This is a genomic window from Bacillus sp. EB106-06-01-XG163, from assembly GCF_058791615.1.
Genome location: NZ_JBYTDS010000011.1, coordinates 57,672 through 114,743 on the forward strand (window position 1 = coordinate 57,672; position 57,072 = coordinate 114,743).

At 46.5% G+C, this 57,072-nt stretch carries 59 protein-coding genes and 2 pseudogenes (2 of these 61 running past the window's edge); 42 read left to right on the plus strand and 19 right to left on the minus strand.

Features of this window, described 5'->3' with window-relative positions; translation table 11 throughout:
* Nucleotides 1–831 carry the 5' portion of an amino acid permease gene (locus tag AC3WTF_RS13675; protein WP_015240784.1) on the minus strand. The gene continues 549 nt to the left of window position 1, outside the view, so only the first 831 of its 1,380 coding nucleotides appear in the window; its start codon is at nt 829–831; the stop codon falls past the left edge of the window.
* Nucleotides 832–1,216: 385 nt separating this feature from the next.
* On the opposite strand from AC3WTF_RS13675, the gene AC3WTF_RS13680 reads away from it, so the two are divergent.
* Nucleotides 1,217–1,636 (plus strand): MarR family winged helix-turn-helix transcriptional regulator, encoded by a 420-nt coding sequence (locus tag AC3WTF_RS13680; protein WP_020957978.1) that lies wholly within the window; start codon nt 1,217–1,219, stop codon nt 1,634–1,636.
* A gap of 37 nt (nt 1,637–1,673) precedes the next feature.
* Here AC3WTF_RS13680 and thmT read toward each other — a convergent pair whose 3' ends face one another.
* Nucleotides 1,674–1,862 carry a 2-hydroxymuconate tautomerase gene (gene thmT / locus AC3WTF_RS13685; RefSeq protein ID WP_003151042.1) on the minus strand — a complete coding sequence of 63 codons (189 nt, stop codon included), beginning with the start codon at nt 1,860–1,862 and terminating at the stop codon, nt 1,674–1,676.
* A 105-nt stretch (nt 1,863–1,967) separates the two neighbouring features.
* Here thmT and AC3WTF_RS13690 point away from each other — a divergent pair, with 105 nt between their 5' ends.
* The 3 genes from AC3WTF_RS13690 (at nt 1,968) to AC3WTF_RS13700 (ending at nt 3,733) form a co-directional block, all read left to right on the plus strand.
* Nucleotides 1,968–2,627, plus strand: a complete 660-nt coding sequence (locus tag AC3WTF_RS13690; protein WP_492314278.1) for a site-2 protease family protein — start codon at nt 1,968–1,970, stop codon at nt 2,625–2,627.
* Between the two features lie 12 nt (nt 2,628–2,639).
* The gene (locus AC3WTF_RS13695; RefSeq protein ID WP_007407649.1) at nt 2,640–3,158 is read left to right on the plus strand and encodes a YwhD family protein; all 519 of its coding nucleotides are present in this window, start codon (nt 2,640–2,642) and stop codon (nt 3,156–3,158) included.
* 143 nt (nt 3,159–3,301) lie between these two features.
* Nucleotides 3,302–3,733, plus strand: coding sequence for a hypothetical protein (locus AC3WTF_RS13700; protein ID WP_007407648.1), 432 nt, complete (start codon nt 3,302–3,304; stop codon nt 3,731–3,733).
* A gap of 24 nt (nt 3,734–3,757) precedes the next feature.
* On the opposite strand, the gene AC3WTF_RS13705 is transcribed toward AC3WTF_RS13700, so the two are convergent.
* Nucleotides 3,758–5,830 carry a transglycosylase domain-containing protein gene (locus AC3WTF_RS13705; protein WP_061581654.1) on the minus strand — a complete coding sequence of 691 codons (2,073 nt, stop codon included), beginning with the start codon at nt 5,828–5,830 and terminating at the stop codon, nt 3,758–3,760.
* A gap of 199 nt (nt 5,831–6,029) precedes the next feature.
* Between AC3WTF_RS13705 and speE the strand changes: the two genes are divergently transcribed.
* The 3 genes from speE to AC3WTF_RS13720 all read left to right on the plus strand — a co-directional run bounded on the left by speE (nt 6,030) and on the right by AC3WTF_RS13720 (nt 8,177).
* Nucleotides 6,030–6,860: a spermidine synthase gene (gene speE, locus AC3WTF_RS13710; RefSeq protein WP_003151052.1), complete on the plus strand. Its 831-nt coding sequence runs from the start codon at nt 6,030–6,032 to the stop codon at nt 6,858–6,860.
* A gap of 58 nt (nt 6,861–6,918) precedes the next feature.
* Nucleotides 6,919–7,791: an agmatinase gene (speB, locus tag AC3WTF_RS13715; protein ID WP_007614448.1), complete on the plus strand. Its 873-nt coding sequence runs from the start codon at nt 6,919–6,921 to the stop codon at nt 7,789–7,791.
* Nucleotides 7,792–7,958: 167 nt separating this feature from the next.
* The gene (locus tag AC3WTF_RS13720) at nt 7,959–8,177 is read left to right on the plus strand and encodes a helix-turn-helix transcriptional regulator (RefSeq protein ID WP_003151056.1); all 219 of its coding nucleotides are present in this window, start codon (nt 7,959–7,961) and stop codon (nt 8,175–8,177) included.
* A gap of 590 nt (nt 8,178–8,767) precedes the next feature.
* Here the strand turns inward: AC3WTF_RS13720 and AC3WTF_RS13725 are convergent.
* The 7 genes from AC3WTF_RS13725 to AC3WTF_RS13755 form a co-directional block, all read right to left on the minus strand.
* The gene (locus AC3WTF_RS13725) at nt 8,768–9,280 is read right to left on the minus strand and encodes a stage II sporulation protein M (RefSeq protein ID WP_007407644.1); all 513 of its coding nucleotides are present in this window, start codon (nt 9,278–9,280) and stop codon (nt 8,768–8,770) included.
* Between the two features lie 43 nt (nt 9,281–9,323).
* Complete coding sequence (locus AC3WTF_RS13730) at nt 9,324–9,605, minus strand: hypothetical protein (protein WP_007407643.1); 282 nt, start codon at nt 9,603–9,605, stop codon at nt 9,324–9,326.
* 185 nt (nt 9,606–9,790) lie between these two features.
* Complete coding sequence (locus tag AC3WTF_RS13735) at nt 9,791–9,976, minus strand: DUF4177 domain-containing protein (RefSeq protein WP_007407642.1); 186 nt, start codon at nt 9,974–9,976, stop codon at nt 9,791–9,793.
* A 34-nt stretch (nt 9,977–10,010) separates the two neighbouring features.
* Nucleotides 10,011–10,214: a hypothetical protein gene (locus AC3WTF_RS13740; RefSeq protein WP_007407641.1), complete on the minus strand. Its 204-nt coding sequence runs from the start codon at nt 10,212–10,214 to the stop codon at nt 10,011–10,013.
* Between the two features lie 13 nt (nt 10,215–10,227).
* On the minus strand, nt 10,228–10,431 hold the full coding sequence (locus AC3WTF_RS13745; RefSeq protein ID WP_007407640.1) for a helix-turn-helix transcriptional regulator: 204 nt from the start codon (nt 10,429–10,431) through the stop codon (nt 10,228–10,230).
* 197 nt (nt 10,432–10,628) lie between these two features.
* Nucleotides 10,629–10,748: a phosphatase RapF inhibitor PhrF gene (gene phrF / locus AC3WTF_RS13750; RefSeq protein ID WP_007407639.1), complete on the minus strand. Its 120-nt coding sequence runs from the start codon at nt 10,746–10,748 to the stop codon at nt 10,629–10,631.
* Nucleotides 10,732–11,877 (minus strand): response regulator aspartate phosphatase, encoded by a 1,146-nt coding sequence (locus AC3WTF_RS13755; protein ID WP_007407638.1) that lies wholly within the window; start codon nt 11,875–11,877, stop codon nt 10,732–10,734. Before AC3WTF_RS13755 ends, phrF begins: the two co-directional genes overlap by 17 nt.
* 230 nt (nt 11,878–12,107) lie before the next feature.
* Between AC3WTF_RS13755 and AC3WTF_RS13760 the strand changes: the two genes are divergently transcribed.
* Together AC3WTF_RS13760 and AC3WTF_RS13765 are read left to right on the plus strand one after the other, a co-directional pair.
* Nucleotides 12,108–13,463: a YncE family protein gene (locus AC3WTF_RS13760; RefSeq protein ID WP_492314279.1), complete on the plus strand. Its 1,356-nt coding sequence runs from the start codon at nt 12,108–12,110 to the stop codon at nt 13,461–13,463.
* A 39-nt stretch (nt 13,464–13,502) separates the two neighbouring features.
* Nucleotides 13,503–14,879 carry a YncE family protein gene (locus AC3WTF_RS13765; protein ID WP_492314280.1) on the plus strand — a complete coding sequence of 459 codons (1,377 nt, stop codon included), beginning with the start codon at nt 13,503–13,505 and terminating at the stop codon, nt 14,877–14,879.
* 6 nt (nt 14,880–14,885) lie between these two features.
* Here AC3WTF_RS13765 and AC3WTF_RS13770 read toward each other — a convergent pair.
* Nucleotides 14,886–15,324, minus strand: a pseudogene (locus tag AC3WTF_RS13770) (AlbG); the annotation flags it as partial.
* A gap of 153 nt (nt 15,325–15,477) precedes the next feature.
* Between AC3WTF_RS13770 and AC3WTF_RS13775 the strand changes: the two are divergent.
* From AC3WTF_RS13775 to fnr, 4 genes are all read left to right on the plus strand, one after another.
* On the plus strand, nt 15,478–15,906 hold the full coding sequence (locus AC3WTF_RS13775; RefSeq protein ID WP_007407634.1) for a YwiB family protein: 429 nt from the start codon (nt 15,478–15,480) through the stop codon (nt 15,904–15,906).
* On the plus strand, nt 15,903–17,573 hold the full coding sequence (argS, locus tag AC3WTF_RS13780) for an arginine--tRNA ligase (RefSeq protein WP_094032563.1): 1,671 nt from the start codon (nt 15,903–15,905) through the stop codon (nt 17,571–17,573). The genes AC3WTF_RS13775 and argS overlap by 4 nt, the downstream gene beginning before the upstream one ends.
* Nucleotides 17,574–17,705: 132 nt before the next feature.
* Nucleotides 17,706–18,896, plus strand: coding sequence for a nitrate transporter NarK (narK, locus tag AC3WTF_RS13785; RefSeq protein WP_007407632.1), 1,191 nt, complete (start codon nt 17,706–17,708; stop codon nt 18,894–18,896).
* 97 nt (nt 18,897–18,993) lie between these two features.
* On the plus strand, nt 18,994–19,710 hold the full coding sequence (gene fnr, locus AC3WTF_RS13790) for a fumarate/nitrate reduction transcriptional regulator Fnr (RefSeq protein WP_007407631.1): 717 nt from the start codon (nt 18,994–18,996) through the stop codon (nt 19,708–19,710).
* A gap of 31 nt (nt 19,711–19,741) precedes the next feature.
* Here fnr and AC3WTF_RS13795 read toward each other — a convergent pair whose 3' ends face one another.
* Nucleotides 19,742–20,461 (minus strand): YwiC-like family protein, encoded by a 720-nt coding sequence (locus tag AC3WTF_RS13795; RefSeq protein WP_492314281.1) that lies wholly within the window; start codon nt 20,459–20,461, stop codon nt 19,742–19,744.
* A gap of 142 nt (nt 20,462–20,603) precedes the next feature.
* Here AC3WTF_RS13795 and AC3WTF_RS13800 point away from each other — a divergent pair, with 142 nt between their 5' ends.
* From AC3WTF_RS13800 to AC3WTF_RS13835, 8 genes are all read left to right on the plus strand, one after another.
* On the plus strand, nt 20,604–21,080 hold the full coding sequence (locus tag AC3WTF_RS13800; protein ID WP_492314282.1) for a cyclic nucleotide-binding domain-containing protein: 477 nt from the start codon (nt 20,604–20,606) through the stop codon (nt 21,078–21,080).
* 176 nt (nt 21,081–21,256) lie between these two features.
* Nucleotides 21,257–24,943, plus strand: coding sequence for a nitrate reductase subunit alpha (locus AC3WTF_RS13805; protein WP_492314283.1), 3,687 nt, complete (start codon nt 21,257–21,259; stop codon nt 24,941–24,943).
* Nucleotides 24,933–26,396 carry a nitrate reductase subunit beta gene (narH, locus tag AC3WTF_RS13810; RefSeq protein WP_326254438.1) on the plus strand — a complete coding sequence of 488 codons (1,464 nt, stop codon included), beginning with the start codon at nt 24,933–24,935 and terminating at the stop codon, nt 26,394–26,396. Before AC3WTF_RS13805 ends, narH begins: the two co-directional genes overlap by 11 nt.
* A 25-nt stretch (nt 26,397–26,421) precedes the next feature.
* Nucleotides 26,422–26,979, plus strand: a complete 558-nt coding sequence (narJ, locus tag AC3WTF_RS13815) for a nitrate reductase molybdenum cofactor assembly chaperone (protein WP_327992197.1) — start codon at nt 26,422–26,424, stop codon at nt 26,977–26,979.
* Nucleotides 26,976–27,647: a respiratory nitrate reductase subunit gamma gene (narI, locus tag AC3WTF_RS13820; RefSeq protein ID WP_032867394.1), complete on the plus strand. Its 672-nt coding sequence runs from the start codon at nt 26,976–26,978 to the stop codon at nt 27,645–27,647. The genes narJ and narI overlap by 4 nt, the downstream gene beginning before the upstream one ends.
* A gap of 139 nt (nt 27,648–27,786) precedes the next feature.
* Entirely contained in the window at nt 27,787–28,416 is a 630-nt protein-coding gene (locus AC3WTF_RS13825) for a YitT family protein (RefSeq protein WP_042635565.1), read from the plus strand.
* Between the two features lie 95 nt (nt 28,417–28,511).
* Complete coding sequence (gene cls, locus AC3WTF_RS13830) at nt 28,512–30,014, plus strand: cardiolipin synthase (protein WP_492314284.1); 1,503 nt, start codon at nt 28,512–28,514, stop codon at nt 30,012–30,014.
* A gap of 80 nt (nt 30,015–30,094) precedes the next feature.
* The gene (locus tag AC3WTF_RS13835; protein ID WP_007407621.1) at nt 30,095–31,822 is read left to right on the plus strand and encodes an ABC transporter ATP-binding protein; all 1,728 of its coding nucleotides are present in this window, start codon (nt 30,095–30,097) and stop codon (nt 31,820–31,822) included.
* Between the two features lie 66 nt (nt 31,823–31,888).
* Here AC3WTF_RS13835 and AC3WTF_RS13840 read toward each other — a convergent pair whose 3' ends face one another.
* From AC3WTF_RS13840 to cls (AC3WTF_RS13850), 3 genes are all read right to left on the minus strand, one after another.
* Complete coding sequence (locus AC3WTF_RS13840; protein ID WP_003151087.1) at nt 31,889–32,161, minus strand: hypothetical protein; 273 nt, start codon at nt 32,159–32,161, stop codon at nt 31,889–31,891.
* Nucleotides 32,162–32,229: 68 nt separating this feature from the next.
* Nucleotides 32,230–33,192 (minus strand): UV DNA damage repair endonuclease UvsE, encoded by a 963-nt coding sequence (uvsE, locus tag AC3WTF_RS13845; protein ID WP_167340907.1) that lies wholly within the window; start codon nt 33,190–33,192, stop codon nt 32,230–32,232.
* Between the two features lie 12 nt (nt 33,193–33,204).
* Nucleotides 33,205–34,404, minus strand: a complete 1,200-nt coding sequence (gene cls / locus AC3WTF_RS13850) for a cardiolipin synthase (protein WP_020954350.1) — start codon at nt 34,402–34,404, stop codon at nt 33,205–33,207.
* 138 nt (nt 34,405–34,542) lie between these two features.
* Here cls (AC3WTF_RS13850) and AC3WTF_RS13855 point away from each other — a divergent pair, with 138 nt between their 5' ends.
* The 3 genes from AC3WTF_RS13855 to pyrG all read left to right on the plus strand — a co-directional run bounded on the left by AC3WTF_RS13855 (nt 34,543) and on the right by pyrG (nt 39,254).
* A complete protein-coding gene (locus AC3WTF_RS13855; RefSeq protein ID WP_047936271.1) occupies nt 34,543–36,651 on the plus strand; it encodes a (Fe-S)-binding protein in 2,109 nt (702 codons plus the stop codon).
* 227 nt (nt 36,652–36,878) lie between these two features.
* On the plus strand, nt 36,879–37,406 hold the full coding sequence (rpoE, locus tag AC3WTF_RS13860) for a DNA-directed RNA polymerase subunit delta (RefSeq protein ID WP_007407616.1): 528 nt from the start codon (nt 36,879–36,881) through the stop codon (nt 37,404–37,406).
* A 240-nt stretch (nt 37,407–37,646) separates the two neighbouring features.
* Entirely contained in the window at nt 37,647–39,254 is a 1,608-nt protein-coding gene (gene pyrG, locus AC3WTF_RS13865; RefSeq protein WP_007407615.1) for a glutamine hydrolyzing CTP synthase, read from the plus strand.
* 47 nt (nt 39,255–39,301) lie between these two features.
* Here pyrG and AC3WTF_RS13870 read toward each other — a convergent pair whose 3' ends face one another.
* The gene (locus AC3WTF_RS13870; protein ID WP_007407614.1) at nt 39,302–39,823 is read right to left on the minus strand and encodes a DUF2529 domain-containing protein; all 522 of its coding nucleotides are present in this window, start codon (nt 39,821–39,823) and stop codon (nt 39,302–39,304) included.
* A 164-nt stretch (nt 39,824–39,987) separates the two neighbouring features.
* Here AC3WTF_RS13870 and spo0F point away from each other — a divergent pair, with 164 nt between their 5' ends.
* The 11 genes and pseudogenes from spo0F (at nt 39,988) to AC3WTF_RS13925 (ending at nt 50,458) form a co-directional block, all read left to right on the plus strand.
* A complete protein-coding gene (gene spo0F / locus AC3WTF_RS13875) occupies nt 39,988–40,362 on the plus strand; it encodes a sporulation initiation phosphotransferase Spo0F (protein ID WP_012118670.1) in 375 nt (124 codons plus the stop codon).
* A gap of 175 nt (nt 40,363–40,537) precedes the next feature.
* Nucleotides 40,538–41,395 (plus strand): class II fructose-bisphosphate aldolase, encoded by an 858-nt coding sequence (locus AC3WTF_RS13880; RefSeq protein ID WP_003151102.1) that lies wholly within the window; start codon nt 40,538–40,540, stop codon nt 41,393–41,395.
* A 118-nt stretch (nt 41,396–41,513) separates the two neighbouring features.
* A complete protein-coding gene (gene fsa, locus AC3WTF_RS13885) occupies nt 41,514–42,152 on the plus strand; it encodes a fructose-6-phosphate aldolase (RefSeq protein ID WP_007407613.1) in 639 nt (212 codons plus the stop codon).
* A gap of 309 nt (nt 42,153–42,461) precedes the next feature.
* Nucleotides 42,462–43,751 (plus strand): UDP-N-acetylglucosamine 1-carboxyvinyltransferase, encoded by a 1,290-nt coding sequence (gene murA, locus AC3WTF_RS13890; protein WP_047936270.1) that lies wholly within the window; start codon nt 42,462–42,464, stop codon nt 43,749–43,751.
* A gap of 33 nt (nt 43,752–43,784) precedes the next feature.
* Nucleotides 43,785–44,750 carry a class II fructose-bisphosphatase gene (gene glpX / locus AC3WTF_RS13895; RefSeq protein WP_003151105.1) on the plus strand — a complete coding sequence of 322 codons (966 nt, stop codon included), beginning with the start codon at nt 43,785–43,787 and terminating at the stop codon, nt 44,748–44,750.
* 201 nt (nt 44,751–44,951) lie between these two features.
* Nucleotides 44,952–45,160, plus strand: a pseudogene (locus tag AC3WTF_RS13900) (hypothetical protein).
* Entirely contained in the window at nt 45,157–46,443 is a 1,287-nt protein-coding gene (gene rho, locus AC3WTF_RS13905) for a transcription termination factor Rho (protein ID WP_003151107.1), read from the plus strand. The pseudogene AC3WTF_RS13900 and the gene rho overlap by 4 nt, the downstream one beginning before the upstream one ends.
* A 121-nt stretch (nt 46,444–46,564) precedes the next feature.
* Nucleotides 46,565–46,765, plus strand: coding sequence for a 50S ribosomal protein L31 (gene rpmE / locus AC3WTF_RS13910; RefSeq protein ID WP_003151132.1), 201 nt, complete (start codon nt 46,565–46,567; stop codon nt 46,763–46,765).
* Nucleotides 46,766–46,849: 84 nt separating this feature from the next.
* Complete coding sequence (locus AC3WTF_RS13915) at nt 46,850–47,434, plus strand: thymidine kinase (protein WP_007614390.1); 585 nt, start codon at nt 46,850–46,852, stop codon at nt 47,432–47,434.
* Between the two features lie 283 nt (nt 47,435–47,717).
* Nucleotides 47,718–49,415 (plus strand): oxaloacetate-decarboxylating malate dehydrogenase, encoded by a 1,698-nt coding sequence (gene malS, locus AC3WTF_RS13920; RefSeq protein ID WP_007407609.1) that lies wholly within the window; start codon nt 47,718–47,720, stop codon nt 49,413–49,415.
* 86 nt (nt 49,416–49,501) lie between these two features.
* Nucleotides 49,502–50,458: an AEC family transporter gene (locus AC3WTF_RS13925; RefSeq protein ID WP_007407608.1), complete on the plus strand. Its 957-nt coding sequence runs from the start codon at nt 49,502–49,504 to the stop codon at nt 50,456–50,458.
* A 33-nt stretch (nt 50,459–50,491) separates the two neighbouring features.
* On the opposite strand, the gene racA is transcribed toward AC3WTF_RS13925, so the two are convergent.
* Together racA and gloA2 are read right to left on the minus strand one after the other, a co-directional pair.
* Nucleotides 50,492–51,055 carry a chromosome-anchoring protein RacA gene (gene racA / locus AC3WTF_RS13930; RefSeq protein ID WP_015418422.1) on the minus strand — a complete coding sequence of 188 codons (564 nt, stop codon included), beginning with the start codon at nt 51,053–51,055 and terminating at the stop codon, nt 50,492–50,494.
* A 109-nt stretch (nt 51,056–51,164) separates the two neighbouring features.
* A complete protein-coding gene (gene gloA2, locus AC3WTF_RS13935; protein WP_003151138.1) occupies nt 51,165–51,548 on the minus strand; it encodes an SMU1112c/YaeR family gloxylase I-like metalloprotein in 384 nt (127 codons plus the stop codon).
* A gap of 111 nt (nt 51,549–51,659) precedes the next feature.
* On the opposite strand from gloA2, the gene prfA reads away from it, so the two are divergent.
* From prfA to AC3WTF_RS13950, 3 genes are all read left to right on the plus strand, one after another.
* Nucleotides 51,660–52,730: a peptide chain release factor 1 gene (prfA, locus tag AC3WTF_RS13940; RefSeq protein WP_003151139.1), complete on the plus strand. Its 1,071-nt coding sequence runs from the start codon at nt 51,660–51,662 to the stop codon at nt 52,728–52,730.
* 1 nt (nt 52,731) lies between these two features.
* Nucleotides 52,732–53,592, plus strand: a complete 861-nt coding sequence (prmC, locus tag AC3WTF_RS13945; protein ID WP_020956471.1) for a peptide chain release factor N(5)-glutamine methyltransferase — start codon at nt 52,732–52,734, stop codon at nt 53,590–53,592.
* 70 nt (nt 53,593–53,662) lie between these two features.
* Complete coding sequence (locus AC3WTF_RS13950; RefSeq protein ID WP_020954349.1) at nt 53,663–53,941, plus strand: DUF5316 family protein; 279 nt, start codon at nt 53,663–53,665, stop codon at nt 53,939–53,941.
* Here AC3WTF_RS13950 and AC3WTF_RS13955 read toward each other — a convergent pair.
* Nucleotides 53,928–54,302 carry a UPF0715 family protein gene (locus tag AC3WTF_RS13955; protein WP_003151143.1) on the minus strand — a complete coding sequence of 125 codons (375 nt, stop codon included), beginning with the start codon at nt 54,300–54,302 and terminating at the stop codon, nt 53,928–53,930. The genes AC3WTF_RS13950 and AC3WTF_RS13955 overlap by 14 nt on opposite strands.
* Nucleotides 54,303–54,462: 160 nt before the next feature.
* Here AC3WTF_RS13955 and spoIIR point away from each other — a divergent pair, with 160 nt between their 5' ends.
* From spoIIR to AC3WTF_RS13975, 4 genes are all read left to right on the plus strand, one after another.
* Nucleotides 54,463–55,143 (plus strand): stage II sporulation protein R, encoded by a 681-nt coding sequence (spoIIR, locus tag AC3WTF_RS13960; RefSeq protein WP_007407604.1) that lies wholly within the window; start codon nt 54,463–54,465, stop codon nt 55,141–55,143.
* Nucleotides 55,144–55,213: 70 nt separating this feature from the next.
* Nucleotides 55,214–55,657 carry a GNAT family N-acetyltransferase gene (locus AC3WTF_RS13965; RefSeq protein ID WP_007407603.1) on the plus strand — a complete coding sequence of 148 codons (444 nt, stop codon included), beginning with the start codon at nt 55,214–55,216 and terminating at the stop codon, nt 55,655–55,657.
* Between the two features lie 156 nt (nt 55,658–55,813).
* Nucleotides 55,814–56,854 (plus strand): L-threonylcarbamoyladenylate synthase, encoded by a 1,041-nt coding sequence (locus AC3WTF_RS13970; protein WP_492314285.1) that lies wholly within the window; start codon nt 55,814–55,816, stop codon nt 56,852–56,854.
* Between the two features lie 68 nt (nt 56,855–56,922).
* On the plus strand, nt 56,923–57,072 hold the beginning of the coding sequence (locus AC3WTF_RS13975) for a manganese efflux pump MntP (protein WP_007407601.1). Its footprint extends 408 nt past the window's final position; only the first 150 of its 558 coding nucleotides appear in the window; its start codon is at nt 56,923–56,925; its stop codon lies off the right edge, out of view.

Consider the following 57,072-nt stretch of genomic DNA (forward strand, 5'->3'; position numbering starts at 1 on the left):
CGGAACCATCCCCGTCATGACGAGACAGACGATGACGTATACCAATGTACAGATCACCAGTGAACCGATAATACCGATCGGCAGGTTGCGCTGCGGTTTTTTGACTTCTTCAGCCGAAGCGGAAATCGCGTCAAACCCGAGAAACGCAAAAAAGACGGCAGAAGCCCCCGTAATGACGCCTTTGATTCCAAAAGGCATAAAAGGATGCCAATTGCCCGGCTTTACAAAAAAGCTTCCTGTGATGATAAACAGCAAAACAATTCCGATTTTTACGAGAACCATTACATTATTAAAGGTTTTGCTCTCTTTGGAGCCGCGTGACAGAACGACGGCAATTAATAGAGTAATGATGATGGCAGGAAGGTTGACGATGCCCCCCTGGCTCGGCACGTGCAGCAGACTGTCCGGCAAAGGCATGCCGATTTCGGCTAACAGATTATTAAAATAACTTGACCAGCCGCTTGCCACCGCCGACGCCGTCACCATATAAACGGATAAGAGCGTCCAGCCCATTAAATGGCCGACAATTTCTCCCATGGTGGTATAAGAGTAAATATAGGCGCTTCCGTAAACCGGGAGAACAGAAGCGATTTCGGCGTAACATAATGCTGCAAGGCTGCAGACAACGGCTGCAATGATAAAAGAAAAGATTACGGAAGGTCCGGCGTTTTTCGCGGCCGTAATGCCTGTAAGAACCATGACGCCCGTCCCGATGACGGCGCCGATGCCCAGTAATGTTAAATCAAATCCACCCATCGTTTTGGCAGTCTGCCTGTTTCTGCTTTGTTCAAGCAGCTGGGTGATGTCTTTTTTTTGTAGGATATTCCGCAACACGCATCCCTCCATCCAAAAGCAAAAGCCAAGAGGGGCTCTTTGGCTTTTACCCGTGTCACATCTTCTGTGTAATCGACAATCCTGTGTTCTGTTTCCCCGTCTGTTCCGTTTCTTTTCCAGTCATATTGTCTGCCGCATCCGATCAGATTATCCTTTCCGTCAAACGCAGTCACCCTTAATGATTTTACCTGAATCATGTCTATAAAACCAGCATTGCATAAAAGGGATGGGTGAAAAAGCAGGAGATAATAGTCTGTATAGGGCAGGATAAAAGTTGCGGGCTTTCCGGCCGAAATTTTGACTTTCCCCGCGAGGTATCAGTAAAATGTAATAAAAAACAATCAAATGATGATGGATGCATCTTGAAATGGGGAGTTTCTGCATGGAGTACGATATATTGCAAGCAAATGTACTGGATTACGCGCTCACGAAATATTTAAAGAGCACGAAAAAGCTTGATGAGGCGACAATTCCGAAGAGTATAAACAATATCAGAGGATTTATTCTCAGGATTATTTACCGGCACGGCACGTGCACGATTAAAGATATATTGCAGGAAGTCACATTATCGCCTTCAGCCACGACAACCGCTCTGAATCATTTAGAAAAAGAGGGTTTCGTGGAAAGGTCGAGAAATAACGAAGACCGACGCACGGTATGGATGACGCTTTCCGAATCGGGAAAAATGGCGGCCATGCAAATGATTGAAAACCGGCAGATGCTCATTGACGAGCTGTTCGAAGCATTGACAGAAGAAGAAAAGAATACCTTTTTCAGCCTCGTTGAAAAAGTAATGAAATAAGCCGGCCTGACATAGCAGCGCCGGCCATTATCAAGGATTACTCCGTATCGCTGATCCGTTTGCCGGCGACGGCGTAATGATCCTTTCTCATTTCTTCAATCATGACAATGATCTTTTCTTCGGCTGCGCCTGTCGTTTCTTTTACGGCTTCTGTCACTTTTTCAACCAGATTCCGTTTTTGTTCATCTGTGCGGCCTTCAAGCATTTTAACGGTTACGAGCGGCATGGTGCTGATCCTCCTTTATCGTTTCCTCTCTTTGGAAGAGAGGTCACTTATAGTATACTGAATGAAGGACAATCTTGCATTTTTTAAAAAAGGGGATTTTTACATTTGGACAGATTTTTATATTATCCGCTGGAGCTTATGCCCTATGTCGTGATTACGCTGATCGTGGCATTTACGATGCATGAACTGGCGCACGCGTATGTCGCGTATCGGTTCGGAGACGATACCGCGGCGAGACAGGGCAGATTAACGCTCAATCCGATTAAACATCTTGATGTTTTCGGAACGATTCTAATTTTGGTCGCGGGTTTCGGCTGGGCCCGTCCGGTGCCGGTGAACCGCCGCGCCTTTAAAAGACCGCGGCTGGCGGGAGTGCTGGTTTCCGTCGCCGGGCCTGTAAGCAACCTGCTTCTTGCCTTTATCGGTTTCTTTTTGCTAGTGTTGATGCATGCTTACGGAATGGAGCTGCTTTCTGCATTCAGCATGGGGCTTGACCGCTTTTTCTCTATTTGGATTCAGCTGAATCTCACGCTGTGTTTATTCAACCTGCTGCCGCTTCCTCCGCTTGACGGCTACCGGATTATTGAGGATCTCGTGCCGCCGCGGGTGCGCGCCAAAATGACTCAGTTTGAGAGCTACGGGATTATCGTGTTTCTCGTGCTGTTTGTGACACCGGTCGGCTCCTATGTCGTGTGGCCGCTGTTAAGTGAGGGGAGAGACTGGATTCTCAAGGTATTTGCCATTATATTTCAACCGCTTTTGTAGGAGGGTATTTTCATGGAAGAAAAAAAGAAGAAAACAATCGGATTTAATATTATTAAAAGTGATCCGACCGACGGACATGGCGGTTTTGGCGCCGGGGCGCTGAGCCTTGACAATATTTCTCCGGTATTTGTCGATGTGGAAGAGAAGGAAGCCTTCGTTGACATCGGCGCCATGCATGCCCGCAGTGTCGTTGAAAAAGGCATCAAATTCCTGCCGAACAAAGATGAAGTGCCGAACGGAAAACCGTACTGGCTCGTGTGGGTCACCATCGACAGAAAAGAAGAAGGCCCTTATTACGCGGGTGTGACGGCTTGTGAAATGACCGTGGACAGAAGTATCCGCAGAGGCTATAAGTCATTGCCGGAGCATGTGAATTTAATGGATAAATCAATGAAGCGCTGCATTATCGTGGACAAAATGGACGCCAGCTCAAAGCAGGTGCTTGCTGAATTTCTGCAGAAACATGACCAAGGGCTCTGGGAACGTTCATCAGATGAATTGAAAACAGGTCTGCTTCCGGAAGAAAAATAATTTGTGAACTTTTTGTGAACTTTATAAATATTTGCACTATTTTGCGATTGTACTGAGTAAACTGTTGATACAGAATCAGGACATGGAAAGTCCCGAGCCGAACCAAGACTCGGGGTTTTTCATGTTTACGCGGAGGTTTCATCATGTTCACCGTCTTTGAAATCGGGCCATGGGTCATTGAAGCAGATGCGGCGGAAACGAGAAAACAATACGAAAAATCATGGCCTGATCCTTGCGATTGCGGGAGCTGCCGGAACTTTTCCGAGGCGGTGAATCTCCTTCCCGCCGAGAAAACAAGATTGTTTACGCAGTTTGGGATTCGTCCGGCTGTCTGTCACGACTTGGGGGAGCATGGAAAGGAAAACGGCCTGCATCATTATGCGGGCAGCTATCCGATTGTCGGCAGGCTTAGGGAAGGCTGGCCGAAGTTTCATATCGAGAGGGCGGGAGATATCCGCTTTTCGTTTTCATTGCCGAGTACAACATTTTTTATACCGAAGGGTTTTCCTGACCCTATTATCCATCTCGACTTTTCACTCTTGCTCCCGTGGGTGCTTGAGGAAGACGCGGATTAAAGCCCGGCGCGCAATGCACCGGGCTCAGTCTTTTTTGCCGAGCCACTTATCCCACCACTTTTTGCGCGGAGCTTCTTTGCGGGCGGGGGCGTGTTCCTTTTCTTTTTTAGAAGGTTCCGGTCCGTAGCACACATCCGCGGGCTCAGTGCCTGCGATGAAATACGTATAATGCTTTGCGGCGCAGCCGGGTCCCGAAGTGTAGCCGGAAGCGGGATCGATATAGACGCCCGTGACGCCCTTCGGCGGTTTAAGCGCTATTTCCGGTTCTCCTTCGAGCGCCTTCTCCATAAAGTCCGCCCAAATCGTCTTCGCATAGCTTTTTTCTTCTACTGAATCAATCGTGCTGCTTTTGTCATAGCCTGTCCATACACCGGCGGCAAGAGCGGGATTAAAGCCGATCATCCAGCTGTCTGCGCTCGTCGTGCCTGATTTACCGCCATAGGTTCGGGTCAGCCGGTCAGAAATGGCGCGTCCCGTGACGGAAGTATAGCCGTTTAAATCCTGATCAAACATGCCTGTCATCATGCTCGCCGTCACAAAAACGGCTTTTTTATCAAGCGTCTGCTGATGTCCGCGCGGCTGTTCATACAAGATGTTGCCGGCGGTATCCGTCACTTTTGTGATAAAGGAAGGGGTGATTTGTTTTCCCCCGTTTGCGAGCATCGCGTAGGCATTAACCATCTCAATCGGGCGCACGGGTTCAGTTCCGAGCGCCAGAGACGGAAGGGGCTTTAAATGTTCGCTGATGCCGAATTCCTTTGCCGCCGACACGAGCTTATTCATGCCGAGAAAGAGATGGGTCTTCACGGCATAAATGTTGTCTGATAACGCAAGCGCCTGAAGCAGCGTAATCGGTTTATTGGCGTAGTAGCCGTTGTAATTGCTTGGAGAATAAGTATCTCCGTTGTCGTCAATCTGGAACTCTGTGGCTTCGCTTTTCATCAGCGTGACCGGTGTAAAGCCGCTTTGAATCGCTTTGTAGTACAAAAGCGGCTTGATCGTGGAAGCCGGCTGCCGTTTCGCCTGTGTCGCCCGGTCAAACGGGCTTTTTTCGTAGTCACGTCCGCCGAGAAGCGCAAGCACGCGCCCTGTTGCCGGATCAATCGCGGAAAAGCCGACCTGAATGTCAGAGCCGGTACGGATCGTATGTGCCACAGTGTTTTCCGCAATCCGCTGCATGCGCTTATCAAGCGTCGTATAAACACGCAATCCGCTCGTTGCGAGCTGTTCGCGCGTCATGCCGAGCTTTTTCTCGAGTTCTTTCATCGCATCATCGTAAAAATAAGGCGCCGTTTTCGCCGCGGTTCTGTTTTTCAGCGGCTGATAGGCAAGCGGCGTTTTCTTAAGCCTTTCCGCCTTTTCTTTTGAGATCATTTTTTGGCCGATCATCAGTCGGAGAATGGTTTCCTGGCGCTGTTTGGCCTTCTTTTCGCTGACATATGGCGAATAGCCGGACGGGCCTTTCGGTATGCCCGCCAAGAGCACGGCTTCCGCATCGTTCAGATCTTTGGCGTGTTTGCCGAAATACAGGCGCGAGGCGGCTTCAATTCCATATGCGCCGTGGCCGTAATATATCGTATTTACATAACCTTCTAAAATCTCGTTTTTAGAATAGTTCTGTTCAAGGCGGATCGTGTAAAAGGCTTCATTCCATTTACGTTTCCATGTCTTATCATGCTCAAGGTAGAGATTTCTCGCGTATTGCTGGGTGATGGTGCTTGCGCCCTGAACCTTGGCCATTGCCTTTATGTCAGCCAGCGCGGCGGCGGCCATCCGCCGGTAATCAAAACCGTGGTGATTGTAAAAGTTTTGATCCTCCACCGCAATGGCGGCCTGCACCGCTATCGGATTGATATCTTTTAACCGCACCCAGTAGCGCTTTTCCCCGAAATCGGTCTCACCTAGCTTTGAGCCGTCATTTGCATAAAGAATCGTAGACTGAGGAACCCGGACAGAGGGGGCCCCCTGCCATTTCGCTGCAAGAAGAACGGATGTGAAGCAGACGCCGGCCAGCATTCCGCCGATCAGTGTCAGAAAGATGCAGGCGCGGATGATTTTGAATGTGATTCTGAGCTGTTTTCCAGATACTTTATCCACTTTTGGGAACCCCCTTTTTCATGATTCTATTATTATGTGAAAAAAGGGGGTTTTTTAAACATATCAAACCGGACACTTCTTTACTTTTTCCCCTCCATCCTCTATACTTTTTCCTTAGGTGAAAATGAGATTTTAACCGGAATAAAAGCGATACAGACGCTTACAATAAATGAAATAAGCCTTGAAAGGGAGATGACAATTGAGCGAGCTTTGGTATACGGAGAAGCAGACGAAGAATTTCGGCATTACATTAAAGGTGAAACAAACATTACATACGGAACAGACGGAATTTCAGCATCTGGAAATGGTGGAGACAGAAGAATTCGGCAACATGCTGTTCTTAGACGGAATGGTCATGACTTCTGAAAAAGATGAATTCGTCTATCATGAAATGGTTGCGCACGTCCCGTTATTTACGCACCCGAATCCGGAAAACGTCCTCGTTGTCGGCGGCGGAGACGGCGGTGTCATCAGAGAGATTCTGAAGCACCCAAGCGTAAAAAAAGCGACGCTTGTCGACATTGACGGCAAGGTTATTGAATACTCTAAAAAATTCCTTCCGTCCATTGCGGGCAAGCTTGATGATCCGCGCGTCGACGTGAGAGTCGATGACGGTTTCATGCACATCGCGAAATCAGAAAATGAGTATGACGTCATCATGGTTGATTCAACAGAACCGGTCGGACCGGCCGTCAATCTGTTCTCAAAAGGCTTCTATGCCGGAATTTCCAAGGCGTTAAAAGAAGACGGCATCTTCGTCGCGCAGACGGACAACCCGTGGTTTACACCGGAGCTGATTACAAACGTACAGCGTGACGTGAAAGAAATCTTCCCGATCACCCGTCTGTATACGGCTAATATCCCGACGTATCCGAGCGGCCTGTGGACATTTACGATCGGTTCTAAAAAGTACGATCCGCTTGAAGTGGAGGACAGCCGTTTCTTTGACATCGACACGAAATATTACACGAAAGAGCTTCACAAAGCGGCATTTGTTCTTCCGAAATTTGTGAGCGACTTAATCAAATAAAAACGTACGGCGCAGGAGCGAATCTTGCGCTTTTTTACAGGAAAGCGAGGGTTTTATCATGAGGTTTGATGAAGCATATTCAGGAAAAGTATTTATCGCAAGCCGCCCCGACTGGAAAGAGGCGGACGCCATCCTTTACGGCATGCCGATGGATTGGACGGTCAGCTACCGTCCGGGTTCACGATTCGGGCCGGGGAGAATCCGCGAGGTGTCTATCGGTCTTGAAGAATACAGCCCGTATCTCGACCGTGACTTGGCTGATTTGAATTTCTTTGACGCCGGAGACATTCCGCTTCCGTTCGGCAATCCGCAAAGAAGCCTTGATATGATTGAAGAATACGTGGACAGCATTTTAGAAAAAGGAAAGTTCCCGCTCGGCATGGGAGGGGAGCACCTTGTATCATGGCCTGTCATAAAAGCCATGTATAAGAAGTTTCCGGACCTTGCCATCATTCATTTTGACGCGCACACCGACCTGCGCACGGATTATGAAGGCGAACCGCTTTCCCACTCTACTCCGATCCGCAAAGCGGCCGAGCTCATCGGGCCGCAAAATGTATTTTCATTCGGCATCCGCTCCGGAATGAAGGAAGAATTTGAATGGGCGAAAGAAAACGGCATGCACATTTCTAAGTTTGAAGTGCTTGAGCCGCTGAAAAAAGTGCTGCCGCAGCTTGCGGGACGCCCTGTTTATGTCACCATCGATATCGACGTTCTTGATCCCGCTCATGCGCCGGGAACGGGCACGGTTGACGCAGGAGGCATCACGTCTAAAGAATTGCTCGCGTCCATCCATGAAATCGCGCGCTCAGAAGTCAACGTAAAAGGCGCTGACCTCGTAGAAGTCGCGCCGGTCTATGACCACTCAGAACAAACCGCAAACACGGCAAGCAAGATGATTCGTGAAATGCTGCTTGGGTTTGTGAAATAAAAGAAAATCCCCCGCTTGAAACATGCGGGGGATTTTTATATTGTATATAAACTACTTAGAAGTTAGTAAAAGCAACATATTATTTTACCATTAATCATTGATGTTATTGATAAAAATTATATAATAGGGTATTATTTAGTAAATACATCTTTAGAAAGGAAGTTAGAATGAAAACAGCAGTAGAAAATGAATTGGAATTAAAAAAGATTGAAATTTCAGTAATTAAACTGATAATTGCTGAAAAACCTAATAAAGAGATCGCTAAGTCATTAAACTACTCGCAGCGTAATGTCGAATATATCATAGCCGGTCTCTGTAAAAAGTGGAATGTGAGTACTAGAGTCGGTATTGTTTCGGAAGCATATAAAAGGAATTGTATACAGTGAACGAAATGAAAGAAAAACCCCTATTGAGGGGGTTTATTTATATATGCTAAAAAAACATTCTATACAGGAATGCCGTAAAAATAAAAACTGAGATTGTCAGGTAGTTCAAACTTGTTCTCCATTTCAGAAGAATAAACAAAAGAAATAAATAGGCAATATTGAACAAATCAAAGATAGAAAAAATCAAATGATTACTTGTGAAAAATAAACTAGTATTTGGATGTTCTGCGAAAATGTTTTTGAATGATATAAGAAAAAACTTAATTGCGACCGGGATGTTAGAAAACATAAATAGGGAATAAAAGGTTTTAATCTTAATTTGAGCGCCAAGAAAATTTATAATGAGAAATAATACAAATCCTTCAAAAATCACCCCGAACATTAAAAGAAACAGTGCGGCTATCGCAATGATATAATCTAAATGTTTTACTTGCTCAACAACTTGTATAGGGATGTTTTTGGGAATTAAACTTTTCATAAAAGGTAAAAGGGAACTTAAATAAAAAGCTAACCCGATAATATAAAACAAAAACGAGGACAAAAAATTAATGTTTCGTTCCTTAAATGAGGATAATTCAATTTGCATAATCTTAAGAGGCTCCTTTTATAAAGATAGGTGTAATAAATGTTTCTAACATAGCTGCTATCATTAAACCGAGAAATATAATACCAATATATTTAAAAGTGAATTTCAAATTTATTTTGAGGAGTAATAAATCCAAAGTTAATTTCATTCCTACAGAGGCTGCAAGAAGCAATACCGGCACTTCAATTATTCCATGGGGAATAACAAGCAGTAAAAGGTTTAAATTGTCTTTGATGTTTCCTATCGCATTCCCTAAAATTAATCCATTAATAATTAAAACAGCAACCGTGCCAAGCGACAGCGTCAACGGTCCTAAAAAAACAAGCAGACTCGCTACTTTAATATTATTAAAGAAAATCTGAAAAAAATCCGGACGGATATTTCGATTTAGATTATTTACATTTGAAGCGGGATCTGTATAAAAATATGCTGTAAATAAAGCAATTAAAAATAAGATCAGACAGAGTATGTACAATTTGACTAAAACGTTCTTTTTAAACAAAGTATTTTCATCCATTCGTTTAAGGGACTGCCAGGGATATTGAATTTAATGTTTTATATTAAGCTGCTGCTGTACTTGCTGCAGCCAATTGTTCTAAAACGGCTAATGGCAAGCCTGCACCAAGAGATCCTAAAACAGTAATGATAGCCAGGACTGAACCCGTTGCAGTGATAGCACTGACAATCCAACTAGGAGCTATTATTCCAGCTCTGTTTAAAATATCGATGACATCCATGCTTAAATGATTATGTTTTATACTGAAAAGAGCGAGAACAATGATTCCTGATGCTACTAATGTAAAAATCGCTTTACTATTTTGTGTTTTTAAAAGTAGACTCATTTTTTCCTCCAATTTTTTCAATATCCCCAGCAAGTTAAATAATAAAATATATTGGAAGCTATTTGAATTGCGGATTTCCGAAAAAATATTTAAGAGGTGAAATCCGTTAAGGTATCTGCTGGCTTATTTCAGTACAAAGAAAGCCGGACCATATGTATGATCCGGCTTTCTTTGTACTGAAACATTTATACTTTTTTTTCAAGAATAATATCAAAATAATCGGCTGCCCCATAACCTGAAATAGGAGGAGCAAATATTTGAACCAGCTTCCATCCTTGCTGCGAATACTTTTCAATAATTTCTTTATAGTCTTCTTTAGGCTTTCCTTTCCATCGGTTTACTTCTACTTTTATGAACTTATATTCGTACATTGCTGTATAATCCTCCGGAAGTGTATTGGAATTGTTACCTTGTTTTTCGATTATGATAAACTTGAATCCATAAATAGAGCGCGCAGCCTATTAAAAGTATTGGGAATTGCCATCCTGTATTTCCGTTTTTAAAATAATCTATTAATGACCATATCAGTAAAGCGACAGTATAAAAACTAAATGCTATTCTGGCGGCTATACCCGATTGGTGTTTTTGCATCTCATCCATTTTCTTCATAAGAACCGCTCCCTTACTTTTTTTTGGCGTTATAGTTGAATACTTTATCTATTCCCGTATTTAATGCGTGAGCTATCGAAAAAGCCAGACTTAAAGTTGGATCATATTTATTATTTTCAATTGCATTGATGGTTTGCCTGGTCACATTGCAGAGCTTAGCCAGATCATTTTGTGAAATATCAGCTGCTGTTCTAAGTTTTTTAATATTGTTATCCACTAAAACCCTCCTTAAATATTTTTGTTTTTATTTTAAATTTTCAAATTTATATATATTTATTTTAAATAATATATGTATATGTGTCAAATACTTTTTACACATTTGAATTTTAAGGTATACTTTTTGTTTTTGCAAATTAGTTGTTTATATAAAAAACGGCTTGCAGTTTAACCTGCAAGCCTAAAAGTAATCATCATTTAAATCATTCCGCGCTGAGCAACTTCAAATTGATGTTTCGGTGCACTTGCGATTTCGGCTGAAACAAAAACAGTGCTTATTGCCAAGCAAGTAAGTGCTAATTTATACTTCAATTTCATACAACTTCACACCTCCTTGAATCTGCTGTCTTGTTTCTTCCACCTTTAAAAAATATGCGGAAGCCTTCTCGAAATTTTCTCTTTCATGATAATATTTTGCCACATCTAAGGCAAAATCTTCAAGATCAGCATACATCGATTTATCTCTGAGAAAGTCAAAACATTCCATGATTGCTTCTTCATCAGGCTCACCGACATATAAAGATTCTAAAAATTCATACTCGGCGATATATAGGGAATCTTCTGCCTCCTCTGCATAAGATACCCCTTTATCATGATATTGTCTGGCTATGGCCATATTTCCGATTTTATAATGTATTTGTGTGATTAAGAAATAGGCTTGCGGGAGAGAAGTGATGATGTTCCCATCTTCAAAAACAGCTATTGCCCGTTTTATGTAATCAATGGCTGGTTTGTAATTTTCTTGGCTGTTAAAACAAAGTCCGATATTATATAGAGTCCGGCCCATTAATTGTGGCTGCTGTTCTGCCTCTGCCATGGCATAAGCCTTTTTAAAATGCTGAATTGCTTCATCATATTGCTTTAAGTCAAGAAAGTTGGTAGCGAACAATGAATGGCACTGAAGCACCCTTATATTATATGCCTCCTGCTTATGATAAATTTTATAAGCCTGCCGGGCATAATCCATAGAAAAATAAGTCTGTTTCATATAATAGTAGGACTCTGACATCTTAAAATAAAATTCAGCTTTCTCGATACAATCTTTGACAAAATCAAGCTTATATTCAGCTTTCTTAAAAAACTGAATCGCTGAAAGATATTCACGGCATTCCAGCTCATACATCCCCCGGAAAAAATTAAAATAATAATCAAGACGTCCGGTCAGCCGGGCCTGCTTTTTATCAATATCCGCGAGCAGATCTGATAGTCTCGGCTGTTCTTCTATCCGCTGCGATTCCAGCGGTTCGAGGTATTCGAGCATCAGATTGTGGCGGAATTCCATGAGAGAATAGTATAGATGAAGATCCTGATCATCTTCCAGACCTGCAAGTTCTTCTTTGATTTCTCTCCGCAAGTACTCGGCGTCCGGGATGCTGAACCTTCGAATGTACATATACCATTCGTTGATTTTTTCTCCAACCGCTGAAGATGATAAAACACTCGCCACTATTCCGAATCCCTCCCTTCCACGTTATGTATATGACATATTTTATCATTTTCATTCGGAAGGATAGCGCAAAAATACCGCAATGTTTTCTTTCGTTAAAACCGCATGTCTGCGGATATCATTTCAAAAATCCACTATTATCCCCACAATTTGTACAAGCAAACAAATACACCTTCCCATATTCTGTTGTATCTGCGTGAGCAGTGTATGTCTGAAAAGGAAGTGAAGATATGAGAAATAACAAGCTTTCCTTTAAAGAAAAAGCAGGAGCCGCACAAGAAGAATGTTTATGTTTTTGCGAGGAAGAAGCAAGCCGTGAAGCGATGTTTCAAGCGCCGATTGAATTGCCTGAGGGGCTTGTCGTTGATCCGGCTGAAGCTGTTGCAAACGTGACGTGGAATGCAGACAGCCTTTCTTGTGTCATTGAACGCTGTTTCATTGAGACGGGGCCAGAGCCTGATGAAATCGGTGTTCAATTCGCAGTGCGCCTGCAGGGAACTGTTACGCTTCTCGTCAGTGTCTCACCAGTGCGAAATCAATATGGACAAGGGAACGGGTCTGTTTCTGTCATCCGCAATGCAGAGATTGACCAAGTCGTCTATTATTCTGATGAACCCGATGATTGCCCGGATGTCAGTGACATTACGATCGAGAACCTTGTTGTCGTTCCGCCATTCTATGGCAGTCCTTTATCGGTGACGGGCACGATTGTGTTTGTTCCTGAGCCGGAACCCGTTTATGCGTTTACAGCGAATCCAAATGATCAATCAGTTTCTGTGATTGATACAAACACTCATACTGTTGTGACAACGATTGCTCTACCGTACCGGCCGACAGGTATTGAAATAACTCCGGATAAAAGTGCTGTGTTTGTTTTGCACTTCAACAATAATGTGATTTCTGTCATCGATTATGACACTTTAACAGTGACAGCATCCATACTGCTGGATCAGCCGCCTAGATCGATAAAATGTATCCCAAATCATGAGTTTGCTTATGTTCTCGGCGATACTGCGATTTATGTGATTGGAATTGATACGTTAACTGTGGATAGGTCGATTCCTGTGGAAGGATTTGATTTTGCAATTGATCCCAATGGGTTATTCGCCTATGTTCTTGATTTTGGTTTAGTGCAAAAAGTGGACCTATTCACCGGTGAAGTCACAGGAACGATTGAACGAGAGCTTATCGTATCATCCATAGAAACAAATTGGCCGGAGCGGTATGCGTATGTCTTAGAACAAGAATTCTTATTCAATTATTTGACGGTTATTGACTTAAATACGTTTACGATCAGCATTACCCAAGAGCTGGAGCCTGATGGCCAATATGTAATGTTTACGAGTGGATCAGAGGTGTATTTACATGACAGCTTCACTGGCAATTTATATGCTGTCAGTCCGAATGGTGCAGGCGTTATAGGAAATGTTCCGCAATCGGCAAGAGACTTTGCGTTTACTCCGAATGGCGAATTTCTGTATGCTGCTCATTTTTTAGAGCAGAACATCACTGTTTACAACACGGATGATTATTCTGTGGAAACTGTGATATCTCTTGGGGTTTCACCGGGAGATATTGTGATTTAACCAACTGCATGCTGTACATTTCTAAAAGGACGTGAATTCATGAAAAAGAATGATCTGTCTGCTTTACAGGAAAATTGTTTCTGTTTTTGTGATGAGGAAATTAGCAGAGAAGCGCCGTTTCTAGTGCCGATTGACATTCCCGAGGGGTTCACCATTGATTCTGCCGAAGCAGCTGCGACGGTTACATGGAGTACTGCTCATTTATTATGTATCAGTGAGCCTTGCTTAATCCAGACTGGGCCGGAACCAGAAGATATCGGTGTTCGATATGCCGTGAGAGTAAAAGGGACCGTTACGCTTCTTGTCAGTGTGTCGCCTGTACGAAATCAATATGGACAAGGGGACGGGTCTGTTTCTGTGATTCATACTGAAGAGATTGATCAAGTTGTTTATTATGCAGCGCAGTCTGGCCGCTGTCCTGATTTCAGTCAAATAACGGTGGAAGATCTTCTCATTGTACCGCCTTTCTACGGCAGTCCGCTTACGGTGACCGGGACACTTGTTTTACCGCCACCGCCAGACCCTCAATCGTATGTGTTTACAGCCAATTCAGGAGACAGCACGGTTTCGGTTATTGATTCAGATTTAAACACTGTTGTAAAAACAATCCCTTTTTCTGACGTGCCAACTAATCTAGGCGTTACTTTCGATAAAGCTTTCACGTATGTCCTCCATGGGAATACCAACCTTGTCTCAGTGCTAGATAATAAAACATTAACCATCATAAATACCATCACTGTTGGAGGAGGGCCGAGAAAGGTTGAATTTGATTCAACAGATGAGTTCGCGTACGTGATGGCCGCCGGATCTATATATATGATCAACATGGCCTCTCAATCGGTCATTGATGTCATTCCGATACCCGGCGCTTTAGACTTTGCTCTTGATCCGAATGGACAGTATGTCTATACCGCTAATGGAAGCAGTTGGTCGGTTGATAAATATGATGTAAATACTGGGCAGTTGGTAGAAAGTATCATAGATACATTTGAATTTCCCAGTTTAATTGCCACTCCTTACGCTGGAAATTTTGCGTATGTGTTGAATGGTGAGCTGCTGCCGAAAGGGGTAACGGAGATCAGTTTGTCACCATTAAGCAGGGGAGGCGACTTCAACCGTTTATTTGAAACGCTGAGGACGATTGTATTTTCTCGCGATAGCACTAGGGCTTATTTTCTAGAGCCATATAGTGAACCGTTTCTCATTAATAACTTATACGTAGTTAATACGGCTGGACAGAGGATCATTGCAAACGTGTCTCTGCCCGGCGCCTTTGACCTCGCCGTAACACCTGATAATCAGTACATTTATGCAGCACAGCCCGACGACAATACCGTAACCGTGTACCGCACGAGTGATTATACAGCCATGACGGTGATTCCGGTTGGGACTGGTCCGTCAGCGATTGCGATGTAGCTTATTTCACAGGTTGAGAGAAGCAGAGCTGCGATAAAAAAATCGTTTATAAATAAATGAGCCGATCTGCTGGATGGCAGCCAGGATGATTAAAAACAGCAGTTCACTTACAGTGAAACTGAGCATCCGCCAAACCCCGGCTCCTGTCAGCGCTCCCGCATGCCCTTTTTTGAACAGGCTGACATGCTGGAAAAGCTGCAGCAAGTACGTCCGCATAAAATACAATAAATACAAAATCAGTAACACCGCGAGTCCCATTGATACGGCAAGGGGCGTGTGAAAGCGGAAAGGGACGGCTTTGACGATTTCGAACACGCAGCGCTTTGACATCGTTGGCATTTCTGCTGCACAATCTATGTTGCCGGAAGTCGCAGCAGCTTCGATGAGACTGTGTGAGTTTCTGAAAAGCTGCTGTCATGTTTTTTACGGATTGGGTGACATAGTGATATGATTTTCTCTTCTCATAAGGAACTGCTTTTTATGAGGTTTATCTTCAAATCTAATGAGCAATGATGGTAAGATAGAAGCAGTTGAAGTTTACAAGCTGAATGATTATACTATTCAAGTCAAAGTGGAATGATGAAAAGGACGTGTCAAAATGAAGCAAGAGACACCGATAACACTCCATGTGAAGTCTGTGATCGAGGATGACGGAAATGATGAAGTCATCGAATTCCGTACTACCGGATTTTACTATGTAAAACAACAAAAAGTGTATCTATCTTATTATGAAGAACACGACCTAGGCAAAGTAAAAACGATTGTGAAGGTGAGCGAAGGCGAAGTCCTGATCATGAGGTCAGGCGCTGTTAAAATGAATCAGCGTTTCATAACGGGAGCTTCCACAATTGCGAAATATAAAATGTCATTTGGTGAGCTTGAGCTGGAAACAAGCACAAAATCGATTCAATCTGATCTCGGTGAAGAAAAAGGCCGAATCAGCATCGCATATGACATGCATGTCGGAGACGGGCAGCAGCATTTACATAATATGACGATCACGTATGAGGGAGGAACTCACGCATGAACATTGCGGAACAAATGAAGGACGTGCTGAAGGAAGAAATCAAAGCGGCCGTTCTGAAAGCGGGCCTGGCGGACGAAAGCCAGATTCCAAGCGTACTGTTAGAAACGCCGAAAGAAAAAACACACGGTGATTATTCCACAAACATGGCGATGCAGCTGGCGAGAATCGCAAAAAAAGCGCCGCGCCAAATCGCTGAGGAGATCGTGGCATCATTTGATAAAGGCAAAGCTTCCATTGAAAAGATGGATATTGCGGGACCCGGCTTTATCAACTTTTACATGAACAACAGCTACTTAACAAAACTGATTCCGTCCGTGCTTGAAGCGGGTGAACATTACGGAGAGACAAACATCGGACAAGGCGAAAAGATTCAGGTCGAATTCGTATCAGCCAACCCGACGGGAGATCTTCACTTAGGCCATGCGCGCGGCGCGGCGGTAGGTGACGCGCTGTGCAGCGTGCTTTCTAAAGCGGGCTATGATGTGAGCCGCGAATACTATATTAATGATGCGGGCAACCAGATTAACAACCTGGCGCTTTCCGTTGAAGTCCGTTATTTTGAAGCGCTCGGTCTCGAGAAACCTATGCCGGAAGACGGCTACCGCGGCGAGGATATTATCGCCATCGGGAAAAAGCTTGCCGAAGATTTCGGCGACCGTTTCGTACACGAAGAGGAGAGCGAACGTCAGGCGTTTTTCCGTGAATACGGCTTAAAGTACGAGCTTGATAAACTTCGCTCCGACCTGGAAAATTTCCGCGTACCGTTTGACGTATGGTATTCTGAAACGTCACTGTACGAAAACGGAAAAATTGATCAGGCGCTTGAGGCGCTTCGCGAAAAGGGCCATGTATACGAAGAGGACGGCGCGACATGGTTCCGCTCCACATCGTTCGGCGACGATAAAGACCGTGTGCTGATCAAAAAAGACGGCTCATACACTTATTTGCTGCCGGATATCGCATACCATAAAGACAAACTTGACCGCGGATTCGACAAGCTCATCAATGTATGGGGCGCGGATCACCACGGGTATATTCCGCGTATGAAAGCGGCAATTGAAGCGCTCGGTTACAAGAAAGGCACATTGGAAGTTGAGATCATTCAGCTCGTTCATTTATACAAAAACGGCGAAAAAATGAAGATGAGCAAACGTACGGGGAAAGCCGTAACGATGCGCGACCTGATTGAAGAAGTCGGCTTGGATGCCGTGCGTTATTTCTTCGCGATGCGCAGCGCTGATACGCACATGGATTTTGACTTGGATCTTGCCGTATCCACATCTAACGAAAACCCTGTGTATTATGCACAATACGCACATGCACGTATTTGCAGCATGCTTCGCCAAGGGGAGGAGCAGGGACTTAAACCGGCGGCAGATCTTGATTTCAGCCATATTCAATCAGAAAAAGAATATGACCTGCTGAAAACGATCGGCGGCTTCCCTGAGGCAGTGGCAGAAGCGGCGGAAAAACGCATTCCTCACCGTGTCACAAACTATATTTATGATCTGGCTTCCGCTCTGCACAGCTTCTACAATGCGGAGAAAGTCATCGATCCGGAAAATAAAGAGAAGAGCCGCGCGCGTCTCGCTTTAATGAAGGCGACGCAAATTACGCTGAACAATGCGCTTCAGCTGATCGGCGTATCCGCTCCGGAAAAAATGTAATGATGATCAAAGGACAAAGTCTTCGGGCTTTGTTCTTTTTTGTATATAAAGCGTGTGATGTAATTCACAATCCCGCACACTGAGTTTTTGTATGATAAGACTGATATTGAATCAGTGAAAGGGGCAAGCCGAATGATCAATCGTCAACATATTCAATTATCGTTGCAGTCATTAAGCTTAGTGGCAGGGTTTATGGTGTGGGTGCTGATTTCATCGCTCATTTCTCAAATGACATCAGATATTCATTTAAGCAAAGGCGAGATTTCATTGGTGACGGCGATTCCCGTTATTCTCGGATCGCTTCTCCGTATTCCTTTAGGATATTTAACGAACAGGTATGGGGCGCGGCTGATGTTTATGATCAGCTTCATCCTGCTTTTGTTTCCTGTATTTTGGATCAGTATCGCGGATTCTTTATTTGATTTAATCGCGGGCGGCTTTTTCTTAGGGATCGGGGGAGCGGTATTCTCCATCGGAGTGACGTCCCTCCCGAAATATTATCCGAAAGAAAAGCACGGTGTCGTCAATGGGATTTACGGTGCCGGAAACATCGGGACCGCCGTTACTACCTTTGCGGCGCCGGTTATCGCTCAAGCCGCGGGATGGAAAGCAACCGTGCAGATGTATCTTGTTTTGCTGGCTGTTTTCGCATTATTGCACGTTTTGTTCGGCGACCGGCATGAGAAGAAAGTCAAAGTTTCCATAAAGACACAAATGAAAGCCGTTTACCGAAATCATGTGCTGTGGATGTTGAGCCTGTTTTATTTTATTACGTTCGGCGCCTTTGTCGCCTTTACCATCTATCTTCCGAATTTTTTGGTTGAGCATTTTGGGCTGAGCCCTGCGGACGCCGGTCTGCGGACGGCCGGCTTTATTGCGGTCTCTACGCTGCTCAGGCCTGTGGGAGGGTTTCTTGCAGATAAACTGAGCCCGCTCCGCATTCTGATGTTCGTTTTCGCAGGGCTTACGCTGTCAGGGGTCATGCTGTCATTCTCCCCGACGATCGGCCTTTATGCGTTCGGATCGCTGACGGTGGCAGTCTGCTCAGGGATTGGAAACGGGACGGTATTTAAACTGGTGCCTTTCTATTTTTCGAAGCAAGCGGGGATTGCCAACGGAATTGTGTCTGCCATGGGCGGACTGGGCGGTTTTTTCCCTCCGCTGATTCTGGCAAGTGTATTTCAGGCAACAGGCCAATACGCGATCGGGTTTATGGCGCTTTCAGAGGTCGCGTTAGCCAGCTTTGTTCTTGTGATCTGGATGTATTGGCAGGAAAGAATGAAAACACATACGGAGAGAAACAGTCAGAGCCTCAATTCATAATGATCCATTCACAAGATTGTTAGTTTTTTCTGGGTGAGTGCAAATCAAGTCACGTTACAATATACATACGCAACGTGACTTTCTTCGAGGTGAGCTCATGAATATTCTCTCTGTCCGAAAATCTGATAAAGAACTTCTTTCCCGCGAACTGCATGAATTGCTGGAATCGATCAGTACGAAAAGGAAAATGAAAAAACATACTTATTTGTTTCAAGAAGGAATGGATGCAAAAGAGCTTTATCTGATTCAATCAGGACTCATTGAAATCGGCAAGCTGACGTCTGACGGAAAAGACCTGACGCTTAGAATCTGCCAAAAAAACGATATTGTCGGGGAATTGACGCTATTCACAGATGAGCCGAGATATATGCTCAGTGCGAAAGTGTTAGAGGATGGCGAGGTGCTCGTCATTAATAAAAACAAGCTGGAAAAGGAATTGATCCAAAACGGTGTTTTGACGTTTGAATTTATGAAATGGATGAGCACCCATCTTCGAAAAATCCAGTCCAAGATCAGGGACCTGCTTCTTCACGGCAAAAAAGGGGCGCTCTATTCCACCCTTATCCGCTTATCAAACAGCTACGGGGTGGAACGAAGTGACGGGATTCTGATTAACATTGTGCTGACAAATCAGGATTTGGCTAAGTTTTGCGCGGCGGCAAGGGAGAGCGTCAACCGCATGCTGGGAGACCTCCGCAAACAAGGGGTTATTTCGATAGACGAAACCGGAAAAATTATTTTGCACAAGCGGGACTATTTACGATGCGAGATCGAGTGTGAAAATTGTCCGCTTGAGATCTGCAATATTGACTGAAAAAAACAAGGGCAGCCGGTGTCCTTGTTTTTCAGCTTGTGATACATATACACATGACGGCGAAAAAGAAGCCGGCATTTACGATTTCCAGAATGCCGATCGTTTTCACCGGCCAGTCTCTTCCGTGAAAAAACCAGGCCCGCAGACTGCTTGGGATAAAAGCGAGAAACGCCCAGCCTGCCCCGAGAAAAGCCGATAAAAAGGGGAGCAAGAGGTGATATCCCCATGACCAGTATGCAAAGGTTCTGTTTTTTCTCTCCCGTATGACCGATTTCACATAAAAAGAACTCCCGACAAAAAATAAAGCGGATTGCAAGAATAGAAACCAGGCCCAGCCGTCAAGGATTCCCGCTCCCAGCCAGCAGCTCGCAAGCCCGCCTGAACAAAAGAACAGAACACCCGCAATATCATTCGTGAGCGCCCGTTCGTTTTTTCGGCGGGCATAATGCGTATGTATGAGAAACAGCGGCAATAAAAAAACGCCGATCCAGACGAGCTGCGGCCTATGATAGACAGAAATGATCAAAAAGCAGCAGGCCGGAAAACCGTAATACCATATCCACTTTTGATAGGGCTGAAGCTGTTTCTTTTTCAAAGCGAGCGAAACGGGATAAACCGTCAAGTAAAGGAACAGCCAGCCCAGAAAGAGCGGAATATGCCAGAAAACCGGGCCTCCCTTGACCATGCCGAGTAAAAATGGAATCAGCAGCATCGCCCATGCGCCGTGCTGCTTCGGAATCATCGCCTTCATCGAAACCCTCCTTTTTATTTCATTATAAGTACAAACACTCTCCTGATAAGTGACTTTTATCATACAAGCTGTGAAATACATCACTGCCGCGCGGGCTCAATCGGGCTACACTAAAGCTATCCTTAGCACAGGAGGCTTTCCTATGAATCAGTGTGACTATTTATTATTTCTGAAACAACTTCCTATGTTTAATGAAGTGCCTCTGTCCATTGTCGAAACCTTGCTGAAAAACGGGACGTTTATCCGCGGCTCATCTGGCCAATCTCCATCCTTTCTTCATTCACAATCCGTTTATATTGTATTAAAAGGCAATATCCGTTTTACGGACAGCAGGCTCCCTGAAGGGTCGCAAACCGTTGCGCTGTGGGAAAAAGGCGATGTGTTTCCGATTGATGAAAAAGGCGGGCTCTCTTTATCGCCTTTTATCTCAGTCAATGCCTCACCGGATATTCTGGTACTTCATATTCCATATTCCGTATTTAAGAAAATGATGTCTTACCATCCGCGGCTGCAAATGAACTTTTTGGCGATGCTTCAGCAAAATGTCTTCTGTTCCTATCAGTTGTTTTTGCGGTATCTGCATACATCACGGGATGAAAACGCCGAACCCGGTTCTTAAACAGAACCGGTTTTTTTATGACGCCGGGCGTCCCCATATCGTTTGAAATCCTTCCTGCTGCTCTGTGTGAACGTTTTGTGAAAAAAAGCAGAGTGTGTGACATAGTTCACAAGGTGATGCGCCGTCTCTGTTTATAGTGTACATAGCATCACCTGACTCGGAAGGAGTGAACGATCATGAAGAAAAAGAAAATGAGTCCGTTGCTCAGGAGATTAAACTATTTTTCTCCTATCGAACATCATTCAAATAACCATAGCCAAACGACAAGCGAAGATCGTGATTGGGAGAATGTATACAGAAACAGATGGCAGTACGACAAAGTCGTTCGCTCCACCCACGGCGTCAACTGCACGGGTTCTTGCAGCTGGAATATTTATGTGAAAAAAGGAATTGTCACGTGGGAAGGACAAAACTTGAATTATCCATCGACAGGCCCGGATATGCCTGATTTCGAACCGAGAGGCTGTCCGCGGGGGGCCAGTTTTTCTTGGTACATTTACAGCCCGCTCCGTGTGAAATATCCATATGTACGCGGTGTGCTGATCAATTTGTGGCGGGAAGCATTGCAGGCGCATCATAATCCGCTGGATGCCTGGAAATCGATCGTCGAAAACCCTGAAAAAGCGAAGTCCTATAAACAGGCAAGGGGGAAAGGCGGCTTTGTCCGCGCGGAATGGCCGGAGGTGCTGAAGCTGATTTCAGCCTCTCTGCTGTATACAGTGATGAAATACGGGCCTGACCGGAATGTCGGTTTTTCTCCGATCCCGGCGATGTCCATGATCAGCCACGCATCAGGTTCGCGATTCATGTCGTTAATCGGCGGCCCAATGCTCAGTTTCTATGACTGGTATGCGGATCTTCCGCCGGCGTCCCCGCAAATTTGGGGCGACCAGACGGACGTTCCGGAGAGCAGTGATTGGTACAATTCAGGCTATATCATCACATGGGGCTCCAACGTTCCGTTAACGAGAACGCCTGATGCGCATTTTCTGGCGGAAGCCCGCTATAAAGGCGCTAAAGTCATTTCGATCAGTCCCGATTTTGCGGAATCCTCAAAGTTTGCGGATGACTGGCTGAGTATCCGCCAGGGGACTGACGGGGCGCTTGCGATGGCGATGGGTCACGTCATTTTGCAGGAATTTTACGTGAACCAAGAAACTGAACGTTTTATTGAGTACGCGAAGCAATACACCGATTTTCCATTCTTCGTCACTCTTTCAAAAGAGAACGGCATGTATACAGCGGGACGGTTTCTGCATGCAAAAGACATCGGGCGGCAGACAAAAAATGATCAGTGGAAGCCGGCGGTCTGGAATGAACAGACAGGTGCGTTTGCCATACCGCAAGGCACAATGGGCTCCCGCTGGGACGGGCAGCAGAAATGGAATCTGCACATGATCGACGAAGACACCGGGGAACCGATTGAACCCCGTCTCTCCGTGCTCGGAATAGAGGACGAAATCGGCATGGTGCGCATTCCGTATTTTTCAAATGACGGAAACAAAGTGCTTGAGCGGAATCTTCCTATTAAAAAATTGGATCTGAATGGTGAAGAGACGTACGTCACGACTGTGTTTGACTTGATATTGGCCAACTACGGCGTGAACCGGGGCATCGGCGGACAATCAGCCGCATCTTATGATGATCCCCGTCCGTTCACACCTGCCTGGCAGGAACAGATTACGGGAATTAAAAGAGAAGCCGTTATACAGATTGCCAGGGAGTTTGCCCAAAATGCGATTGACACAGACGGCAGATCCATGATTATCGTAGGGGCTGGCATTAACCACTGGTTCAACTCCGACACGATTTACCGTGCGGTGTTAAATCTTGTTTTACTCGTAGGCGCCCAAGGCGTAAACGGCGGAGGCTGGGCCCATTACGTGGGGCAGGAAAAACTCCGTCCGGCTGAAGGGTGGCAGACGATTGCAACCGCAAAGGACTGGGAAGGCGTGCCTAAGCTGCAAAACGGCACTTCGTTTTTCTACTTTGCGACAGACCAGTGGCGTTATGAAGACCAGCCGATCAGTGACTTGGCTTCACCGATCGCCGCGTCGTCCCGCTACAAGCATCACGCCGATTACAATGTGCTGGCGGCGCGATTAGGGTGGCTTCCGTCTTACCCGACATTCAATCAAAACGGCATTGATCTGTACAAAGAAGCTGAGAAAGCGGGGGCGGCGACACCTGAAGACGTAGGTGCGTACGTGGCCTCACGGCTTCAAGAGAAAAAACTGAAATTCGCGATTGAAGACCCTGACAATGAAGTGAATTTCCCAAGGAATCTCTTCGTATGGCGGGCAAATCTGATCTCAAGCTCAGGGAAAGGGCATGAATATTTTCTCAAGCATCTGCTGGGGACGACGAACGGTCTGATGAATGACGACAGCGACAGCATCCGCCCTGAAGAAATCAAATGGCGGGAGCAGGCGCCGGAAGGCAAGCTCGACTTGTTAATCAATCTTGATTTTCGAATGGCGGGTACGGCGCTGTATTCCGATATCGTGCTGCCGGCGGCGACATGGTATGAAAAACACGATCTCAGCAGTACGGATATGCATCCGTTTATTCATCCATTTGCTCCGGCCATCTCGGCGCCGTGGGAATCGAAGTCAGACTGGGATATTTTTAAGGCGCTCTCAAAAGCCGTTTCCGATCTGGCGGAAGAAGTCGATATGGAGCCGGTAAAAGAGGTAGTCGCAACGCCGCTTCTCCACGACACGATGCAGGAATTGGCCCAGCCGTTCGGCAAAATCAATGACTGGAGCAAGGGTGAATGTGAAGCCATTCCGGGAAAAACGATGCCGAACATCCATGTCGTTGAACGGGATTACAAACACATTTTTCATAAAATGACCGCGCTCGGCCCTAATACGGCTTTAAAACCGAGCGGAACAAAAGGGATGAGCTGGTCGATTGCGGATGAATATGAATCACTCAAACAGAGACTGGGAGAAACTGATTCAAACAGCGTTGCCAAAGGATGCCCGAATATAAGTGAAGCGAAGCAGGCGGCGGAAGCGATTTTAACCCTGTCGTCCACCTCAAATGGAAAAGTCGCCGTGAAAGCATGGGAATCACTTGAAAACATTACCAATCTGGAGCTGAAAGACCTGGCGGAAGAGCGCGAGGAAGAATGCTTTACGTTCGAGCAAATTACAGCCCAGCCGAAAACGGTCATCACCTCTCCGGCCTTTACCGGTTCAGAAAAAGGAGGGCGCAGGTACTCGCCGTTTACGACGAATGTGGAAAAATTAATTCCGTGGCGGACGCTGACAGGCAGACAATCCTATTATGTCGATCATGAACTGATGATGGAATTCGGTGAAACGATGGCGACATTTAAACCGATCCTCCAGCACCGTCCGTTCCTAAGCAAGCGGCCTGATCAAGAGGGCAAAGAAATCGTTCTTAATTATTTGACGCCGCATAATAAATGGTCCGTCCACAGCATGTATTTTGATTCTCTGCCGATGCTGACGCTGTTCCGCGGCGGGCCGACCGTGTGGATGAATAAAGATGACGCAGAGGACACGGATATCAAAGACAACGATTGGATTGAATGCTTCAACCGAAACGGCGTTGTCGTCGCGAGAGCGGTTTTGTCTCACCGGATTCCTAAAGGAATGGCGTTTATGCACCATGCCCAGGACCGCCACATCAATGTGCCCGGCACAAAACTGACGAATAACCGCGGAGGCACCCATAACAGCCCGACAAGGATTCACGTCAAGCCGACCCAGATGATCGGGGGCTATGCCCAGCTCAGTTACGGCTTTAACTATTACGGTCCGACGGGGAATCAGCGCGATCTGAATGTCGTCATCCGCAAGCTGAAGGAGGTCGATTGGCTTGAAGATTAAAGCGCAGATCGGGATGGTCATGAATTTGGATAAATGCATCGGCTGCCACACGTGCAGCGTCACCTGCAAAAACACGTGGACAAACCGTTCCGGTGCGGAATATATGTATTTTAATAATGTAGAAACAAAGCCCGGCATCGGCTACCCGAAGCAATGGGAGGACCAGGACAAATATAAAGGCGGCTGGACGTTGAAAAAAGGAAAGCTTGAACTGAAATCAGGCCCGAAAACAAACCGGCTTGCAGGCCTTTTCTATAATCCGAATCAGCCGACGATTGATGACTACTATGAACCTTGGAACTATGATTATGAAACATTAACAAACAGCCCGCAAAAAAAGCACCAGCCGGTGGCGCGGCCGAAATCGTCCTTAACGGGGGATTTCATGAATATCGAATGGGGCCCGAACTGGGAGGATGATCTCGCTGGCGGCCACATTACAGGGCTTGAAGATCCAAACGTGCAAAAGATGGAGGAATCGATCAAAACAGAATTCGATGAAGTCTTTATGATGTATCTTCCGCGTATTTGTGAGCACTGCATTAATCCGGCGTGCGTGTCCTCCTGCCCGTCCGGCGCCATGTACAAACGTGAGGAGGACGGCATTGTGCTTGTGGATCAAAACGCATGCCGTTCATGGAGATATTGCGTCTCATCCTGTCCTTATAAAAAAGTCTATTTTAACTGGCAAACGAACAAAGCGGAAAAATGCACACTCTGCTTTCCGCGCTTGGAGGCGGGGCTGCCGACCATCTGCTCCGAAACGTGTGTCGGCAGAATCCGCTATCTCGGCGTCATGCTGTATGACGCGGACAAAGTGGAGGAAGCGGCATCGGTTGAAAATGAAAAGGATCTCTACCATTCCCAACTGGACGTTTTTCTTGATCCGAATGATCCTGAGATTGCCAAACTGGCAAAAGAACAAGGCATCCCGGCTGAATGGATAGAAGCGGCGCAGCAATCGCCGATCTATAAAATGATCATTGACTGGAAGATTGCGCTTCCGCTTCACCCTGAGTACCGTACGCTGCCGATGGTTTGGTACATTCCGCCGCTCAGCCCGATTATGAATCTCTTTGAAGGAAAAGGCAGCCAGCAAACGGCGGAAGCGATTTTTCCGGCTATCGACCAAATGAGAATTCCGATTGACTATTTGGCGCAGCTGTTAACGGCGGGGGATACGGATCATATTCGATCAACGTTAAAGAAAATGTCTGTCATGCGCCAGTATATGAGGGCGGTTCAGACAAATAAATCCATCGACCCGGCATTGGTCTCCAGTGTCGGCTTAACAGAACAGCAAATTGAAGACATGTATCGGCTGCTGGCAATCGCCAAATATGATGACCGTTTTGTGATCCCGAGCAGCCATCGAGAAGAAGTGTCAGATTTATATGCTGAACAAGGGAGCTGCGGCTTATCATTTTCAGGCGGCCCGGGCTCTTGTTTCTAACTTTTCATAAATGAGGTGTAATAACATGAACACCACAGACCGGCAAATGACGTTCTCCGCTCTTTCCGTTCTTCTCTCATATCCGGAGGAAGAGTGGAGAGCCGAGATTCCCGATTGGAAGGCTCTTATCCATGACATCACCAATCAGCAAATCCGGGAGAAATTGCTGCACTTTTTAGAGGCGGCAGCCGGCTTTTCTCCGCAAGCGCTGATTGAACACTATGTGTATACGTTCGATTTCGGAAAAAAAACGAATATGTACGTCACCTACTTTAACTCAGGCGAACAAAGGGAGCGCGGCATTGAATTGCTGCATTTAAAAAACACATATGAGCAATCCGGTTTCCTGCCGACAGAGAAAGAACTGCCTGATTACCTGCCGCTGATGCTGGAATTCGCCGCGGTTGCGGAGATTGAAGCGGCGAGAAGCGTGTTTGAAAAATACCTGTCCAATGTGAGGGAGCTGGCTTCCCGCCTCGAAAAAAATAACAGCATCTATGCTGAGCTGCTGCACGTGCTGCAGGCCGCACTGGAAAACATCGGTGTACATGAAAGCATTGAAGAAGGGGCTGTTCAGGCATGAGCGGGCAGATCCTGTGGGGCGTTATGCCATACATTGTATTGACGATCTTTATCGGCGGGCATATTTACCGCTATCAGCATGACCAATTCGGCTGGACGGCGAAATCAAGCGAGCTGTTAGAAAAGAAAAAACTTGCCGCTGGCAGCACACTTTTTCATTGGGGACTGCTGTGCGTTGTCGGCGGACATGTCATGGGAATTCTGATCCCGGAAGGCGTGTATGCTTCCCTTGGCATTTCAGAGCATATGTATCACAAAATGGCGATCGGCGCAGGCCTGCCGGCGGGGATTGCTGCATGTGCCGGACTTGTCATCCTGACGTACAGAAGGCTGTTTGACAAAAGAATCCGCAAAACCAGCTCGCCATCGGATATCTTGACGCTTATTCTGCTGCTGTTCATGATGCTGTCGGGCGTTGCGGCCACATTTCTTAACATTGATTCGAAAGGCTTTGATTACAGGGCAACAGTCGGGCCGTGGTTCAGGGAAATTGTTTTGTTCCGGCCTGACGCTTCTTTGATGGAGAGTGTCCCGCTATGGTTTAAGTTTCATATCATCATAGGGTACGCCGTTTTTATCCTTTGGCCGTTTACAAGATTGGTTCACGTGTTCAGCCTGCCCCTCAAGTATTTGACCCGCAGCTATGTTGTCTATCGGAAACGCACGTAAAAATCCCCCCTGCAAGAGGGGGATTTTTTATGGTGAAAAAATAAAAACATAAGATATTTTCTGCCAAGGTAATGGCTGGGCGGCCGGGATTCCTGTTATGTTTTATTTGGAAATAACAGCAACAAAAGGAGAGTGAAGAATGAAGCGGATTTTCCTCATTTTAGCCGCCTGTCTGATGACAAGCGCCGGCGTCCTGACACTCAGACATTCTCATGTATTAACCGGAGGCACAGCGGGACTGTCACTAAGCCTGTCATACTTGTTTCATTCCTCTTTTGCGATTATCTTCTTTCTGATCAATATCCCGTTTTATATATTTTCTCTCATCAGAATGGGAATCAAATTCACTCTATCCACCGTTTTTGCAGTCACAGTACTGACTCTGTTTACCGGCGCGGATCACTGGCTGCCGCCGGTCTCTGTTTCACCGCTTGCCGGGGCGATTTGCGGCGGGGCGCTGATCGGGTTCGGCCTGTCGCTCATGTTTTATCATCAGGCATCGCTCGGCGGCGCCAATATCCTCGCTTTATTTCTGCAAAAGCGCTGCGGATGGAATCCGGGTGCCGTTAATTTCCTCTTCGATTTTGGCGTCGTGCTGGCCGGCATTTTTTCCGTCGGGTTGCTGAAAGGGCTCTTCTCCTTAGTGTCGATAGCGGCCACCGGTCTGATCATCGGCATCTTCAAAAATAAAATCAAAGGCAGCTGCTCGCTCAATCCGGCATTGCTTCAGAACATCACACCCGGCCAATCACAAGAAGCTTCATCATAAGCCTTTCCGCTCGTGCGGAGAGGCTTTTTCATATGTTTACAAGCCGGAAAACAGAGGGTATACAGAGATATCGGATCAGATGGGAGAGAGTCGGGATGCTGAAAAGGAGACTGGAATTTTGCTTTTTATATATGATGCTTATCGGAGCATATGTCATATGGTTTTTTCCGGTTTCCAGGCTTGAGTTTTACGGAGGGGTGCTTTGCTATGCAAGCATTATTTTGTTCAGCATCTATTCGTTAATTCTTGAAAACCGCACCTCGCAGCACACGCTGTTATGGATTCATATTCTTGTGTTTTTTCCGATCGCCGGGTACTTATTTTACCTTTTTTCCGGCCAGCTTTATGAAAAAGGCAAGCTGTTCAGGTCGAAACGGACATACAACCGGGAAAAGCTGAGAACGATATTTGATATGGAACAAACTCCCGACCTGTCCGGGCTGAAAGGAAATCAGAAGCGTTTCTTTCAATATTCAATCAAGGCGTCCCATATGAATATTAATACAAAAAGCAGGCTGAAGGTGCTCAAAAACGGGGACGAAACATTTCCGGAGCTGTTTGAGGCGCTCCGGGAGGCCGCGTCATTTATACATATTGAGTATTACATGTTCAAATCAGACATGCTCGGGCACAAGATGATGGACATTATGATGGAAAAGGCGCGTCAAGGCGTGGAAGTGCGGTTTTTGTTCGACGCGGCCGGCAGCCTGAAGCTGGCCGGAAAAGATATTAAAAAACTGAAACGCGCGGGTGTGAACATCGTCCCGTTTCTGCCGCTGAAATACGGTTTTTTCAACCAAAAATTCAATTTCAGAAATCACCGCAAGATCGTCATCGTTGACGGGAAAGTCGGTTTTGTCGGCGGGCTGAATGTCGGCAAGGAGTATATCGGCAAAGACCAAGATGTCGGCTTTTGGCGGGACACCCATATGAAAGTCGAAGGAGAAATCGTTCAGACGCTCCACAGCATTTTTATGCTTGATTGGGAATACGTTTCGGATGAGGTGCTGATTGATCAGAAAGCATATACCCGCCCGGTTGCGGCAGAAAGCGGCGGCGTCTATCAAGTCGTTCCGACAGGCCCCGATATGAAGGAGCGGATGAGCGATCTGTATTATGCCATGATAGCGGCGGCCGAATCGTCTGTATGGATCGCGACGCCTTATTTTGTGCCGAATGAGCCGATCCGCACAGCGCTAAAGGAGGCTGCTGCCAGAGGCGTCCGGGTGCGTGTCATGGTGCCGGAAACCAATGACGGGTTTTTAACCCAGTATGCGACGAGATCGTATTTCCCCGAGCTTCTTCGCGAAGGAATCGAAGTCTATTCTTATCAAAAAGGCTTTATGCATCAAAAGGTGCTCATCACTGACGGAAACCTCGCCTCTGTCGGGACGGCGAACATGGACATGAGAAGCTTTCAGCTGAACTTTGAGGTCAATGTCTTTTTTACAGATCAAGAGGCGATCCAAGATCTTGAAGCGCATTATCTGGAGGATATGAAGGAGTCTGAAAAAATCAGCCCCGTCCGTTTCTATAAGCGCACGTTATGGGAAAGAACGAAGGAATCCTTCGCACGGTTATTTTCCGGCGTTTTATAAAAAACGCTTTTAAAACTCCTTGTGTATAGTATAATTGAGAAATATTATCATTAAGAACGAGGCACAAGGAGGACGGAATCGTGCTGCGACAATTTTTTTCTTATTATAAACCGTACAAAAAGCTGTTTTTTCTCGACTTCTTTTCTGCCATCGCCGGCGGATTGATGGAGCTGAGTTTTCCTCTGATTGTCAATTACTTTATCGATACATTGCTTCCGGGGCGGGATTGGAGTCTGATTATTTTGACTTCCGCTGCTTTATTCGGGGTCTACGCCCTCAGCTCGGCACTTCAGTATGTTGTGACGTATTGGGGCCATATGCTCGGCATTAACATTGAAACCGATATGCGGAAAAAGCTTTTCGACCATCTGCAAAAGCTTTCGTTCAAATTTTACGATAACAACAAAACGGGCAGTTTAATGTCCAAGCTCACCAATGATTTGATGTATATCGGAGAAACCGCCCACCATGGGCCTGAAGACCTGTTTATCGCGATCATGACGATTTTGGGCGCATTCGGTGTGATGCTGTTTATTAACTGGCAGCTCGCGCTGTTGACTTTTATCATTATGCCGGTCGTCATATGGCTTGCTTTGTATTTCAATAAAAAAATGACCTCTGCGTTTACAAAACTGAACAAAGACGTCGGAGACTTCAGCGCGAGGGTTGAAAACAATATCGGCGGCATCCGTCTTGTTCAGGCTTTCAGCAATGAAGCGTTTGAAACGCAGCGGTTTGACGTGAACAATCAGCGTTTCCGCAAAACAAAGCTGACGTCTTATAAAATCATGGCGAAAAACGGCTCGATCAGTTACATGCTGACAAGATTCGTCACGCTGTTCGTCTTATTGTGCGGCACATGGTTCGTGATCCGCGGATCGTTATCTTACGGGGAATTCGTCGCTTTTGTGCTGCTGACGAACGTTCTGTTCCGTCCGATTGATAAAATCAACGCGATTATTGAGATGTATCCGAGAGGCATTGCCGGTTTTAAAAGCTTTATAGAAATACTGGAAACGGAGCCTGATATCAAGGACGCCCCGAACGCGAGACATGTGTCCGGTTTAAAAGGGAATATCCGTTATGATGGTGTGTCATTCGGTTACGAAGAAAACAGTCCGGTTCTGTCGGGAATCAATTTGTCCATTCATGCCGGGGAGACAGTCGCATTCGTCGGGCCTTCGGGAGCGGGAAAATCAACGCTGACAAGTCTGCTGCCGCGCTTTTATGAGCCGTCTGAAGGCGTGATTTCCATTGACGGAATCGATATTAAGGACATGACGCTGTCATCATTGCGCGGACAAATCGGCGTCGTCCAGCAGGATGTCTTTCTGTTTTCCGGCACATTGCGGGAAAACATTGCTTACGGGCGGCTCGACGCGTCTGAGGAAGAAATCTGGCAGGCCGTCCGCCAGGCGCATTTAGAGGACTTGGTAAACGGGTATCCCGACGGTTTAAACACGGTGATCGGCGAGCGCGGCGTGAAACTGTCAGGCGGGCAGAAGCAGCGGCTTTCCATCGCCAGAATGTTTTTGAAAAACCCGTCGATCTTAATTTTAGACGAGGCTACATCAGCCCTCGATACAGAAACGGAAGCCGCCATTCAAAAATCGCTGCAAGAGCTGTCTGAAGGACGCACGACGCTTGTGATCGCCCATCGGCTGGCTACGATTAAGGATGCGGACAGGATCGTCGTCGTCACGAAAGAAGGCATTGCTGAACAAGGTCATCATAAGGAACTGCTGGCATCCGGCGGCATGTACCAGAGACTTCATCAGGCGCAATTCGGCGAGCTGATGCATCAATAAAAGAAAAAGGATAGACGAGCGGGGGCCGAGGCGCCTCCTGTCTATCCTTTTTTATGTAGTCTGTATTTAATGGGCTTCTTTTTGCGCAGGTTCGATGATATGTTTGAAACGGTCAACAAGCTGCACCGCTTTCTTTCCTTCCACTACAATTAAATATTCTTGTTCTTTATGGGCCATTCTGAACGTTTCCAGCTCAATGATATCTTTGATTTTGCACATCGTTTTTTTAGAGTAGATATACAGCTCGTGGCCTCCCGTGTGGCAAAGCTGATAAAGCTGAAGCATGTTTCTTAAAGTGAACTTCTTAGCGGCTATTTTCAAAGATGTAATGTTTTTCATATGTTTTCTCCTCCGTCTGATGGTCTGTTATTTCGGAAATTCCCCATATAAACGGGTGATAAACCTGGTTATGCCTTCCACTTCAGCACTCCGCCCGCCAGGCGTTTGACTCCCCGGATGGCGCTTAATTCTTCGACGAGCCGGAGCAGCGCCCGGTCTTTCTCTTTCGCCTCAATCATAAAATCGATGTCCGTATCCCATTGTCGAAACCGCTCCAGCACCGGCAGAATAAAATTCGCATCCACATAGTCCGCATGACTGCGTATGGCTGATTCTGATTTTGGCGAGGAGAGATGGACCTTCGGCTTTAAGCCGATCCGCTGCCATGTTTTGATCATCCGCGGAAGAATGTCATCTAAATCAGCGTCATCGGTCGGATTGGCGTAAAAATGGTGATAATCAAACACAAACGGAATACCTTCTTGTTCACATACACTGAGTGTTTCCTCGGACGTATATGTTTTATCATCGTTTTCTAAAGTCATCCGCTGTTTGATGACATCGGGAAGTTCTTTCAGATTCACGCGGAAACGGCCAAGCGCGCTTTGTTTGTCACCGTAAGCGCCTCCGACATGGATGTTGATGACGGAACGGTCCGCGATGTCCATTGCGTCCAGCATGTCATAATGATAGGCCATATCCTTGACCGCATTTGCGGTAATCTCCTGTTTCGGGCTTGTAAAAAGCGTGAATTGGTTCGGATGAAAGCTCGTTCTGAGGTCATATTTTCTGACCAGCCCGCCGATCTCACGAAACTCCTGGCGAAACGGCGTGACAAAATCCCACAGCACATCCGGATGGGTGGCGAGCGGCACAATCGAGCTTGAGAACCTGTACAGCGGGATGCCGTGGCTGATCACATAGTGGATGGTGCGCAGCGTATTGGTGAGATTTGCTTTCGTCACAGAAAGCAGGGCGTCTTTCCGCTCGCTGCGGGAAAGTTTGGTATAGCGCGCATATGTTAAGGTTTTTGCGGGGGACGCGTCCCAAAGGCACATGGCGTTTGCGACGAATCCGAATCTGAACAGCATATGGTTTCTCCTTTATAAAAAGTAAGATATGGCCTTTCCCAGCCATTCTGCAGGAAGCTGTCTGACGGAGCGCTGTTTCACTTTTTCTAATGTGAGAAGCTCGGATTTTTCGATGTCCTGCTTTATGGTTGAAAGCACTTCCTTTGTAAAGGCTTCATCATGAATGATGACATTCACCTCTTCATTCCAGAACAGGCTCCGTTTATCAAAATTCGGCGTGCCGATAATGCTGATGCGGTCATCAATAATGAAAGCTTTGACATGATAAAAGCCTTGATAATACCGATAGATGAGGCAGCCGGCCTTCAGAAGCTCGGGATAATAGGTAAAAGCTGTTTCCCGAACGAGCGGGTGGTCTGACTTCATCGGCACGATCAAGATGACTTTGACGCCTTTTCGGCAGGCTGAAATAAGCGCTTCCTGAAGCTTTTTGCTCGGTACATAATAAGGCGTGCCGATAATGATTTTTTTCTCCGCCTTACGGATGCAGTTTTCATAATGCGATTCAAGCGAAAAACCGTCAGACGCATATGTCCTATGAGAGATATTCCCTTCGGATAATGCCGGATAAACCCCGGGTGATCCGGGTGCTTTTCCGGTGTTTCGTTTCAGATCGCTTACAAAAAGAGTCTGAAGATCGGCCGTGCCTTCGCCGGTCATCCGCAGGTGATAATCCTCCCAGTTTCCGAACTTCGCTTTTTTGCCGAGGTACTCTTCAGCGATATTAAAACCGCCGACATAGCCGATTTTGCCGTCAATGACGGTCACTTTCCGGTGATTCCGTTTTTGCAGCCTGAAAAAAAGAAACGGAAATGCCGGTTTATTTAGAAAATGAACGTGAACGCCGGCTTTTTTCATCGTTTGAATGGAAGGCTTTTTCACTTGGCGGCTGCCCGCCCAATCGAGCAGCAGATATACGGAGACGCCGGCCTGGGCCTTTTCCTTCAATAAATGAAACATCTCATGGCTGACTTGATCGTTCTTCATAATAAAAAACATCATATGAATAGAAGAGACGGCTTGGCGGATATCAGCCGTCATCTGCCGCACAAGCTCGCTGCCGCAGTGAATGAGTGTGATATCACTCTTTTTCGGGTCAAAAACGGGCTCATACGCCTGTTTTTTGTACGCCGCTCGGCCAAGCAGCATATCAAGCAGCATAAGTGCGATCAATATGATAAAAATGACAAGCAACACAAAAATGACCTTCATACCGACGCTCCTTTCCGAAGTATTCGTAGTGTGCCCTGAGAATGTGAATTTAATTATTGACTGAACACTCATTCATTATTTATGATAAAGTAAAGATATGACAATGAAGAGGGGTATCAGAACAAAGGGGGAGACAAGATGAACGCATTTCTCATGGTAAACGCGCTGCTGTTTTCAGCTGTAACCGCTTACGCCGTTTATTTATTCGTTTACCTGATCAGAACGAGGATCGCTTATATTAAGCTCGGCCAAAGGGAAGAATTTGATAAACGCCTGAAAGAACGTCTTCAGAAGATATGGGTGAATGTGTTCGGACAAAAAAAACTGCTGAAAGATAAAAAGAGCGGCATCATCCACGTTCTGTTTTTTTACGGTTTTATACTCGTTCAGTTCGGCGCAATTGATTTTATTCTGAAAGGGCTGCTTCCTGACCGTCATCTGCCGTTCGGTCCGCTTTATCCGGCGTTTACCTTTTTTCAGGAAATCGTCACGTTTCTGATTTTAATCGCCGTAGTCTGGGCGTTTTACCGGCGCTACATTGAAAAACTCGTCAGACTGAAACGCGGGTTTAAAGCGGGGCTTGTCCTGCTGTTTATCGGCGGACTGATGGTGACGGTGCTTCTCGGGAACGCCATGAACCTTTTATGGCACGATCATTCTCTGTCTTGGACGGAGCCGATCGCTTCCTCCATTGCGTTTGTGCTCGGCGGTCTTTCAGCGCCGGCTGCCGCCGCCGTGTTTTATGTTTCATGGTGGCTTCATCTGTTGTTTTTGCTCAGCTTTTTAGTGTACGTGCCGCAATCAAAGCATGCGCACTTAATTGCGGGTCCGGCGAATGTGTTCCTCAGCAGGCTGGATTCAAAAGGAAAGCTGGAAAAAATCGATTTCACCGATGAGACGAAAGAAAGCTACGGCGTCGGAAAGATTGAAGACTTCCGCCGCTCTCAGCTTGTCGACCTTTACGCCTGCGTCGAATGCGGCCGCTGTACAAATATGTGTCCGGCCTCCGGTACGGGCAAGATGCTCTCGCCGATGGACCTCATTTTAAAGCTCAGAGACCATTTGACGGAAAAAGGCGCTGCGGTGACGTCAAAATCTCCGTGGGTGCCCGCGCCCGTTTTTCAGCACACGAAAGCGAATCAGCTCGCCGCGGCTTCCTCAGGGGGAGGATCGCGTGAAGCGGCCGCAGCCATTGATTACAACCCGAGCTTAATCGGCGAGGTCATCACGGAAGAGGAGATTTGGGCGTGCACCACTTGCCGCAACTGTGAGGATCAATGTCCGGTCATGAATGAACACGTTGATAAAATTATCGATCTTCGCCGTTATCTTGTGCTTACGGAAGGGAAGATGGACAGCGACGCGCAGCGGGCCATGACAAGCATTGAAAGACAGGGAAACCCGTGGGGCTTAAACCGGAAAGAGCGGGAGAACTGGCGGGAGCAGGCTGATACAGAAATTCCGACAGTGAGTGAAATGAAAAAACAAGACAAAGAGTTCGACTATTTGTTTTGGGTCGGATCAATGGGTTCCTACGATAACAGGAGCCAAAAGATTGCCGTCTCATTTGCAAAGCTGCTTAATGAAGCGGGCGTATCCTTTGCGATTCTCGGCAATAAGGAAAAAAACTCAGGCGATACGCCGCGCCGTTTGGGCAACGAGTTTCTGTTCCAAGAGCTGGCGGAACACAACATCGGCGAATTTGAAAAACACGGAATCAAAAAAATCGTCACGATTGATCCGCACGCCTATAATATGTTCAAAAATGAATATCCTGATTTCGGATTCCGGGCCGAAGTCTATCATCATACTGAATTATTAGCCGAGCTTGTGTCACAGGGGAAACTAAAACCGCTTCACCCGGTGAATGAAACGATTACCTTCCATGACTCGTGCTATTTAGGAAGATACAATGAAGTGTATGAGCCGCCGAGAGCGATCTTAAAAGCCATTCCGGGCGTTCAATTGAAGGAAATGGAGCGCAGCCGCGAAAACGGGATGTGCTGCGGCGCCGGAGGAGGGCTCATGTGGATGGAAGAAGAAACGGGAGCGAGAATCAACACGGCCCGGACTGAGCAGGCGCTTTCTGTCAGTCCGACGGTCATCAGTTCCGGATGTCCTTACTGTCTGACCATGCTCGGCGACGGTACGAAAGCGAAAGAAGCCGAAGACGCGATCGGCACTTATGATGTCAGTGAATTGCTCGCCATGTCTGTATTCGGCGCTGAAAAACAAGAGTCTTTATAGAAAGAAGCGTGCCGCCGGCGCATATGCCGGCGGCTTTGTTTTCGCACATCAGCCGATTTATGAAGGGACGGCTCTAAAATTTCTTAAATTACGCTGTTAAGGGTAGCATATTCTGTTTTAATTTGTTTATAATGAGAGGTATGGTTTATGAACAAAACAATACAAATTCGTTCTTATTATAGGATAGAAACAGATACATATAAGTAATAGAAAGGGAGTGTCCGACCTTGAGTATCAAACAATATTCTCAGGAACAGCTGAAGCAGATGGCTTTAGTTGAAATCGCTCACGAAATTTTCTCAGAACATAAAAAACCGGTTCCGTTCCAGGAGCTGCTGAATGAAATGATCTCCTTGCTCGGTGTTACGAAAGAGGAACTGGGCGACCGTATCGCCCAATTTTATACAGACCTGAACATTGACGGCCGCTTTATTGCTCTGTCAGACCAGACGTGGGGGCTTCGCAGCTGGTATCCGTACGATCAGCTGGACGAAGAAACACAGCCGACTGTAAAAGCGAAAAAGAAAAAAGCGAAAAAAGTCGTTGAGGAAGATCTCGACCTTGATGAATTCGAGGAAGTTGACGAAGATGACATCGATCTCGATGAAATAGAAGAAGATATTGACCTTGAAGCAGACAGCTTTGACGACGAAGATATCGATGAGGAAGATGACGACGAGCTTGAGATCGAAGACGAGATGATTGAAGAAGATGAGGAAGATTATGATGATGAGGAAGAGGATCGCAAAGACTGATTTTATATCAGCAAAACGATCTTGACTTTCATTGTCGAACTATGTAGTATGTATTTTGGGCTCTTCAAAAAGAAGAGAATTCATAAGAGTGCTACGCTCCCTTTCAAGAAATTGAAAGGGAGCTTTCTTATTTTCATCTCCCAAATTCTTTTACACATCATTTGTTTTTAGTGAAATGATTTTCTATAAAACGGCACATTTTAAGGAATGTAGCGCAGACCGAAGAGAGGAGCAAACGAAATGACGAAATATATTTTTGTAACCGGGGGAGTTGTATCATCACTCGGAAAAGGAATTGTGGCTGCGTCACTTGGCCGCCTTTTGAAAAACAGAGGCATGAGCGTCACCATCCAAAAATTTGACCCTTATATCAACGTTGACCCGGGAACGATGAGCCCGTACCAGCACGGTGAGGTATTCGTTACCGATGACGGCGCTGAGACTGACCTTGACTTAGGGCATTATGAGCGTTTCATTGACATTAATCTGAACAGATTCAGCAACGTGACGACCGGTAAAATCTATTCTGCCGTATTGAAAAAAGAGCGCCGCGGGGACTACCTCGGCGGAACGGTTCAGGTCATTCCGCACATCACAAATGAACTGAAAGACCGCGTGTACCGTGCAGGCAAAGAAACAAACGCAGATGTAGTCATTACTGAGATCGGCGGAACAGTGGGAGACATCGAATCCCTTCCGTTCCTTGAAGCCATCCGTCAAATGAAAAGCGACATCGGCCACGAAAACGTGATGTACATTCACTGTACGCTTGTTCCGTACATCAAAGCGGCGGGCGAGCTGAAAACAAAACCGACGCAGCACAGCGTAAAAGAGCTGAGAAGCCTCGGTATTCAGCCTAATATCATCGTCGTGCGCACAGAAATGCCGATTTCTCAAGATATGAAAGATAAAATCGCGCTCTTCTGCGATATTGACACGAAAGCGGTCATCGAGTGCGAAGATGCGGACAACCTTTACTCCATCCCGCTTAACCTTCAGGAGCAGGGACTCGATAAGCTTGTCTGCGATCATATGAAATTAGAATGCAAAGACCCGGATATGACGGAATGGAAAGACCTTGTCACGAAAGTGAAAAACTTGTCTAAAACCATTACAATCAGCCTCGTCGGTAAATACGTCGAGCTTCAGGACGCTTACATTTCAGTCGTTGAATCACTGCGCCACGCCGGCTATGCGTTTGACGCTGATGTGAAGATCAAATGGATTAACGCCGAAGAAGTGACAGAAAGCAATATTCAAGAGCTGACTAGCGGCACAGACGGAATCATCGTGCCCGGCGGTTTCGGAGACCGCGGCGTAGAAGGGAAAATCATCGCCGCCAAGTATGCGCGTGAGAATAAAATTCCGTTCTTCGGCATCTGCCTCGGTATGCAGATTGCATCCATTGAATATGCGCGAAACGTATTAGGTCTGGAAGGGGCTCACTCTGCGGAGATCGATCCGTCCACTCCTTATCCGATCATCGACCTTCTGCCAGAACAAAAAGATGTCGAGGATCTCGGAGGAACGCTTCGTCTCGGACTGTACCCTTGTAAGCTTCAGGAAGACACGAAAGCCTTCGAAGCGTATGCGGATGAAGTGGTATACGAACGCCACCGCCACCGTTATGAATTCAACAACGAATACAGACAGCAAATGGAAGAGAACGGTTTTGTGTTCTCAGGAACAAGCCCTGACGGCCGTCTTGTGGAAATCATCGAGCTGAAAGACCATCCTTGGTATGTCGCTTGCCAGTTCCACCCTGAGTTCAAATCAAGACCGACAAGACCTCAGCCTTTATTCAAAGACTTTATCGGCGCTTCCGTACAAGCTGCAGAACAGAAGTAATAAAAAAAGACTTGCCTCCTTTAAAAGCGGCAAGTCTTTTTTCTGCATCAGGCATATTCCTGCATCATTTCCTTTAACGTAAAGGACAGTGCGTGATAGACATACAGGCCTGTCATTAATGAAGGAAAGCCGTATCTTGTCCCGTCTTCATCAGGCAGAAGCGGCATTTTTAATTTGCTGTCAATATGAACATCACAAAATTCCTCAATCCCGGTTTGATCTTTGATGACAGGAGATACGCCAACGAGGCCGATCCCTTTTTCATAAAGCTTTTGAGCCAGCGCCTGTTCTTCAGCCGTGCCCGGACCTGAACAAAACATCAGCACCCTGTCGCTTTCTGTAATCGAATCAGCTGTATCCGGAAACGCTTTGACGGAAGGCATCGGTTCTGAGCCGAGTTCCGCCTCGCACAAAATGCCCTGCATCTCATTTGCGCCGTATAAATAAATGGTATGGCCGCTGACGGCTGCCTGCGCCAGCAGGCGCGCGCCGTCTTCTATTGCTTCGGATTCCTTATCCTGAATGCGGGAAAAAATGCCTGCAAGCTGCGTTGTAAATATCTTTAACATGAGTGAAACCTCCTTTACACATACAAGAACAGTATACAACAAAAGAGAAAATGCTCAGAAAATGTCGGAAAGTAGACTATTATAATTAAAGGAAATGTGAAAATCAAACAGAATACATAAACAACTGCTTCCTTTTGACGAAAATGATAATATTGGGGTGTAAAATGATGAATGAAAAGATTTTAATCGTAGATGACCAATACGGTATACGCATATTGCTCAATGAAGTGTTTCATAAAGAAGGGTACCAGACGTTTCAGGCCGCCAACGGCATACAGGCGCTGGACATCGTAACGAAAGAACGGCCCGATCTCGTGCTTTTAGATATGAAAATCCCCGGCATGGACGGAATCGAAATTCTCAAGCGCATGAAGATGATCGACGAATCCATCCGCGTCATTATCATGACCGCTTACGGAGAACTCGATATGATTAAGGAATCAAAAGAGCTCGGAGCGCTGACCCATTTTGCGAAACCTTTTGACATTGATGAGATCAGAGACGCGGTGAAAAAATATTTACCTCTAAAATCGAATTAATAAAATTAGAAACAATTATGTCATTGTGTTGCCGATTTGTCGAAAAGTTGGTATCCTAGAGATGGAGAAAAAGCGATCTGTTGTTTTACATATGACAGGTTTTTATGGTCATGCTATAGGTGGAAAGCTTTTTTCGAGAAGAAGCAAATCAGGCTACATAAGGAGGACTTTCGACATGCCTTTAGTTTCAATGACGGAAATGTTGAATACAGCTAAAGAAAAAGGATATGCTGTTGGACAATTTAACTTAAATAACCTTGAGTTCACTCAAGCTATTTTACAAGCAGCAGAAGAGGAAAAATCCCCGGTTATTCTTGGTGTTTCAGAAGGCGCGGGACGCTACATGGGCGGCTTCAAAACAGTGGTTGCCATGGTTAAAGCTCTTATGGAAGAATACAAAGTGACAGTTCCTGTCGCCATTCACTTAGACCACGGTTCAAGCTTTGAATCTTGTGCGAAAGCGATTCATGCAGGCTTCACTTCTGTAATGATCGACGCATCTCACCACCCGTTTGAGGAAAACGTAGCAACTACAGCTAAAGTGGTTGAGCTTGCTCATTTCCACGGCGTTTCAGTTGAAGCTGAGCTTGGAACTGTAGGCGGACAGGAAGATGACGTGATCGCTGAAGGCGTAATCTATGCTGACCCTAAAGAGTGTCAAGAACTTGTAGAGCGCACTGGCATCGACTGCCTTGCACCTGCACTGGGTTCTGTTCACGGCCCTTACAAAGGCGAACCGAACCTCGGCTTCAAAGAAATGGAAGATATCGGCAAATCAACCGGCCTTCCATTAGTACTTCACGGCGGTACAGGAATTCCGACTGCCGACATTAAAAAATCAATCTCACTTGGTACGGCTAAAATCAACGTAAACACTGAAAACCAAATTTCTTCTGCAAAAGCTGTCCGCGAAACATTGGCAGCTAAGCCGAACGAATACGATCCTCGTAAATATCTTGGACCTGCTCGTGAAGCGATCAAAGAAACGGTTATCGGCAAAATGCGTGAGTTCGGTTCTTCAAACCAAGCTTAATCCAATGTAACATCCATAAACCGCCTGACAGCATTGACAGGCGGTTTTATGTCTTACCTTTAGAAAGCGCAATCATGTTTTACAGTTCTGAAAATTTATTACTGGGGAGGCTTTCCTTATGTTATTTTTCATTGATACAGCAAACATTGACGAGATTAAAGAAGCTTATGAACTTGGCGTTCTTGCCGGAGTTACGACAAACCCTAGTTTAGTGGCGAAAGAAGCTGACGTGTCTTTCCATGACAGACTTCGTGAGATTACGGAAGTCGTGAGCGGATCAGTAAGCGCGGAAGTCATTTCCCTGAATGCTGAAGAGATGATTGAAGAAGGTAAAGAACTTGCGAAAATCGCACCGAATATCACGGTGAAAATCCCGATGACGTCTGAAGGGTTAAAAGCCGTAAAAGCGCTGAGCGACCTGAACATTAAAACAAACGTAACGCTCATTTTCAGCGCCAACCAAGCGCTTTTGGCGGCAAGAGCCGGGGCGACTTATGTATCTCCGTTCTTAGGCCGTCTGGATGACATCGGCCATAACGGTCTTGAACTGATTTCAGAAATAAGACAGATTTTTGACATTCATGACATTGATACACAAATCATCGCAGCTTCCATCCGTCATGCGCAGCACGTGACTGAAGCCGCTTTACGCGGTGCGCATATCGGTACGATGCCGCTGAAAGTCATTCACCAGCTGGCGAAACATCCGTTAACGGATAAAGGCATCGAGCAATTCTTGGCAGACTGGAATAAATAAGGGTGAAAAGGGCGGCAAACCGGTTGCATCCGTTTGCCGCACCCTTATGTTTTCCTGTTTGGCAGCGGGCCTTCAGTATCAAAGTGAAGAGTGTGTTTCCCCGGAATGTGAACCCGGCGGGCCTCTGTGCATCCTGTGTTAAAAATGCCCCGCAAAGCTTCGCTATTTTCTTCCTGTTATTTTATAATGTCCTTGTATTCTTTCTCTTCGAATTGGCTACATTTTGGACAAGAGCTTTATTTGCAGAGACAGAATAAAATGCCATTTTATTTACGCTCCGCAGCTATCTTCTTATGGAAGGAGACTATCATGGAAAAGTTGAATATTGCCGGCGGCGATCCGTTAAACGGAACCGTACATATCAGCGGCGCGAAAAACAGCGCCGTCGCATTGATACCCGCAACCATTCTGGCAAATTCCGAAGTAACGATCGAAGGGCTTCCGGAGATCTCAGATATTGAAACGCTGCGTGACCTGCTGAAAGAAATCGGCGGAAACGTCCATTTTGAAAAAGGAGAAATGGTCGTCGACCCTTCCCCGATGATCAGCATGCCGCTTCCCAACGGCAAAGTGAAAAAACTCCGCGCTTCCTATTACTTAATGGGCGCGATGCTGGGCCGCTTCAAACAGGCGGTCATCGGACTGCCGGGCGGATGCCATCTCGGGCCGCGGCCGATTGACCAGCACATCAAAGGGTTTGAAGCGCTTGGGGCGGAAGTCACCAATGAACAAGGCGCGATTTATCTGCGCGCCGAAAGGCTGAGAGGCGCACGGATTTATTTAGATGTCGTCAGCGTCGGAGCGACGATCAATATCATGCTTGCCGCTGTACTGGCTGAAGGTAAAACCGTGATAGAAAACGCCGCCAAGGAACCTGAGATTATTGATGTTGCCACATTGCTCACCAGCATGGGCGCAAAGATCAAAGGCGCGGGAACCAATGTAATCAGAATCGACGGCGTAAAAGAGCTGCACGGATGCAGGCATACGATCATTCCGGACAGAATTGAGGCGGGCACCTTTATGATCGCCGGCGCCGCGATGGGGAAAGAAGTCATTATTGATAATGTCATACCGACTCACCTGGAGTCTTTAACGGCGAAGCTCAGGGAAATGGGTTTTCACATTGAGACGAGTGACGATCAGCTTCTTATGCTCGGCGGGCAGAAGCAGATAAAACCGGTCGACGTAAAAACGCTTGTTTACCCGGGATTCCCGACTGATCTTCAGCAGCCGATGACATCTCTGTTAACGAGAGCCAGCGGCACGAGCGTCGTAACCGACACCATCTACTCGGCCCGATTTAAACATATAGATGAGCTGAGACGGATGGGGGCCAACATGAAAGTGGAAGGCAGGTCGGCCATTATCACCGGTCCGGTCGAGCTTCAGGGCGCAAAAGTAAAGGCGAGCGATCTGCGTGCAGGCGCTTGTCTGGTCGTCGCCGGGCTCATGGCTGACGGCGTAACCGAAATTACCGGTCTCGAGCATTTAGACCGCGGCTACAGCAATCTTGAGAAAAAACTTGAAGGTCTGGGCGCCACAATCTGGCGGCAAAGGCTGACGGACGAAGAGATAGAACAGCTCCAAAATTCATAGAAATGCGGACTTTTGAGAGGAGATCGTGTTGAAATGGAAAGAAGCTTATCGATGGAATTGGTTCGAGTCACTGAAGCGGCGGCTTTAGCATCTGCCAGATGGATGGGCCGCGGGAAAAAAGATGAAGCTGATGATGCGGCGACAAGCGCAATGCGTGACGTGTTTGACACGGTGCCGATGAAAGGCACGGTCGTGATCGGGGAAGGCGAGATGGATGAAGCGCCGATGCTTTACATCGGCGAAAAGCTCGGAAACGGATACGGCCCGCGCGTCGATGTCGCCGTCGATCCTCTTGAAGGCACAAACATCGTAGCGAGCGGCGGCTGGAATGCGCTGACGGTGATCGCGGTCGCCGACCATGGAACACTGCTGAACGCCCCGGATATGTATATGGAAAAAATCGCGGTCGGTCCCGAAGCGGTAGGCTGCATCGATATTGAAGCGCCTGTCATTGATAACTTAAAAGCCGTTGCGAAAGCGAAAAACAAAGACATTGAAGATGTCGTGGCAACCATTTTAAATCGTGACAGACATGAAAAAATCATCTCTGAATTGCGTGAGGCGGGCGCCAGAATCAAACTGATCAACGACGGTGATGTCGCGGGCGCCATCAATACGGCCTTTGACCATACGGGAGTAGACATTCTCTTCGGTTCAGGCGGGGCTCCTGAAGGCGTGCTGTCTGCCGTTGCGTTAAAAGCGCTCGGCGGCGAAATCATCGGCAGGCTTCTGCCGCAAAGTGCGGAAGAGCAGGCCCGCTGTGAGCGAATGGGCCTTGATGTATCCAAAGTGCTCCGGATGGAGGACCTTGTGAGAGGGGATGACGCCATTTTTGCCGCAACGGGCGTCACGGACGGAGAGCTGCTGAAAGGCGTTCAGTTCAAAGGCTCCGTCGGCACGACTGAAAGTCTGGTCATCCGGGCGAAATCAGGAACGGTCCGATTCGTTGACGGAAGACACAGCCTGAAGAAAAAACCAAATCTTGTGATCCGGCCATAAATAGAGAAAAGCGGGACGGAAAGTCCCGCTTTTCTTTTGCAATAAAGAGTCAACCCTATCATTTATATGTCAAAGCATTATTTAAGTTGAATAATTTTTTGAAATGAGGTAAAAATAAAGAGTGCTGCGATTTTTCTGTGTCATTCCTTCTTTTGAGTACTGGGAAATTTTCAAATTCTACCGCATACAGACGATATAAATATTGATCTTCTCAAGTTTTTGTCCTCGCTTCCTTCAAAACTCATTAAGACATTCCTTTTTTAAAAAAGCGCCGATCATGGGTGGAAGTGTTACCGATAGAAGTTCCTGAACGTTTTATAAAAGAATGTGCTTTGGCGGAATCATGCGAAGCAGCCGATTTGAATGAAAACAGCAATACATTGACTATGAAAAGCGTGGTGTTTTTATGAAAGACGTATCTATTTCCTCTTTGGAAAATATGAAATTAAAAGAACTATATGAACTGGCCAGACATTATAAAATCTCCTACTACAGCAAACTGACTAAAAAAGAATTAATCTTTGCCATTCTGAAAGCCAACGCCGAGCAGGAGGATCTTCTGTTTATGGAAGGCGTGCTCGAAATCATCCAATCGGAAGGATTCGGCTTCCTCAGACCGATTAATTACTCGCCAAGCTCAGAAGACATCTACATTTCTGCTTCTCAGATCCGCCGCTTTGATTTAAGAAACGGTGACAAAGTATCCGGCAAGGTGCGTCCGCCGAAAGAAAATGAACGCTATTACGGACTTTTGCACGTTGAAGCGGTAAATGGAGATGATCCGGAATCTGCGAAAGAGCGCGTCCATTTTCCTGCGCTGACTCCGCTTTATCCGGACCGCCAAATGGTGCTTGAGACGAAACCGAATTATCTCTCAACAAGAATTCTTGATATGATGGCTCCCGTCGGTTTCGGCCAGCGCGGTCTGATCGTGGCGCCGCCGAAAGCCGGTAAAACCATGCTGCTGAAAGAAATCGCTAACAGCATTACGACAAATCAGCCTGACGCTGAATTGATCGTTCTCTTAATTGATGAAAGACCGGAAGAAGTAACGGATATTGAACGTTCCGTAGCGGGCGATGTCGTCAGCTCGACGTTCGATGAAGTGCCGGAAAATCACATTAAGGTAGCGGAGCTTGTGCTTGAACGGGCGATGCGTCTCGTTGAACATAAAAAAGACGTTATCATTCTGATGGACAGCATTACCCGCCTGGCACGGGCCTACAACCTCGTTATCCCGCCAAGCGGACGTACGCTTTCCGGCGGGATTGACCCGGCTGCGTTCCATCGTCCGAAGCGCTTTTTCGGTGCCGCGAGAAACATTGAAGAGGGCGGCAGCCTGACCATTTTGGCGACGGCGCTCGTAGACACGGGCTCCCGGATGGATGACGTCATCTATGAAGAGTTTAAAGGAACGGGCAACATGGAGCTTCACCTTGACCGTTCTCTTGCGGAAAGACGGATTTTCCCGGCGATCGATATCCGCCGCTCCGGCACACGGAAGGAAGAGCTGCTCGTGCCGAAAGAGCATCTTGACCGTTTATGGGCGATCCGCAAATCGATGTCTGATTCTCCGGACTTCGCAGAGAAGTTTATGAGAAAAATGAAAAAAACAAAAACGAATCAGGAATTCTTCGATCTGATCAACCAAGAATGGAAGCAGGCAAACCTTTCATCATCAGCCCGCCGCTGATAAAAAATGTATTTGCAAATGCAGTAAATGACTGATATAATTCTCTCATATGCGTTCCGGATTACTCCGGAATAATAACTCTGTTTCCACACGGGATTCAGGGCGGAAGGAGATGGATACAATGAAAGCAGGAATTCATCCTAATTTCAAAAAAGCAACAGTTAAATGCGCTTGCGGAAATGAATTTGAAACAGGCTCAGTAAAAGAAGAGGTACGCGTTGAGATTTGCTCTGAATGCCACCCATTCTACACTGGACGTCAAAAATTCGCTTCTGCTGATGGTCGTGTTGATCGCTTTAACAAAAAATACGGTCTTAAGTAATAATAGATTTTACAGGCAGGCAAGAATTGCTTCTTGCCTGTTTTTTATGTCCATAAACAGGAAAAAAAGGGGAGCGGATAGCCTATGTACATAATGAAGCAAAGCGGATGGCTTGAGCTGATATGCGGCAGCATGTTCTCTGGGAAATCAGAAGAGCTGATCCGCAGAGTGAAAAGAGCGACATATGCGAAGCAGGAGGTCAAGGTATTCAAACCTGCCATTGATAATCGCTACAGTGAGGAGGCCGTCGTTTCTCACAACGGCACATCCATGACAAGCCACGTCATCTCGTCTTCGGCTGAAATATGGGATCATATCAGTGAAAGCACGGACGTCATCGCGGTAGATGAGGTGCAGTTTTTCGGCGAATCGATCATCGGCGACTTATCCTCGCTTGCGGATAAAGGCTATCGTGTCATCGCGGCCGGACTTGATATGGATTTCCGGGGAGAGCCTTTCGGCGTGGTGCCGAATCTGATGGCGGTTGCCGAATCGGTGACGAAGCTGCAGGCGGTCTGCTCCGTTTGCGGGTCGCCGGCAAGCCGTACGCAGCGTTTGATTGACGGGAAGCCCGCTTCCTATGATGATCCGGTCATTTTAGTCGGCGCATCGGAGTCATACGAAGCGAGATGCAGACATCATCACGAAGTGCCGAAAAAAACAGACTGATAAATAACCCTTTTCATGAAAACACCGGTAAAAAATCCGGTGTTTTTTTGACGTTTTTTCAAAAATTGTAGTTAAATAACTTAAAAAAGAGTATGAAAAAATTAAGTAATTTTCATCTCTTGAATTTTCATTTTTACAGGCATAAAATGACTAAGTAATGTAAATAGTTATGAGACATTGTTCGAATAATTGTCAAAAAAAGATATAGCAGATCGCGATCACACTAGCCAAAATGGGTAATTACTTAACTTTGTTAACTATTTGAAGAAAGAAGGAGATTTTCTTGAATAATATTAAAGTAACGAAGGAAGGCAACTTAGAAACTACTTTAAGAGGAAAAGAAGTTCTATCTATCCCTACTTTAAATAAAGGTGTTGCGTTTTCAGCAGAAGAAAGAAAAAGCCTTGGATTAGACGGGCTGCTTCCTCCGACAATTCTGTCTCTTGATGAGCAGGCAAAACGCGCATACGAGCAGTTTCAAGCTCAGCCGGACCGCCTTCGCCAAAACGTGTATTTGAATGATTTGCAAAACCGTAACGAAGTTCTTTTCTTTAAATTGCTTCAAAACCATCTTCGTGAAATGCTGCCGGTTGTTTACACACCGACTGTCGGTGAAGCGATTCAAGAATACAGCCATGAGTACAGAAGACCTCAAGGGATTTACCTTTCTATCGACAACGTGGAAGGGATTGAAGAGGCATTTGAAAACCTTCATGCCACTGCCGGAGATATTGATCTGATCGTTGCGACAGACTCAGAAAGCATCCTCGGAATCGGTGACTGGGGTGTAGGCGGTATCAACATCGCCATCGGTAAATTAGCGGTATACACAGCTGCCGCCGGTATTGACCCAAGCCGTGTTATTCCTGTCGTTCTTGACGTCGGTACGAACAATGAAAAACTTCTGAACGATCCTTTATACATCGGTAACCGCCATGAACGTATCCAAGGCGAACGTTACGAAGCTTTCGTTGACGCTTATGTAAAAGCTGCGCTTAAATATTTCCCTAAAGCTCTTCTTCACTGGGAAGACCTTGGAAACAAAAACGCGCGCAATATCATGAAGAAATACAACCATGAAATTCTTACATTCAACGATGACATTCAAGGAACAGGCGCGATTACGCTTGCAGGTGTGCTTGCGGCTATGAAGAAAACAGGCGCGTCTATTAAAGACCAGCGTGTGGTTGTCTTCGGTGCGGGATCTGCCGGAATCGGAATCGCTGACCAAATCCGCGACACTATGGTGCTTGCCGGTCTTTCTGAAGAAGAAGCCAACAAAGCGTTCTACACAATGGACTACAGAGGCTTGTTAATTGAAGGTATGGAAAACATTCTTGATTTCCAAGAGCCGTACCTGCGCACAGCTGAAGAAATTAAAGATTGGAAACGCGATGAAAACGGACAAATTCCTTTCATTGAAGTGATCCGTCAAGCGAAACCGACAATCTTAATCGGTACATCAGGCCAAAGCGGCGCGTTCAGTGAAGAAATCGTCAAAGAAATGGCAAAACACGTTGAGCGTCCGGTCATCATGCCGATGTCTAACCCGACACCGCTTGCTGAAGCCGTTCCTAGCGATCTTTTCAAATGGACTGACGGCAAAGTGCTTGTGGCGACAGGAAGCCCGTTTGACAATGTAGAGTACAATGGCGTTTCTCATGAAATCGGACAATCTAACAACGCATTCGCGTTCCCTGGACTTGGTCTCGGTTCAATCGTTGTAGAAGCGAAAGTGATTACTCCTGCAATGTTTGCGGCAACTGCTGACGCAATCGCAGAAAGCGTTGATTTTGAAACACCGGGTGCAGGCCTTCTGCCGAGCATGAGCGACTTACAAGAAGTTTCAATTAAAGTTGCGATCGCCGTAGCGGAAACTGCCATTAAAGAAGGCGTGGCAAACCGCATTCCTGAAAATGTAGAACAAGCCGTTCTTGATGCAATGTGGAAACCGCAATATAAACAAGTTGTCGCTAAATAATTTTTACGATTAATTTTACAGTCCGAGGGAAAGCTTTTATGTAAAGGCTAAAGTATACGGACATTAAGGATTTGGAGGAGAACATTTTGAGCTTCTTAGATATTTTAATCCTCCTGGCGCCGATCTTTTTCGTGATCGTGCTGGGATGGTTCGCAGGTCGCTTCGGAAGTTATGACGCGAAGTCAGCAAAAGGGGTAAGCACCTTAGTTACGAAGTACGCGCTTCCGGCGCATTTTATCGCAAGTATTTTAACCACTTCAAGAAGTGCGTTTTTATCACAGGTTCCTTTGATGGTCGCTTTGATCATTGGGATTGTCGGATTCTTTATCGTCATTCTGTTGGTTTGCAAATTTATCTTCAAGTATGATTTAACGAATTCATCTGTATTTTCTTTAAACTCTGCACAACCGACATTTGCTTTTATGGGTATTCCCGTACTAGGAAGCTTATTCGGAGCAAGCGAAGTAGCGATTCCTATCGCCGTTACGGGTATCGTGGTTAACGCCATCCTTGACCCGCTTGCGATCATTATCGCTACTGTCGGTGAGTCATCTAAGAAAAAAGACACTGAAAACGAGAACTTCTGGAAAATGACTGGTAAGTCTATTCTTCACGGTCTTTCCGAACCGCTTGCGGCTGCACCGCTTATCAGTATCATTCTGGTACTCTGCGGTGTAACACTCCCTGGCTTGGGAGAAAAAATGCTTGATCAGCTCGGAAGCACAACATCAGGTGTTGCGCTCTTCGCCGTCGGTGTAACTGTCGGTATCCGCAACATTAAGCTCAGTCTGCCGGCTTTCGGTATCGCTTTGTTAAAAGTTGCCGTTCAGCCTGCGCTGATGTACTTGATCGCTCTTGCAGTCGGACTTCCGGCTGACCAGATCACTAAAGCGGTATTGCTCGTTGCATTCCCTGGATCTGCGGTAGCGGCGATGATTGCCACACGTTTCGAAAAACAAGAGGAAGAAACTGCGTCCGCGTTCGTGATCAGTGCGATTTTATCTCTCATCTCACTGCCGATCATCATTGCGCTGACTGCATAATGAAAAGCTCCCTGTTTCAGGGAGCTTTTTTGATTAGAATTGAAATTTAAAAGGCGAAAATCTCGTTTTTTTTCTGGGTTTCTTATGTTCTGAAGAAGCGGCTGTTTCTGAGAGGGGAGCTGTCTGGGCAAGTTCCTGGATGCGGGAGGCCAATGTCTGCAATTCGGTATTGAGGTCGTCAATTTCCCGTCTGTGCTGAAGAAGCTGATAAGACACCCCTTCATCCGCCTTTTGTTTCAGCTGGCGTTCAAGCTCCTCTATCCTTGAAAGCAGATGGTTCTCACCTTGTTTCTCTTTCGTGAGAATGTCCAGTTTGCGCTCCAGCTCTGCCAATCTTTGTTCAGCGCCGCCATTGATTTTCGGACGCTGCAAAATGAAGCCCGTCCGTTTTTTCGGCTGCCGGGGCACTTGAACGTCCAGAAGGGCAGTGCCTTCAGAAATTTGCCGTTTGACCGATTTCAGCACATCAAGATCCTCAGGTGTAAAGGAATAATGTCCGAGCTCATTCCGTTCAGCCGGAAGATTCAGCTGTTTGACCCACCTTTGCACCGTTTTTGCGGAGACGCCGAGCTCTTTCGCGGCCATGTTTGTATTCATGATCACATACCTCCTTTTTGCTAGGTATTCGACCATGAGGCGGCGTTCCCTTCATGTTAGACAAAACAAGAAGGAATTCGCCAAAGAAAGCGGCATTTCTTCAAAAAACTTACGCTTCATACAATTCAAGCGGAAGCTTGTCGGGATCAAAGAAAAAGGTAAACCGTTTCCCCGTCAGCGGATCGGTTCTGATCGGTTCTGTGCCGACGCCCTTTTCCTTTAACTCTCTGACGGCTGCTTCAAGATCGTTTACGGTGAAAGCGAGATGCCGGAGACCCGCGGCTTCCGGTCTGGTCGGCCGTTCGGGCGGATCGGGAAAGGAAAACAATTCAATCGCGTACGCGCCGTCCAGCGCAAGATCAAGTTTATAAGATTCCCGTTCCTTTCGGTATGTTTCTTTTATAATGCCGAAGCCGAGAATCTCGGTGTAAAAAGCTTTCGACTTTTCATAATCAGAGCATATGATTGCTATATGGTGGATGGATTTCAGCATATCCGCCCCTCCTTTTTTGCTTCAGTATAACAGAGGCGAATTGCTTTTGACTGGCGATAAGCCCTATACTATAATGAGAATGTTACGCACAGGAAAACAGAGGTGAAGACCGTGTTAGACCGTTTACAGTCAATTGAACAACGATACGAAAAATTAAATGAGCTTTTAAGTGATCCGGAAGTGGTCAACGATCCGAAAAAGCTTAGAGAATATTCGAAAGAGCAATCTGATATACAAGAAACCGTTGAAGTCTATAGACAATACAGAGACGCATCAGAACAGCTTGCCGATGCGAAAGCGATGCTTGAGGAAAAGCTTGATGCCGATATGAGAGAAATGGTGAAGGAAGAAATCTCCGAACTGCAGGGAGAGACGGAAACCTTATCAGAGCGTTTGAAAGTGCTCCTCATCCCGAAAGACCCGAACGATGACAAAAACGTAATCATGGAGATCCGCGGAGCAGCGGGAGGAGAAGAAGCCGCGCTGTTTGCGGGAAATCTCTACAGAATGTACTCCCGTTACGCCGAAATCCAAGGCTGGAAGACTGAAGTCATGGAAGCAAACGTGACCGGAACGGGCGGTTATAAAGAAATCATCTTTATGATTACGGGAAAAGGCGCATACTCCAAGCTGAAGTATGAAAATGGCGCGCACCGCGTACAGCGTGTTCCGGAAACGGAATCAGGCGGCCGTATTCATACATCCACGGCGACGGTGGCGTGTCTTCCTGAAGCGGAAGAAGTAGAAGTGGACATTCACGAAAAAGACATCCGCGTCGATACATTCGCATCAAGCGGACCGGGCGGACAAAGCGTAAACACGACGATGTCGGCCGTACGCCTGACGCATTTACCGACCGGTGTCGTCGTTTCCTGTCAGGATGAAAAATCTCAGATTAAAAACAAAGAAAAAGCGATGAAGGTGCTCCGCGCCAGAATCTATGACAAATTCCAGCAGGAAGCTCAGGCTGAATATGATCAGACCCGTAAATCAGCCGTCGGTTCAGGCGACCGTTCCGAGCGTATCCGCACATACAATTTCCCGCAAAACCGTGTGACGGATCACCGCATCGGCCTGACGATTCAAAAGCTGGATCAAATCCTGGAAGGCAAGCTTGATGAAGTGGTTGAAGCGTTAATCGTAGAAGACCAGTCAAGCAAGCTCCAGCAGGCGGAAAATTAAGATGAAGACCGTTTTTGAAGCCCTAAGCTGGGCTTCTTCTTATTTAACCGAAGCGGGAAGAGAAAAAAACGCGGCCGAGCTGCTGTTGTTAAATGATACCGGAATGGACCGGAGCAAGCTTCTCGCAAGTCTGCAGGAGGCCGTCGGCGAGGACGAGCTTTATCGATTCAGGCGGCACGTGGAGATGCATAAAGAAGGTATTCCGATTCAATATATTATCGGGAAAGAACAGTTTTACGGCAGGGAATTTTTTGTGAATGACGATGTTCTCATTCCGCGTCCGGAAACGGAAGAAGTCGTCTTTCATCTGCTGGACAGACAAAAGCGGGTATTTTCCGAGGCGGAACGACTGAACGTCATTGATATCGGTACGGGGAGCGGTGCCATTGCGGTGACGCTCGCCCTTGAATGCGGACATTTTTCAGTATCGGCTTCGGATATTTCAAAAGAAGCGCTGCAGGTGGCGGAAAGAAATGCGCAAAACCTCGGAGCGGACGTCTGTTTTTTGCAGGGAGATCTGTTAACTCCTTTTATTTCATCAGGGAAAAAAGCGGATATTATTGTTTCCAATCCGCCGTATATTTCTGAAGAAGAAATGGCGGATTTGTCGGATATCGTCCGTTTCCATGAGCCGCTTCATGCTCTTACGGACGGCGGTGACGGTTTGAAATTCTACAAGCGGTTTATGGAGGAGCTGCCTCTTGTCATGAAAGATAAAGCGCTTGTCGTCTTTGAAATCGGATATAATCAGGGGAAAGCCGTGAAAGACCTGTTCCGTCATTCCTTTCCGAATGCGGAAGTGGAAGTCGTACAGGACATCAACGGAAAAGACAGAACCGTATCCGCGGTCATCACATCATGAAAAAAGCCCGCCGGTGACGCACACGGCGGGCTTTTGTTACAATGGAAAGAAAATGAAAGGGGCATCCGCCTTGAAAAAAGCGTTCGCCTTCGGATGTATACTCGCCGCCGCAGCTTATGCGGCGGGGTTTGTTCTGCCGTTTGGCGTTGATATCATTTTCGGCGCCGTTACGGCTGTTCTTATCGTCACAGCGATCATCGTTTCCGGGTTGGCCGTAAGCGGAGCGGAGCAGCGGGCCAATTATCATTCTGAAACAGAAGAAGGACGGCACGCCCGTTTAAAGATGGCCGCCGTTTTCTTTTGCGCCGCTCTCCCTTCAGCCGGCTGTCTGCTGATTACGCTTCTGTAGCCGGATTTTGTCTTTGCAGCAATACGGAATCCCATACCCAATAGACGACGGCTGTTAAAACCGCAAAGATATAAAAGGCTGAATTAGAAAACAGAGATTGGCCTGACGGCTGCAAAAGACCGAAGATGATCCCGTTTGCAATGAATGACACCCCTAAATAATAAAGAAAATACAGCGGATGAAATCTCTTCGGCTTTTTATTCAGAAAGTATTGAAGCGGCAGCGCAAAAATCAAATAAGGAAACAAAAAATAAAACGCCATCGAAATGAAAGCCGCGATAATGAATTGATGAACATACAAAATAGAATAAATGACAGACATACATGCCGCCGACAGCAGCACGGTGTAATTATATTTCATCTGAAAACCTCCTATCAAAATAATATCGTACCATATTTTGAATCTGTCAATGCAGATTATCAGCTTGCTAGATTTTTTTCTTCCCGCCGGTTTAAACCTTTTCCGTCATGTCCATAATGGGACTAGATAAAAAAAGCACGGAGAGGAACGGTGGGGACCGATGAAACAGACAATGATGATCTGCATATATATTTTTCTTTTATTATCAGGAGCGCTTGCGGGTTTGACAAAAGAAGAAACGGCGCGGGCATCAGCCGATGAGCCCGTCGTCATACCGGATGAAGCGATCCGGCTCAGAATTTTGGCCAACAGTGATAACGATGAAGATCAAAAGCTCAAGCGCCAGATCAGAGATGCTGTAAACAAGCAAATCACGGACTGGGTGAAAGATATCACTTCCATTGAAGAAGCGCGGCGGCTCATTCGTTCGAAGCTTCCTGAAATTAAAGAAATCGCCAAACAAACGATGAAAGAAAAGGGTGCGCATCAGTCCGTTTCAGTTCAATTCAATAAAATCTCGTTTCCGACAAAGCTCTACGGCAATATGGTCTATCCGGCCGGAAAATATGAAGCGATTTTAATTACACTCGGCAATGGCGAGGGCGCCAACTGGTGGTGCGTCTTGTTTCCGCCGCTGTGCTTCCTTGATTTCTCAAACGGCGAAGCGGTGAAAGATCAGGAAGACGGCGGACAGAAGCAGGAAGAAACGCAGAAACAGACTAAAAAAGTGCTGGATGACGTAAAAGCAAAGGCTGATAAAGCGAAGAAAGAAAATAAAGATGACGATGATACAGAAGTGAAGTTTTTCCTCGTCGATTGGATTTCAGATCTATTTTCCTGAAGTAAAAGGCATAAATCCGGATTCGATTCATAGATTGGAAGAAAGAGTTGATCGAAACGGAGGGAAATATATGTTTTATCAGCTGAGAGTGGCAAGAGATCAAGATACGGAGGCGCTGGAGGCCTTTTTGAAAAAGGCTGATACGGCACATGCGGAAATCGATCAGCAGATCAGCCGGTTTATCGTACTGGAAGACAGCGAAAAAATGATTGCCGCCTGTCTCGGGATCGAAAAATTCAGCGGCGGAAAAGGGCTTCTCCGTTCACTCGTCATGTCGGACAGGCTGAATCAAAGCCATATCGTTACACTGTTTCAAAGTATGGATGTGCTGTGCAAAAAACATGAGATTCAAGATGTCTACTTAGTCGCCAATCAGCCCTCATCTGCTGAGTTTCTGAATGTGATGGGATTTGAAGCGTGCGCCGATGCGCCTGATGAACTGTATACGTCCGAACATTTCCGCAACTCGTTATGCACAGAAGGTTCGTTTTTAATGGTGAAAACCTCTGCCTGATCTAACTTATACACAAGGTTATCCACTTATTAAAAAGTGTTGTCCACAGTTTGTGGATAACACTTGTTTTATTAAAGGACATCTTTTATACTTTCAAAAGGAATACACGAGAGAAAATAAAGTTTTACCGCTTTAAAATAAGGAGTTTGGTTCTACATGAAAACAAGAAGATGGTTTGTGGATTGTTCCGCAGAATTATCCACAACCGATCCCCAGATTACACAAGCCGCGGAATTGCTGCGGCAGAATGAGGTTGTGGCTTTTCCGACAGAAACCGTTTACGGACTGGGCGCTAACGCTGAAAATACGGAAGCCGTAACGAAAATATATGAGGCGAAAGGAAGGCCGAGCGATAACCCGCTGATTGTGCATATATCCCATATCAGCCAGCTTGATCGTTTTATCAGCCATATTCCTGAGACGGCGAAAAAGCTTATGAAGCTATTCTGGCCGGGGGCGCTGACCCTTGTTCTGCCGTGTAAGCCCGGTGTGCTGTCACCCCGTGTCACCGCGGGACTTGAGACGGTAGCGGTCAGAATGCCTGATCATCCGGTAGCATTAGCCCTCATCAGCTCGGCCGGACTGCCGATCGCCGCGCCGAGCGCCAATTTATCAGGAAAACCGAGCCCGACGAAGGCCGAGCATGTAGCTCATGATTTAAACGGCCGCATTGCCGGTATTGTGGACGGCGGCGCGACGGGAATCGGAGTGGAATCAACCGTTCTGTCCTGTACGGGGAAACAGCCCGTGCTGCTTCGTCCGGGCGGCGTGACAAAAGAGCAGATTGAATCCGCCGCCGGTTCGGTTCTTGTGGATAAAGGGCTGACCGAAGAAGATGAGGTTCCTATTTCTCCCGGTATGAAATATACACATTACGCGCCTTCTGCGCCGATGGCTATTGCCGACGGCGGCGCCTGGAGAATTCAAGAACTGGCAGACGCATATAAAAGCCGGGGGAAACGAATCGGCATTTTGACAACAGAAGAGAACGCCGATAGTTACCAGGCTGATTATATCAAGGTCTGCGGCAGACGCGCCGACCTTGAAACAGTGGCGTCCGCCTTATACGATGCGCTCCGCAGCTTTGATGAAGCGGAAGTGGACATGATTATTTCTGAGTCCTTTCCGGATACCGGAGTGGGGCTCGCCGTGATGAACAGGCTGATGAAAGCCGCAGGCGGCACCGTTATCCATTAACTTGTTCTACCCCTTATCGGACATGCATAAGCTAAACAAGCGGGCACGTCCAAGGGGGTTTTTATTTCATGTCGAATCTATTCATCGGGGAACTTGTCTCCTTAAGCATCATGGCATTTGCTTTGGGGACGGATGCCTTTTCCGTCGGGCTCGGAATGGGAATGATTCAGCTGAAGAAAAAACAGATTTTTCATATAGGGGTTGTCATCGGGCTGTTT

Bases quoted from the DNA above. Each gene is read 5' to 3' on its own strand.
- spoIIR (WP_007407604.1), top strand. From the start codon at position 54,463: ATGAAACAGACAATGATGATCTGCATATATATTTTTCTTTTATTATCA.
- phrF (WP_007407639.1), bottom strand. From the start codon at position 10,748: ATGAAATTGAAGTATAAATTAGCACTTACTTGCTTGGCAATAAGCACT.
- AC3WTF_RS13730 (WP_007407643.1), bottom strand. From the start codon at position 9,605: ATGAGTCTACTTTTAAAAACACAAAATAGTAAAGCGATTTTTACATTA.
- AC3WTF_RS13870 (WP_007407614.1), bottom strand. From the start codon at position 39,823: ATGTTAAAGATATTTACAACGCAGCTTGCAGGCATTTTTTCCCGCATT.
- fnr (WP_007407631.1), top strand. From the start codon at position 18,994: ATGAATATTCTCTCTGTCCGAAAATCTGATAAAGAACTTCTTTCCCGC.
- rpmE (WP_003151132.1), top strand. From the start codon at position 46,565: ATGAAAGCAGGAATTCATCCTAATTTCAAAAAAGCAACAGTTAAATGC.
- AC3WTF_RS13805 (WP_492314283.1), top strand. From the start codon at position 21,257: ATGAAGAAAAAGAAAATGAGTCCGTTGCTCAGGAGATTAAACTATTTT.
- cls (WP_492314284.1), top strand. From the start codon at position 28,512: ATGCTGAAAAGGAGACTGGAATTTTGCTTTTTATATATGATGCTTATC.
- prmC (WP_020956471.1), top strand. From the start codon at position 52,732: ATGAAGACCGTTTTTGAAGCCCTAAGCTGGGCTTCTTCTTATTTAACC.
- AC3WTF_RS13915 (WP_007614390.1), top strand. From the start codon at position 46,850: ATGTACATAATGAAGCAAAGCGGATGGCTTGAGCTGATATGCGGCAGC.
- argS (WP_094032563.1), top strand. From the start codon at position 15,903: ATGAACATTGCGGAACAAATGAAGGACGTGCTGAAGGAAGAAATCAAA.
- thmT (WP_003151042.1), bottom strand. From the start codon at position 1,862: ATGCCGCTCGTAACCGTTAAAATGCTTGAAGGCCGCACAGATGAACAA.
- AC3WTF_RS13825 (WP_042635565.1), top strand. From the start codon at position 27,787: ATGAAGCGGATTTTCCTCATTTTAGCCGCCTGTCTGATGACAAGCGCC.
- narJ (WP_327992197.1), top strand. From the start codon at position 26,422: ATGAACACCACAGACCGGCAAATGACGTTCTCCGCTCTTTCCGTTCTT.
- pyrG (WP_007407615.1), top strand. From the start codon at position 37,647: ATGACGAAATATATTTTTGTAACCGGGGGAGTTGTATCATCACTCGGA.
- AC3WTF_RS13720 (WP_003151056.1), top strand. From the start codon at position 7,959: ATGAAAACAGCAGTAGAAAATGAATTGGAATTAAAAAAGATTGAAATT.
- AC3WTF_RS13840 (WP_003151087.1), bottom strand. From the start codon at position 32,161: ATGAAAAACATTACATCTTTGAAAATAGCCGCTAAGAAGTTCACTTTA.
- AC3WTF_RS13880 (WP_003151102.1), top strand. From the start codon at position 40,538: ATGCCTTTAGTTTCAATGACGGAAATGTTGAATACAGCTAAAGAAAAA.
- AC3WTF_RS13725 (WP_007407644.1), bottom strand. From the start codon at position 9,280: ATGGATGAAAATACTTTGTTTAAAAAGAACGTTTTAGTCAAATTGTAC.
- narK (WP_007407632.1), top strand. From the start codon at position 17,706: ATGATCAATCGTCAACATATTCAATTATCGTTGCAGTCATTAAGCTTA.
- AC3WTF_RS13680 (WP_020957978.1), top strand. From the start codon at position 1,217: ATGGAGTACGATATATTGCAAGCAAATGTACTGGATTACGCGCTCACG.
- speB (WP_007614448.1), top strand. From the start codon at position 6,919: ATGAGGTTTGATGAAGCATATTCAGGAAAAGTATTTATCGCAAGCCGC.
- AC3WTF_RS13765 (WP_492314280.1), top strand. From the start codon at position 13,503: ATGAAAAAGAATGATCTGTCTGCTTTACAGGAAAATTGTTTCTGTTTT.
- AC3WTF_RS13795 (WP_492314281.1), bottom strand. From the start codon at position 20,461: ATGAAGGCGATGATTCCGAAGCAGCACGGCGCATGGGCGATGCTGCTG.
- fsa (WP_007407613.1), top strand. From the start codon at position 41,514: ATGTTATTTTTCATTGATACAGCAAACATTGACGAGATTAAAGAAGCT.
- AC3WTF_RS13760 (WP_492314279.1), top strand. From the start codon at position 12,108: ATGAGAAATAACAAGCTTTCCTTTAAAGAAAAAGCAGGAGCCGCACAA.
- AC3WTF_RS13855 (WP_047936271.1), top strand. From the start codon at position 34,543: ATGAACGCATTTCTCATGGTAAACGCGCTGCTGTTTTCAGCTGTAACC.
- AC3WTF_RS13700 (WP_007407648.1), top strand. From the start codon at position 3,302: ATGTTCACCGTCTTTGAAATCGGGCCATGGGTCATTGAAGCAGATGCG.
- racA (WP_015418422.1), bottom strand. From the start codon at position 51,055: ATGAATACAAACATGGCCGCGAAAGAGCTCGGCGTCTCCGCAAAAACG.
- AC3WTF_RS13775 (WP_007407634.1), top strand. From the start codon at position 15,478: ATGAAGCAAGAGACACCGATAACACTCCATGTGAAGTCTGTGATCGAG.
- AC3WTF_RS13970 (WP_492314285.1), top strand. From the start codon at position 55,814: ATGAAAACAAGAAGATGGTTTGTGGATTGTTCCGCAGAATTATCCACA.
- AC3WTF_RS13735 (WP_007407642.1), bottom strand. From the start codon at position 9,976: ATGTACGAATATAAGTTCATAAAAGTAGAAGTAAACCGATGGAAAGGA.
- AC3WTF_RS13800 (WP_492314282.1), top strand. From the start codon at position 20,604: ATGAATCAGTGTGACTATTTATTATTTCTGAAACAACTTCCTATGTTT.
- narI (WP_032867394.1), top strand. From the start codon at position 26,976: ATGAGCGGGCAGATCCTGTGGGGCGTTATGCCATACATTGTATTGACG.
- AC3WTF_RS13965 (WP_007407603.1), top strand. From the start codon at position 55,214: ATGTTTTATCAGCTGAGAGTGGCAAGAGATCAAGATACGGAGGCGCTG.
- cls (WP_020954350.1), bottom strand. From the start codon at position 34,404: ATGAAGGTCATTTTTGTGTTGCTTGTCATTTTTATCATATTGATCGCA.
- AC3WTF_RS13740 (WP_007407641.1), bottom strand. From the start codon at position 10,214: ATGAAGAAAATGGATGAGATGCAAAAACACCAATCGGGTATAGCCGCC.
- uvsE (WP_167340907.1), bottom strand. From the start codon at position 33,192: ATGCTGTTCAGATTCGGATTCGTCGCAAACGCCATGTGCCTTTGGGAC.
- AC3WTF_RS13695 (WP_007407649.1), top strand. From the start codon at position 2,640: ATGGAAGAAAAAAAGAAGAAAACAATCGGATTTAATATTATTAAAAGT.
- murA (WP_047936270.1), top strand. From the start codon at position 42,462: ATGGAAAAGTTGAATATTGCCGGCGGCGATCCGTTAAACGGAACCGTA.
- AC3WTF_RS13955 (WP_003151143.1), bottom strand. From the start codon at position 54,302: ATGAAATATAATTACACCGTGCTGCTGTCGGCGGCATGTATGTCTGTC.
- gloA2 (WP_003151138.1), bottom strand. From the start codon at position 51,548: ATGCTGAAATCCATCCACCATATAGCAATCATATGCTCTGATTATGAA.
- glpX (WP_003151105.1), top strand. From the start codon at position 43,785: ATGGAAAGAAGCTTATCGATGGAATTGGTTCGAGTCACTGAAGCGGCG.
- spo0F (WP_012118670.1), top strand. From the start codon at position 39,988: ATGATGAATGAAAAGATTTTAATCGTAGATGACCAATACGGTATACGC.
- rho (WP_003151107.1), top strand. From the start codon at position 45,157: ATGAAAGACGTATCTATTTCCTCTTTGGAAAATATGAAATTAAAAGAA.